This window comes from Micromonospora sp. CPCC 205539 (assembly GCF_036906815.1).
Taxonomy (GTDB): Bacteria; Actinomycetota; Actinomycetes; order Mycobacteriales; family Micromonosporaceae; genus Micromonospora.
Map to the genome: position 1 here is coordinate 1 of NZ_JBAKHW010000023.1, position 56,874 is coordinate 56,874.

The 56,874-nt window shown below is 71.6% G+C and carries 54 protein-coding genes (1 of these 54 only partly in view); 38 read left to right on the forward strand and 16 right to left on the reverse strand.

Features of this window, described 5'->3' with window-relative positions; genetic code table 11:
• Positions 1-130: 130 nt before the first annotated feature.
• The 5 genes from V6V47_RS20640 to V6V47_RS20660 form a co-directional block, all read right to left on the reverse strand.
• Positions 131-895: a VOC family protein gene (locus V6V47_RS20640; RefSeq protein WP_334629947.1), complete on the reverse strand. Its 765-nt coding sequence runs from the start codon at positions 893-895 to the stop codon at positions 131-133.
• A 94-nt stretch (positions 896-989) separates the two neighbouring features.
• On the reverse strand, positions 990-1,787 hold the full coding sequence (locus tag V6V47_RS20645) for an ABC transporter permease (RefSeq protein ID WP_334629948.1): 798 nt from the start codon (positions 1,785-1,787) through the stop codon (positions 990-992).
• Positions 1,741-2,706, reverse strand: a complete 966-nt coding sequence (locus V6V47_RS20650; protein WP_334629949.1) for an ABC transporter ATP-binding protein — start codon at positions 2,704-2,706, stop codon at positions 1,741-1,743. Before V6V47_RS20650 ends, V6V47_RS20645 begins: the two co-directional genes overlap by 47 nt.
• Positions 2,703-3,014, reverse strand: a complete 312-nt coding sequence (locus V6V47_RS20655; RefSeq protein ID WP_334629950.1) for a transcriptional regulator — start codon at positions 3,012-3,014, stop codon at positions 2,703-2,705. The genes V6V47_RS20650 and V6V47_RS20655 overlap by 4 nt, the downstream gene beginning before the upstream one ends.
• Positions 3,011-3,667, reverse strand: coding sequence for a transporter (locus V6V47_RS20660; RefSeq protein WP_334629951.1), 657 nt, complete (start codon positions 3,665-3,667; stop codon positions 3,011-3,013). The genes V6V47_RS20655 and V6V47_RS20660 overlap by 4 nt, the downstream gene beginning before the upstream one ends.
• A 130-nt stretch (positions 3,668-3,797) precedes the next feature.
• Here V6V47_RS20660 and V6V47_RS20665 point away from each other — a divergent pair, with 130 nt between their 5' ends.
• Genes V6V47_RS20665 through V6V47_RS20680 form a run of 4 tightly spaced genes read left to right on the forward strand, consistent with a single transcriptional unit; the run spans position 3,798 to position 6,094 of the window.
• Entirely contained in the window at positions 3,798-4,193 is a 396-nt protein-coding gene (locus V6V47_RS20665; RefSeq protein WP_334629952.1) for a WXG100 family type VII secretion target, read from the forward strand.
• Positions 4,190-5,116, forward strand: coding sequence for a WXG100 family type VII secretion target (locus tag V6V47_RS20670; RefSeq protein WP_334629953.1), 927 nt, complete (start codon positions 4,190-4,192; stop codon positions 5,114-5,116). Before V6V47_RS20665 ends, V6V47_RS20670 begins: the two co-directional genes overlap by 4 nt.
• Positions 5,117-5,127: 11 nt before the next feature.
• Positions 5,128-5,475, forward strand: a complete 348-nt coding sequence (locus V6V47_RS20675; RefSeq protein ID WP_334629954.1) for a YbaB/EbfC family nucleoid-associated protein — start codon at positions 5,128-5,130, stop codon at positions 5,473-5,475.
• A gap of 4 nt (positions 5,476-5,479) precedes the next feature.
• Positions 5,480-6,094, forward strand: a complete 615-nt coding sequence (locus tag V6V47_RS20680; protein ID WP_334629955.1) for a hypothetical protein — start codon at positions 5,480-5,482, stop codon at positions 6,092-6,094.
• Here the strand turns inward: V6V47_RS20680 and V6V47_RS20685 are convergent.
• Both V6V47_RS20685 and V6V47_RS20690 read right to left on the reverse strand, forming a co-directional pair.
• On the reverse strand, positions 6,074-8,368 hold the full coding sequence (locus V6V47_RS20685) for a HelD family protein (protein ID WP_334629956.1): 2,295 nt from the start codon (positions 8,366-8,368) through the stop codon (positions 6,074-6,076). The genes V6V47_RS20680 and V6V47_RS20685 overlap by 21 nt on opposite strands.
• A 594-nt stretch (positions 8,369-8,962) precedes the next feature.
• Entirely contained in the window at positions 8,963-10,213 is a 1,251-nt protein-coding gene (locus tag V6V47_RS20690) for an HNH endonuclease signature motif containing protein (protein ID WP_334629957.1), read from the reverse strand.
• A gap of 787 nt (positions 10,214-11,000) precedes the next feature.
• Between V6V47_RS20690 and V6V47_RS20695 the strand changes: the two genes are divergently transcribed.
• The 3 genes from V6V47_RS20695 to V6V47_RS20705 are packed head-to-tail and all read left to right on the forward strand — an operon-like array spanning position 11,001 to position 13,816.
• Positions 11,001-11,582, forward strand: coding sequence for an ArsR/SmtB family transcription factor (locus V6V47_RS20695; RefSeq protein ID WP_334629958.1), 582 nt, complete (start codon positions 11,001-11,003; stop codon positions 11,580-11,582).
• Positions 11,583-11,625: 43 nt separating this feature from the next.
• Positions 11,626-12,972 (forward strand): MFS transporter, encoded by a 1,347-nt coding sequence (locus V6V47_RS20700; RefSeq protein WP_334629959.1) that lies wholly within the window; start codon positions 11,626-11,628, stop codon positions 12,970-12,972.
• Entirely contained in the window at positions 12,965-13,816 is an 852-nt protein-coding gene (locus V6V47_RS20705) for a menaquinone biosynthetic enzyme MqnA/MqnD family protein (protein WP_334629960.1), read from the forward strand. The genes V6V47_RS20700 and V6V47_RS20705 overlap by 8 nt, the downstream gene beginning before the upstream one ends.
• A gap of 17 nt (positions 13,817-13,833) precedes the next feature.
• On the opposite strand, the gene V6V47_RS20710 is transcribed toward V6V47_RS20705, so the two are convergent.
• Positions 13,834-14,793, reverse strand: coding sequence for a hypothetical protein (locus V6V47_RS20710; RefSeq protein ID WP_334629961.1), 960 nt, complete (start codon positions 14,791-14,793; stop codon positions 13,834-13,836).
• Positions 14,793-15,785 (reverse strand): hypothetical protein, encoded by a 993-nt coding sequence (locus V6V47_RS20715; protein ID WP_334629963.1) that lies wholly within the window; start codon positions 15,783-15,785, stop codon positions 14,793-14,795. The genes V6V47_RS20710 and V6V47_RS20715 overlap by 1 nt, the downstream gene beginning before the upstream one ends.
• Positions 15,786-16,156: 371 nt before the next feature.
• Here V6V47_RS20715 and paaA point away from each other — a divergent pair, with 371 nt between their 5' ends.
• The 25 genes from paaA (at position 16,157) to V6V47_RS20840 (ending at position 42,954) form a co-directional block, all read left to right on the forward strand.
• Positions 16,157-17,224 (forward strand): 1,2-phenylacetyl-CoA epoxidase subunit PaaA, encoded by a 1,068-nt coding sequence (paaA, locus tag V6V47_RS20720; protein ID WP_334629964.1) that lies wholly within the window; start codon positions 16,157-16,159, stop codon positions 17,222-17,224.
• Positions 17,221-17,505: a 1,2-phenylacetyl-CoA epoxidase subunit PaaB gene (gene paaB, locus V6V47_RS20725; RefSeq protein ID WP_334629965.1), complete on the forward strand. Its 285-nt coding sequence runs from the start codon at positions 17,221-17,223 to the stop codon at positions 17,503-17,505. The genes paaA and paaB overlap by 4 nt, the downstream gene beginning before the upstream one ends.
• A gap of 76 nt (positions 17,506-17,581) precedes the next feature.
• Entirely contained in the window at positions 17,582-18,307 is a 726-nt protein-coding gene (paaC, locus tag V6V47_RS20730; protein ID WP_334629966.1) for a 1,2-phenylacetyl-CoA epoxidase subunit PaaC, read from the forward strand.
• Complete coding sequence (paaD, locus tag V6V47_RS20735) at positions 18,304-18,780, forward strand: 1,2-phenylacetyl-CoA epoxidase subunit PaaD (RefSeq protein WP_334629967.1); 477 nt, start codon at positions 18,304-18,306, stop codon at positions 18,778-18,780. The genes paaC and paaD overlap by 4 nt, the downstream gene beginning before the upstream one ends.
• Entirely contained in the window at positions 18,777-19,886 is a 1,110-nt protein-coding gene (gene paaE, locus V6V47_RS20740; protein WP_334629968.1) for a 1,2-phenylacetyl-CoA epoxidase subunit PaaE, read from the forward strand. Before paaD ends, paaE begins: the two co-directional genes overlap by 4 nt.
• A 230-nt stretch (positions 19,887-20,116) precedes the next feature.
• Complete coding sequence (mqnC, locus tag V6V47_RS20745; protein WP_334629969.1) at positions 20,117-21,307, forward strand: cyclic dehypoxanthinyl futalosine synthase; 1,191 nt, start codon at positions 20,117-20,119, stop codon at positions 21,305-21,307.
• Positions 21,308-21,672: 365 nt separating this feature from the next.
• Complete coding sequence (locus tag V6V47_RS20750; RefSeq protein ID WP_334629970.1) at positions 21,673-22,866, forward strand: LPXTG cell wall anchor domain-containing protein; 1,194 nt, start codon at positions 21,673-21,675, stop codon at positions 22,864-22,866.
• A 111-nt stretch (positions 22,867-22,977) separates the two neighbouring features.
• Positions 22,978-23,688 carry a demethylmenaquinone methyltransferase gene (locus V6V47_RS20755; RefSeq protein WP_334629971.1) on the forward strand — a complete coding sequence of 237 codons (711 nt, stop codon included), beginning with the start codon at positions 22,978-22,980 and terminating at the stop codon, positions 23,686-23,688.
• A 73-nt stretch (positions 23,689-23,761) separates the two neighbouring features.
• The gene (locus tag V6V47_RS20760; protein WP_334629972.1) at positions 23,762-23,986 is read left to right on the forward strand and encodes a hypothetical protein; all 225 of its coding nucleotides are present in this window, start codon (positions 23,762-23,764) and stop codon (positions 23,984-23,986) included.
• Between the two features lie 139 nt (positions 23,987-24,125).
• Positions 24,126-25,403: a geranylgeranyl reductase family protein gene (locus V6V47_RS20765; protein WP_334629973.1), complete on the forward strand. Its 1,278-nt coding sequence runs from the start codon at positions 24,126-24,128 to the stop codon at positions 25,401-25,403.
• 135 nt (positions 25,404-25,538) lie between these two features.
• Positions 25,539-25,904 carry an NADH-quinone oxidoreductase subunit A gene (locus tag V6V47_RS20770; RefSeq protein ID WP_334629974.1) on the forward strand — a complete coding sequence of 122 codons (366 nt, stop codon included), beginning with the start codon at positions 25,539-25,541 and terminating at the stop codon, positions 25,902-25,904.
• A 14-nt stretch (positions 25,905-25,918) separates the two neighbouring features.
• Positions 25,919-26,596, forward strand: a complete 678-nt coding sequence (locus V6V47_RS20775) for a NuoB/complex I 20 kDa subunit family protein (protein WP_334629975.1) — start codon at positions 25,919-25,921, stop codon at positions 26,594-26,596.
• Complete coding sequence (locus V6V47_RS20780; RefSeq protein WP_334629976.1) at positions 26,593-27,321, forward strand: NADH-quinone oxidoreductase subunit C; 729 nt, start codon at positions 26,593-26,595, stop codon at positions 27,319-27,321. The genes V6V47_RS20775 and V6V47_RS20780 overlap by 4 nt, the downstream gene beginning before the upstream one ends.
• Positions 27,318-28,643, forward strand: coding sequence for an NADH-quinone oxidoreductase subunit D (locus V6V47_RS20785; protein ID WP_334629977.1), 1,326 nt, complete (start codon positions 27,318-27,320; stop codon positions 28,641-28,643). The genes V6V47_RS20780 and V6V47_RS20785 overlap by 4 nt, the downstream gene beginning before the upstream one ends.
• Complete coding sequence (gene nuoE / locus V6V47_RS20790) at positions 28,640-29,815, forward strand: NADH-quinone oxidoreductase subunit NuoE (protein WP_334629978.1); 1,176 nt, start codon at positions 28,640-28,642, stop codon at positions 29,813-29,815. The genes V6V47_RS20785 and nuoE overlap by 4 nt, the downstream gene beginning before the upstream one ends.
• On the forward strand, positions 29,812-31,128 hold the full coding sequence (nuoF, locus tag V6V47_RS20795; protein WP_334629979.1) for an NADH-quinone oxidoreductase subunit NuoF: 1,317 nt from the start codon (positions 29,812-29,814) through the stop codon (positions 31,126-31,128). The genes nuoE and nuoF overlap by 4 nt, the downstream gene beginning before the upstream one ends.
• Positions 31,128-33,635, forward strand: coding sequence for an NADH-quinone oxidoreductase subunit G (locus V6V47_RS20800; RefSeq protein WP_334629980.1), 2,508 nt, complete (start codon positions 31,128-31,130; stop codon positions 33,633-33,635). Before nuoF ends, V6V47_RS20800 begins: the two co-directional genes overlap by 1 nt.
• Complete coding sequence (nuoH, locus tag V6V47_RS20805; RefSeq protein ID WP_334629981.1) at positions 33,632-34,984, forward strand: NADH-quinone oxidoreductase subunit NuoH; 1,353 nt, start codon at positions 33,632-33,634, stop codon at positions 34,982-34,984. The genes V6V47_RS20800 and nuoH overlap by 4 nt, the downstream gene beginning before the upstream one ends.
• Position 34,985: 1 nt before the next feature.
• Positions 34,986-35,627 (forward strand): NADH-quinone oxidoreductase subunit NuoI, encoded by a 642-nt coding sequence (gene nuoI / locus V6V47_RS20810; RefSeq protein ID WP_334629982.1) that lies wholly within the window; start codon positions 34,986-34,988, stop codon positions 35,625-35,627.
• Positions 35,624-36,394 (forward strand): NADH-quinone oxidoreductase subunit J, encoded by a 771-nt coding sequence (locus tag V6V47_RS20815; RefSeq protein ID WP_334629983.1) that lies wholly within the window; start codon positions 35,624-35,626, stop codon positions 36,392-36,394. Before nuoI ends, V6V47_RS20815 begins: the two co-directional genes overlap by 4 nt.
• Positions 36,391-36,690, forward strand: a complete 300-nt coding sequence (gene nuoK / locus V6V47_RS20820; RefSeq protein ID WP_222954162.1) for an NADH-quinone oxidoreductase subunit NuoK — start codon at positions 36,391-36,393, stop codon at positions 36,688-36,690. The genes V6V47_RS20815 and nuoK overlap by 4 nt, the downstream gene beginning before the upstream one ends.
• Positions 36,691-36,702: 12 nt before the next feature.
• Positions 36,703-38,628: an NADH-quinone oxidoreductase subunit L gene (nuoL, locus tag V6V47_RS20825; protein ID WP_334629984.1), complete on the forward strand. Its 1,926-nt coding sequence runs from the start codon at positions 36,703-36,705 to the stop codon at positions 38,626-38,628.
• A 64-nt stretch (positions 38,629-38,692) separates the two neighbouring features.
• The gene (locus V6V47_RS20830) at positions 38,693-40,228 is read left to right on the forward strand and encodes an NADH-quinone oxidoreductase subunit M (RefSeq protein WP_334629985.1); all 1,536 of its coding nucleotides are present in this window, start codon (positions 38,693-38,695) and stop codon (positions 40,226-40,228) included.
• Complete coding sequence (nuoN, locus tag V6V47_RS20835; RefSeq protein WP_334629986.1) at positions 40,225-41,778, forward strand: NADH-quinone oxidoreductase subunit NuoN; 1,554 nt, start codon at positions 40,225-40,227, stop codon at positions 41,776-41,778. Before V6V47_RS20830 ends, nuoN begins: the two co-directional genes overlap by 4 nt.
• A gap of 90 nt (positions 41,779-41,868) precedes the next feature.
• Positions 41,869-42,954, forward strand: a complete 1,086-nt coding sequence (locus V6V47_RS20840; RefSeq protein ID WP_334629987.1) for a polyprenyl synthetase family protein — start codon at positions 41,869-41,871, stop codon at positions 42,952-42,954.
• On the opposite strand, the gene V6V47_RS20845 is transcribed toward V6V47_RS20840, so the two are convergent.
• Positions 42,951-44,150, reverse strand: coding sequence for an MFS transporter (locus tag V6V47_RS20845; protein WP_334629988.1), 1,200 nt, complete (start codon positions 44,148-44,150; stop codon positions 42,951-42,953). The genes V6V47_RS20840 and V6V47_RS20845 overlap by 4 nt on opposite strands.
• A 154-nt stretch (positions 44,151-44,304) precedes the next feature.
• Here V6V47_RS20845 and V6V47_RS20850 point away from each other — a divergent pair, with 154 nt between their 5' ends.
• Positions 44,305-45,087 carry an IclR family transcriptional regulator gene (locus V6V47_RS20850; protein ID WP_334629989.1) on the forward strand — a complete coding sequence of 261 codons (783 nt, stop codon included), beginning with the start codon at positions 44,305-44,307 and terminating at the stop codon, positions 45,085-45,087.
• Positions 45,088-45,159: 72 nt separating this feature from the next.
• Here the strand turns inward: V6V47_RS20850 and V6V47_RS20855 are convergent, their stop codons facing one another.
• Positions 45,160-47,295, reverse strand: coding sequence for a PhoX family protein (locus V6V47_RS20855; RefSeq protein WP_334629990.1), 2,136 nt, complete (start codon positions 47,293-47,295; stop codon positions 45,160-45,162).
• A 241-nt stretch (positions 47,296-47,536) separates the two neighbouring features.
• Here V6V47_RS20855 and V6V47_RS20860 point away from each other — a divergent pair, with 241 nt between their 5' ends.
• Together V6V47_RS20860 and V6V47_RS20865 are read left to right on the forward strand one after the other, a co-directional pair.
• The gene (locus tag V6V47_RS20860; RefSeq protein WP_334630037.1) at positions 47,537-48,052 is read left to right on the forward strand and encodes a sigma-70 family RNA polymerase sigma factor; all 516 of its coding nucleotides are present in this window, start codon (positions 47,537-47,539) and stop codon (positions 48,050-48,052) included.
• On the forward strand, positions 48,049-48,756 hold the full coding sequence (locus V6V47_RS20865; protein ID WP_334629991.1) for an anti-sigma factor family protein: 708 nt from the start codon (positions 48,049-48,051) through the stop codon (positions 48,754-48,756). Before V6V47_RS20860 ends, V6V47_RS20865 begins: the two co-directional genes overlap by 4 nt.
• 131 nt (positions 48,757-48,887) lie before the next feature.
• Here the strand turns inward: V6V47_RS20865 and rarD are convergent, their stop codons facing one another.
• The 4 genes from rarD to eccE all read right to left on the reverse strand — a co-directional run bounded on the left by rarD (position 48,888) and on the right by eccE (position 52,723).
• Positions 48,888-49,805 carry an EamA family transporter RarD gene (gene rarD / locus V6V47_RS20870; protein ID WP_334629992.1) on the reverse strand — a complete coding sequence of 306 codons (918 nt, stop codon included), beginning with the start codon at positions 49,803-49,805 and terminating at the stop codon, positions 48,888-48,890.
• On the reverse strand, positions 49,802-50,299 hold the full coding sequence (locus tag V6V47_RS20875) for a GNAT family N-acetyltransferase (protein WP_334629993.1): 498 nt from the start codon (positions 50,297-50,299) through the stop codon (positions 49,802-49,804). The genes rarD and V6V47_RS20875 overlap by 4 nt, the downstream gene beginning before the upstream one ends.
• 57 nt (positions 50,300-50,356) lie before the next feature.
• Positions 50,357-50,743: a phage holin family protein gene (locus V6V47_RS20880; RefSeq protein WP_334629994.1), complete on the reverse strand. Its 387-nt coding sequence runs from the start codon at positions 50,741-50,743 to the stop codon at positions 50,357-50,359.
• A 63-nt stretch (positions 50,744-50,806) separates the two neighbouring features.
• Entirely contained in the window at positions 50,807-52,723 is a 1,917-nt protein-coding gene (gene eccE / locus V6V47_RS20885; protein ID WP_442934275.1) for a type VII secretion protein EccE, read from the reverse strand.
• A 287-nt stretch (positions 52,724-53,010) separates the two neighbouring features.
• On the opposite strand from eccE, the gene V6V47_RS20890 reads away from it, so the two are divergent.
• The gene (locus V6V47_RS20890; protein WP_334629995.1) at positions 53,011-53,331 is read left to right on the forward strand and encodes a WXG100 family type VII secretion target; all 321 of its coding nucleotides are present in this window, start codon (positions 53,011-53,013) and stop codon (positions 53,329-53,331) included.
• A gap of 22 nt (positions 53,332-53,353) precedes the next feature.
• Positions 53,354-53,647 carry a WXG100 family type VII secretion target gene (locus tag V6V47_RS20895; protein ID WP_334629996.1) on the forward strand — a complete coding sequence of 98 codons (294 nt, stop codon included), beginning with the start codon at positions 53,354-53,356 and terminating at the stop codon, positions 53,645-53,647.
• Between the two features lie 82 nt (positions 53,648-53,729).
• Here the strand turns inward: V6V47_RS20895 and mycP are convergent, their stop codons facing one another.
• The gene (gene mycP / locus V6V47_RS20900; RefSeq protein ID WP_334629997.1) at positions 53,730-54,947 is read right to left on the reverse strand and encodes a type VII secretion-associated serine protease mycosin; all 1,218 of its coding nucleotides are present in this window, start codon (positions 54,945-54,947) and stop codon (positions 53,730-53,732) included.
• A gap of 152 nt (positions 54,948-55,099) precedes the next feature.
• Here mycP and V6V47_RS20905 point away from each other — a divergent pair, with 152 nt between their 5' ends.
• Positions 55,100-56,874, forward strand: partial view of an SseB family protein gene (locus V6V47_RS20905; protein WP_334629998.1) — the 5' portion only. 1,495 nt of this gene lie beyond the right edge of the window; the window shows 1,775 of its 3,270 coding nt (coding positions 1-1,775); the start codon lies at positions 55,100-55,102; its stop codon lies off the right edge, out of view.

The following is a 56,874-nucleotide window of genomic DNA, read 5'->3' on the forward strand; positions in this document are numbered from 1 at the left end:
CGGGGTGCGGGGTGCGGGGTGCGGGGTGCGGGGCGCGCGGGCGTGAGTTGCGGCGCGGGGTGCAGGCCCGACGCGCGGGGACGCGGGCGGCGGGGCCGGCGCGCGGGGCGCGGGGACGTGGGCGCCGGGGCTACGGGCCCAGGTCGATGACGGAGAAGAGGGCGCCCTGGGGGTCGCGTAGGGCGGCGAAGCGGCCGGCTGGGATGTCTCGCGGTGGCACCAGGATGGTTCCGCCGAGCTCGGCGGCGCGGGCCGCGGCGGCGTCCGCGTCGGCCACGGCGAAGTACACCGTCCAGTACGCCGGCAGGTCGGAAGGGAATTCGCCGGCCAGCGGTGGCATCATCCCGGCGACGATCTCCGACCCGAGTCGCCACCCGGTGTACGTCATATCGCCGACCGCCTGGTCGTCCGGCTGCCAGCCGAACACCAGCTCGTAGAAGACCTTCGCGCCCTCCGGGTCCGGGGTGACCAGCTCGTTCCAACTCATCGCGCCCGGCACGTTGAACACTTCGGCGCCGGGCATGGCGAGCGGCTGCCAGACGCTGAACGTGGCACCCGCAGGGTCGGCGAAGACTGCCATCCAGCCTCGGTCGAAGACTTCGAACGGCGGCACCACGACCTGCCCGCCGGCCCGCTCGACCCGACCGGCGACCAGCTCGGCGTCGTCGGTGGCGACGTACGTCGACCAGATCGGCACCTGGTCCGGGATCGCCGGCGGTCCGGCTCCGGCCACCGACCGTCCGTCGAGCAGGAAGACGGTGTAGCCGCCCGCCTCGGGCTCCGGCGTCACCCGCCCGGTCCAGCCGAACAGCTCGGGGTAGAAGCGCCGCGCGTCGGTCAGGTCCGGGGTGGCCAGGTCGGCCCAGCAGGGCGTACCCGGCGGGACGGTGCTCACGTCAAGACCCCTCTCGGCCCGGGTGACCACCACGGCCCCCTGCCGGAATCCTGGCACCGTCCCGCCGCGGCCTGGGCCGAAACCGGACGAATCGTCAGCTGAACCGGCGACCCTCGTCCCGGCGGTACGCCCAGCCGGCCAGCGTGGCGAGCAGCACCACCCAGACACCGAGCATGATCAGCGCCAGCGGCTGGACGTGGTAGTCGCTGACCGACGCCCACATCAGCTCCGCCGCACCTCGGGTGGGCAGGAACGGCGCGATCGTCTCGATGAACCCGGGTGCGTCACCCGGTGCGGAGAGCAGGCCGCCGCCGAACGCGAGCGGCAGGAAGACCACCTGCGCCACGACGATCGCCGCCTTGCTCGGCAGCGAGTAGCCGATGGCGAGGCCCATCAGCGTGAACGGCACCGAGATGACGGCGACGGTGCCGACGGTCAACAGAAACGCCGCCGGGGTGATCTTGGCCGCGGTCAGCGTCGCGCCGATCACCACGACCGGGATCAGCGAGAGGTACGTCAGCGCCAGGCCCGCCAGCACCCGGCCGGCGAACCGGGGCGCCGGCCCCGCCGGCAGGGTTCGGGTGTACGGGCTCCAGGGCTGGTCGCGGTCCTCGGCGACGCCGACTCCGTACTGGAAGATGTTGGCGCTCATCACCGAGAAGGTGATCATCGACGCGGTGGCGTAGCTGGCACCGACCGAGTCGTCGCCAGCGAACGGCACCACGAAGAAAATCATGGCGGCAGCCGGGAAGAAGGCGCTGCCGAAGACGGCCACCGGGATCCGGATGATCTCCAGGAGCTGGTAGCGGGCGTGGACCAGGGCGAGCTGCACGGTGGTCGCCTCCTCAGGCGGTGGTGGGTCGGCCGCCGGCAGCGGCGGTGGGTCGGTCATCGGTGCCCTCGGGCAGCGCCCGGGCGGTCGGCGGCTGCTCGCCGCTGGCGGACCGCTCCTCGCCGGTGATGGCGAGGAACGCCTCCTCCAACGAGGTGGGCCGGACCTCCAGGTCGGCGAAGGCGGTCCCGGTGGTGACCAGTGCCCGGACCAGTTGGTCGGCGTCGGTGGTGAGCAGGTGCAGGCGGCCGTCGACCCGTTCGGTGCGGACCACTCCGGGCAGCTCGGGCAGCTCGTCGGCGACCAGGCTGACCCGCCGGACGCCGACGATGCCGCGTACCGCGTCGACCGTGTCGTCGGCGAGCACCCGGCCCTGCCCGATCACCACGACGCGGCGGGCCAACGCCTCCACCTCCTCGAGGTAGTGGCTGCTCAACAGGACGGTTCCGCCGTCGTCGTGGAACGCCCGGATCGCGTCCCAGAGGGTGTGCCGCGCGGCCACGTCCAGGCCGGTGGTCGGCTCGTCGAGCAGCACGAGCCGCGGCCGGCCGACGAACGCCAGCGCCACCGCCAGCCGTCGGCGCTGCCCGCCGGAGAGGCCCCCGGTCTGCCGCCGGGCGAGGTCGCCCAGGCCGAACTGGTCGAGCAGTTCGCCGCGGGGCACCGGATCGGAATAGTGCGCGGAGACGAAGTCGACGACCTCACCGACGCGCAACGTGCCGGGTAGGCCGGTCTCCTGCGGCGTGACGCCGATCTGCCGTCGGGACGCCGGGTCGCGGGGGTCGCCGCCGAACAGCTCGACCCGCCCCGAGGTGGGACGGCGCAGACCGACCAGCAGGTTCATCAGGGTGCTCTTGCCGGCGCCGTTCGGGCCCAGCAGGCCGACCAGTTCACCGGCCTGGACTTCCAGGTCGACGCGGTCGAGGGCGAGGACATCGCCGTACCGGCGGCTGACCTGGTCGGCGCGTGCGAGCGTCATGACTGCTCCTTGGACGAGGTGGGGTCGAGCAGGGTGCGAATGGTTTCGGTGTATTCGTCGAACGCCAGTCGGCCTCGCCGGCTGAGCCGGATCAGGGTGGCCGGGGTGCGCCCGCGGTGGGTCTTGCTGACCTCGACGTAACCGGCGTCCTCGAGCTTGCGCAGATGGACGGAGAGGTTGCCCGGGGTCATCGCGAGCAGTTCCTGTAGGCGCGGAAAGGCGATCCGGTCGCCGTCGCCGAGCGCGGAGAGGGTGGCGACCACCCGCAGCCGGGCCTGGGCGTGGATGATCGGGTCGAGGTCGCTCACGGCTGGTGCCGCTGTCGCAGGCTGGCGAGCGTGCCGGCGACCAGGATCCCGCCGCCGCCAGCTACCGCGATGACCAGCGCGTGCCAGCCCGGCCCGGCGAACGTTCCGGCCAGGTTGATCACGCTGATCCAGACGCCCAGCCGGAACAGGTCCCGGTCCAGCCAGATGGCGCCGCCGGCCATGTGCAGCGCGCCGGTCAACCCCACGGCGGTCGCCGACCAGAGCAGTGTCGCCAGGTCGGGCGGCAGGTATTCGGTGACCCGGCCGAGTGCTGCGTACACGCTCACCTGACCCAGCGCCCAGGAGCAGCCGTACCAGATCCCGCGCCGGGAAGAGTCCCCGGTCACCTGGCCGTACGCCCGCGCGCTGGCCACCGCCTGGACCGCCCCGGCGAGCACGAGCAGGGCGAAGAGGGCGGTCAGCGGCAGCCAGTCGGGCAGCCGGAGCAGCACCCGATCGTCGGGGGAGAAGCGCAGGAAGAGCAGCCCGAAGCCGACGAGCCAGGCGACGCCCCACGGCCAGTAGACCAGTCGGGCGTCCGGCTCGAGCCGACGCGCCGTCGCCACCTGCTGGTCCTGGATCAGCCGGAGCGCCGCAGCGGCGTCGGTGGGAGGCAGGTTGTCGCCGGGTGGCAGGTCGTCGTCCGGGTTCACGCAAACTACTTTAAATCACAAAGTCAATGCTGTCTGGCCTCGATGATGTCGGCGGGACACCGACGGCGGCGCAGTGTGCCTATGGTGGGAGTGGCGGCTGACCCGCCGCACAGGCCACAGGGGAGGGTCCGTGTCTGGCCCGAGCAATGAGCTGGATGTCCAGCCGGAGGCCCTGACGGCGTTCGCCGCAGCCTCCAATGACCGGGCAGCGCGCTTCCGTGAGCTGCACCGGTCATTCGCTGACGGGCACGTGCCGCGGCATGCCTTCGGGGTGATGCCCGCGTCGTTCAGCCTCGCCGCGTCCTATGCCGAGCAGTTCGAGGCGTGCCTGCAGGGGCTGGCCGACGGCGCCGAGGTGATGGCGGACATCGCCGAGGGCCTCACCGACACCGCCGCCGCCTACACCGGCACCGACGTGGCCAACACGGATCTGTTCGCGCCGGGCCGGCCGCCCGCTCCGGACGTCATCGCCCCGGGTCCGCTTTCGCCCGGCACCGGTGGCCCGAGTGGGCAGGGGCCGGTGTGAGCACCGAGGCGTTGCAGCGCAACAAGACCTACTTCGAGCAGATCGTCTCGGGCACCCCCGACCCGTTCAAGCCGCTGTCCAATGCCGTGCTCTGGCCGTTCGAGCAGCTCCTCGAGTTGGTCGCGGGCGAGCCGGACGATCTGATGCAGGCCGCCCAGTTGTGTCTGACCACCGGCGAGGCGGTCCGCGCGATCGCTGCTGAGCAGACCCAGGACCGGGCCCGGCTGCGGGGTGCCTGGACGGGCGACGCCGCCACCAGCTTCCACGCCTCGATGGAGTCGGTCGAGGAGGCGATCGAGGAGCTGGCCCGTGGGTTGGACGGCACCAAGGAGGTGCTGGTCGACGCGGCCAACGCGGCGGTCGACGCCTTCAACCTGCTGGTCGAGCTGATCCTCGAGTTCCTGCTCTGGTTCCTCACCGAGGTGATCATCGCGGCGGTGGCCGCAGCGCTCAGCGCCGGCATCTCGCTCGCGGCGACGGTCGTCCGGGTGCTGGCCCGGCTCGCCACCACCGTCGGTCGGATGGTCAAGATCGTGGCGCGCTTCGCCGAGATCCTGATGAAGTTGGCCGCCAAGATGCAGAAGGTCGCCGAGCTGCTCATGAAATACCGCCGGGCGGTTCTGGAGATCCGCAAGGCCAAGAAGGCGTACCGGATGTGGAACAAGTCGGGGTGGTCAGCCGAGGCCAGGGCGTTCCAGATCGAGAAGTTCAAGACACTCTTTCCGGGCAAGTTCCTGATCAACCAGGCATCCCCGGTGAACATCCCCGGCATCGGCGGCGCAATCCTGGACACCGGGGTCGGGCTGCACGACATCTCGGATGGCACCAAGGATCGCAACTACCTGGTGGACGGCACGTTCCGTGAGGATCTGGGCCCATACACCAAGGGCGTCCAGAACATCTTCGACACCATCCTGACCTGAGAGAGACCGACATGACCTTCCCCGGTCTGGACCGCATCGAGGCGCTGGCCCGCAACCTGGACGGTTGGCAGCGTGAGTTGGCCGGCAAGATGGCCGAGCTCGAGCAGAGCAGCGCCGAAGGCGTGAGCGACTCCGGCCTGGTCCGGGTCACCGCCGCCGCGGACGGCACGATCGTCTCGTCCGAGCTCGACGCCCGGGCGATGCGCCTCGACTCGTACACCCTGGCCGAGGAGTTCACCGCCGCTGCCAGCCGCGCCCAGTCGGCGGCCGCCGCCCGCGTCCGCGAGTTGGTCGGTGAGGTGATCGGCGACGCGCCCGGCGCCAGCGGGCCGGCCGGCGACCGCCCGGACCGATACTGAGCCGATGGGGGACATCGACTACCGGGCCCGGCTGGCCGACCTCGTCGAGCCGGGCGAGCAGGTGCTCGCCGTCGCGAAGGCGGAGATCGCCCAGGGTGTCCTGCCGCCCGACCCGCCGCAGACCGAGCAGGAGGGTCTTTCCGGCGCTGTCTCCGGCGGCGGCGGTGCCTGCGGGGCGCTGCTCAACCTGCTCTCGCCGTTGCTGTCCTTTCCAGCGGGCGACAAGATCGTCGACCGGGTGACCCACGGGGTGGCCGGCCGGGGCGCTGCCGGCTCGTCCGCCTCGACCCTTCAGTACGCCCGGCGGCCCGTGCCTCCAGCGACCACTCTGGATGACACCATTCTCGCCGTCACCGACCAACGACTGCTCGTCTGCGCGTCCGGCCCGGTGAAGCTCTGGTCCAGTCGGGCCGACGACGAACGGGCCGCCGCCGGCACCAGGGTCGTCTGGTCGGTGCCCCGGGCCGCGGTGGCCGACGTCCGGGTGGGCTGGCACCGACTCAATCCCAAGCGGCTGCGGCTCGAGTTCACCGATGGCTCCTGGTTGGCGTTCACGGTGCCGATCGCCGAACCCGGCCAACCGCTGCGCGAGATCGCCTCAGCCTTCGCCGCCGGCTGACCCGGCTGACCCGGCTGACCCGGCTGACCCGGCCGACAGCGGCGCGGGCAGCGGCTCGTGGTGCAGCACCGCCAGCCGGGAAACCGCCCGGGTGAGCGCCACGTAGAGCCGGTTCAGCCCGCGCGGCTCGGCGGCCACGATCGCCGCCGGCTCGACGACCACCACATGGTCGTACTCCAGGCCCTTGACCAGCGTCGCGGGCACCACGGTGACCCGCGCCGCGGCGGCCACGTCGTCGGCGGTCGCGGTCTCCACGCCCGCGTCGGCCAGCGCGGCGCGCAGCGCGTCGACGGCGTCGTCCGCCGCGATGACACCGACCGAGCCGTCGTGCGCGAGCAACGCGCGCACCTCGGCCACCGTCGCGGCGGTCAGGTCGGTCACGGTACGCACATCCAGGCCGCCGTCGTGCCGCAGCGACTCGGCCGGCGGTACGTTCACGGCGAGCGCCGGCAGCAGCCGGTTGGCGAACGCGACGACGGCGGCGGGTACCCGGAAGCCGATCGTCAGCGGCACCACCGCCGCGTCCGGCTTGCCCAGGTGGGCCAGGGACTCCCGCCAGTCCACGGCGGCCCACGGCGCGGTGCCCTGAGCCAGGTCACCGAGGAGCGTGACCGAGCCGTGCTCGCTGCGCCGGGCGATGGCCCGGCACTGCATCGGGGAGAGGTCCTGTGCCTCGTCGATCACCACATGCCCGAACCCGGAAGGCCTCTCCAACAGCCCGGCGGCCTCATCGATCAGCACCGCGTCGGCGAGCGTCCAACGGGTCGCCTTCGCGGTGCGGGCCGGCTTCGCCCAGCTCAGCAGGGACTGCTCGGCATCGGTGAGCAGCCCGTCGGCCGCGGCGGCGAGTCGGGCCGGCTCGGCCAGCAGGCTGTAGACCAGCCCCTCCGGGGTCAGCGCCGGCCAGACCGCGTCCAAGAGGTCGGCCACCGGTCGACACTTGCCCATCCGACGCAGCCAGGCGTCGCTCGGCGACTCCGCCCGGCGCGCCTCGGCCTGCCGTTGCAGCAGACTCACCACCCGTGCCCGGACCCGCTCCCGGCCGGTGCTGTACGGCAGCCCCTCCCGACGGGCCTCCTCGACGATCCGGTGCAGCGGCTCCAACCCGATCCGCCACCGGAACGAGCCGTCCGACACGGTGATCGACTCGGTCGGCGTACCGATCTGCGCCTGCACCGCGCGGTGCAGCAGGCTGGCCATCCGTACGTCATGCTTCAGCGCCGCGACCGCCGGCGATTCGACCGCCCGGACCGACACCCGAGAGATCAGCTCCTCCACGGTCGCCTGCTCGACCTCGACCTCACCGAGCGCCGGCAGCACCGCCGCGATGTACGACAGGAACGCCCGGTTCGGCCCGACGATGAGCACCCCGGCTCGCCGCAACCGCTCCCGGTGCAGATAGAGCAGGTACGCGGCCCGGTGCAGACCGACGGCGGTCTTCCCGGTGCCCGGCGCGCCCTGCACGCAGATCGAGTCGGCCAGATCGGCGCGGACCAACTCGTCCTGCTCCGGCTGGATGGTGGCCACGATGTCCCGCATCGGCCCGACGCGCGGCCGCTCGATCTCGGCGGTGAGGATCCGGCTGGTCGTGCCCAGCTCCTCGCCCTGGTCCAGCCGCTCATCCTCGAAGCTGGTCAGCACCCCGTTGCTGAACCCGAACCGGCGCCGGACCGCCACCCCCTGCGGATCCCGCGCACTGGCTCGGTAGAACGACCGAGAGACCGGTGCCCGCCAGTCCAGCACCAACGGCTCGCCCAACTCATCAGTCACATGCCGGCGCCCAACGTGATACCGCCGCCCCGCATGATCGGTGCTGGTGCTGGTGCTGGTGCTGGTGCTGGTGCTGGTGCTGGTGCTGCTGCCGCTGCTGCCGCTGCTGCCGCTGCTGCCGCTGGTCGGGTCTGATTCGGCGCTCTTGCTGCCGCTGGTGGCTGGAGCGCAGTCGGTGCTTGTGTCGCTGGCCGTTTCGGTGCCAGTGGTCCCGGTGTCCGTCGTCCAGTCGTCGCTGGTCCCGCTGTCGGTGGTTCCGCCGAAGTCGAGGCGCCCGAAGAAGAGAGGTGTCGTCGGATCATCGGCCAGTTCGGCCACCCGACGGGCCAGCGTGCGGCCCAGGGTCTCCGCCGCGTAGGCGTCGCCGGCCACCTGGTCGCCCGTGGAGAACAGTTCCTCGGCGCGTTCCCGCATCCGCCGCAGCGCTGCCCGCGATGTGTTCAGGTGCGCGCGCTCGGCGGCCAGGTCCGTGTCTAGGTGGGTGTCAAGGTCAAGTGCGGGCATGCTGACGTCCCATCGTTCACATCTGCTGCTCGCTCGCGTATCCGGGGGGCGGATGGCCGCGCCCGGCGCGGAGACGTCCGTTCCGGTGCAGCTCACCTCGGCCGTCAAGCGGCCTGTAACCCTACGCCCCCACGCCGGGTCCATCCACCGAATTACCCAAGCGACCATGCGATCGAGACGGCGTGGCGAGCGGTGGATGGTCCGCGTGAGGGCCGTAGGGCGAGGCGGCATGACGACGACGGCGTGATGGCGCGATGGCGCGGTGGCGCGATGGCGCGATGGCGTGGCCGCGCGGCGGCGCGATGACATGGCCGCGTGGCCGCGTGGCCGCGTGGTGGCGTGGTGGCGCGGCGGCGAGGCCGCGCGAATGTCGAGGCGGTGCTGGTCACCGCTTGTTGCTCCGCGGAAGTGCCCACCGCACGGCGTGGCCGCGTGGCGGCACGGCAGTGCTGCGCGGGGGCGTGGCGGCACGGTGCGCACGGCGCACGGTGGCACGGCGCACGGCGGCACGGCTGTGCCGCGCGGGGGCGTGGACACGTGGCGGCATGGCGTGCTCGGCTTCGCTCGGGCGCGATGTCGTGTTGCCTCTTGGCGTCAGCAGCGCTGGTGGTAGAGGTTGCGACGTGGGGTGCGCCGAGGGTCGAGCCAGCTGGGCGGGACGAAATCGGGTTGGCCGTCCGGCGCGATGCGGACGACCCAGTCGCCTTGGTGGAGGAGCCGGTGGTGGTGGCCGCAGAGCAGTACGGCGTTGCCCAGAGCCGTCGTGCCGCCGTCGGCCCAGTGCCGGACGTGGTGCCCATCGCACCAGCGGGACGGCCGGTCGCAGCCGGGGAAAGCGCAGCCGCCGTCCCGTAGCACCAGCGCGCGGCGCAGAGGCCCGGTGAAGAGCCGGCGCTGACGCCCGACGTCCAGGACCTGACTGTTGCCGCCCAGCACTGCCGGCAGCACGGCGGCGTCGCAGGCGAGGCGGCGGACCGCGCCCGGCGTGAGGCGCGCCCCGCTCTCCAGGGTGCCGGTGCGTACGCCGCTGACCAGCGCGTCCAGTGAGACGGTCACCACGAGTTGCGGTCGGTCTCCGCCGCTGTCTGGCAGGTGACCGGTACGCAGGGCCAGGCGACAGATCTCGCCGAGCGCGTCCGCCCGGCGCTGACCGGGACTGCGGTCGTCGTGCTCGCCCGCAGGTGCACAGAGCGGACCGATCGCCTCGCGCAGCAGGCTCGCGGTTTCGGTGTCCAGGTTTCCGCTGAGGCGGACCTGCCCGTCCTGCTGCTCCGCGAGGGTGACGTGTCGGCGGGCCTCGGCCCGCTCGGTGGCCCGCTCAAGGGCGGTCAGCTCAGCCTGATCGGCCAGGTCAGGCGCGACGTGTGTGAGGACGCGCTCCCCGAGGCGGCGCAGGATCGTCGGGTCGAAGCGGTCGGCCCAGGCGAGCAGCAGTTGGGCGGCCTTGTCCGCGACCTCCGGCCCCGCCTCGACCGGTAGGGCCGCGATCGTCTCGGCCAGCACCTGGCCCTGGTCGACGCTGATGGCGCCGGTGCGCATGGCGTCGCGCACTGCGGGCGGAGCGGCATCGACGGTGGCAGCGAGCTGGACCAGCTGGCGGGCGGATCGACCGGAGAGCCGGAGCCGCTCGCGTAGCCAGACCGCAGTGGATGAGGCGCCCCGTGCGACCGCCAGGCCGCGGGCGTCCAACTCGCGCACCAGCCCGAGCTGGACGGTGGCCAGCCGCTGCGCGACAGCGTGCGCCTCGTCGAGTGACGCCAGCAACTCGTCGTCGGAGAGCGCCCAAGGGGCAGCGTCGGCACAGTCGTCGACGGCCCCACCCGCCTGCGCCAACGCCCCCAACATGGGATCACGTTAGAACACGTGTACGACACTTTCAATCGGCCAAGATCACTGGCTTGGCGAAGGTTGTCGCGTCTTCGCTGGCTGTTGATCCGGGCACGCGGTCGCCCGCTCGCCCGGCTGCGACGCCGTGGGCGTTGCACGACCGCGACGAGGGGTGAAGCGGGTTGAGCGGCCGCTGGGTAGGTCGCGCTGCCTGCGACGGGGTGATGGTGGGTCCATCGGCCGGCTGCGGTCGCTGCGCAATCCGGGCGACCCGGGTCGAGGTGCTGGCTGTCGACCGCTTCGGAAACCGCGCGGCCTACGACGGGGGCGGCGTCGAAGGTCCGGCTTCGGATCGCGGTGGCTGTTGCGCGTCCCGCGGCACGGGAATGACGGCGGGCCGAGGGGCCCGCTGCGGGAGCTGAAACGGCGGGGGCGTGGCGGGCCGAGCGGCCGGCCTAGCGCCGGGCTGTGGGAGTTCTGCGACGGGGGTGTGGCGGCGAGCGGCCGGCTGCGCGAGCTGAGACGGGGGACGGCGGGCCGAGCGGCCGGCTGAGCGCCGGGCTGTGGGAGTTCTGCGACGAGGTGTGGCGGCGAGCGGCCGGCTGCGGACGTTGGGTGGTCCACGACGCTCTTCGAGCCGGTGGTCCGGGCCGTGCCCGCACGCCTGCGCCGCGAGCTGGAACCGCGGGAGCGCAGGGTTGAGGACGAATCGGTCGGGTGCGAGCGGCATTGCGGCACGTGCGCGTTCACCACGGCGGGCGAGGGGGTGATGGCGGGCCGAGTGGGCGGCCGGGATCATGGGGGGATGACCGAGGCCCGTCCCGAGTTGCGTCGGATGAGGATCAGCGACCCCCAGGTGATGCGGGCGCTGGCGCATCCGGCCCGGATCGCGATCATGGAATATCTGAACAGCCGTGAGGGCGGTGGGACGGCCACCGAATGCGCGGAGGTGGCTGGGCTCTCGCCGAGCGCGACCAGCTATCACCTGCGGGCGCTGGCCAAGTTCGGCCTGGTCGAGCAGGCGCCGAGTCGCGGTGACGCCCGCGAGCGGGTGTGGCGCGCGTCGAGCCCGAGTGTGCTGGTCGACGCGGGCCGCGAGGCCGACCCCGAGGCGCGCGCCGCCGAGCAGGCGCTGGTGGAGGCGCACGCGGTGCGGGCCATGGAGCGGACCCGGGACTGGATGCGGCGCGCCGGGGATGAGCCGCCCGAGTGGTACGACGTCGCGCTGTTCAACGACACGCTGCTGTTGCTCACCGCGGAGGAGTTGGCCGAGCTGAACGACGCTGTCTTGGCGCTGCTCCGGCCGTATCTCCCGCGTCGGCGTACCGATCCGCCGCCGGACGCGCGCAGTGTCGCTGTGCAGTACCGGGCGGTGCCCCTGGCGTAGTGGGGGGTTGCGTCGATCAGTTGTGAAGGATTATTTTCGAAGTATGTCCTTCACAACTGACGAGTCGCGCCGAGACGAGTCGCGCTGGCCGGACGTCTGGCTCGCCGCCACCGCTCGGGGCACCACCATCTGCGGCGACTTCCTCGCCGCCACCGCCCTCGCCCTGGCCCTGCAGGGCGCGGGCGCTGGTGGGCTCGCCGTGTCGGGGCTGCTGCTGGCGGCCACCCTGCCGCTGGTGGTGCTCGCTCCGCTCGCCGGCCGACTCGCCGACCGGGTGGACAGCCGTACGTTGCTGGTGACCGTCGGGCTGGCCCAGGCCGCGATCTGCGCGTTGCTCGCCCTGGTCGACCAACCGGTCCTGGTGGTCGGGCTCGTCACGCTGCTCGCCTGCGGGCTCGCGGTGACTCAGCCCTGCCTCGCCGCGCTGCTCCCGGCGATGGTCCGACCCGGTGACCTGCCACGGGCGAGCGCGATCAGCCAGACCGCTGTCTCGCTCGGCGCGCTCGGTGGCCCCGTGCTGGCCGGGCTGTTGGTCGGGCAGTACGGCACGCGCGTACCGCTGCTGCTGGACGCCGTGACCTACCTGGCGCTGGTGGTCGCCGGCCTGCTGCTGCGGACCCGGCGCGGCGGTCGGCGGACCGCCGCCGCGCCCGCGGTCCCGGACGCCCCACGGGGTACGGCCACCGGCTGGCGGCTGCGCCGGGACCCGCTGATGCTCGCCATGGTGGTCAGTACCGCGGTGGTGATCGCGGCGATCGGTGGCATCAACGTGGTCGAGGTCTTCTTCATCCGGGAGACGCTGCACGGCTCGGCCACCACGTACGGCCTGGTCGGCGCCGCCTGGATGGCAGGCATGCTGCCCGGCGGCTGGTTCGGCGCCCGGCTCGCCCATCGACTCGACGACGACGGTGCGTTGCTCCGTGGGGTGCTGGTCGCGTTGGCCGGCTGCAGTCTCCTGATCCTGCTCGCGGCGACGGTGCCGACCGCTGGTCTGTTGGTGCCGCTCTGGCTGGTGGCGGGCGCGGCCAACGGCGGTCAGAACGTGTTCGCCAACCTGCTCACCGCTCGCCGGGTCCCGGAGGAGATGCGCGCTCGGGCGTACGCCAGCTACGGCGCCGCGGTGCAGGGCGGCTCCATGGCCGGCTACCTGATCGGCGGGGCGCTACTCACTGCCGTCCCGCCTCGGCCACTGATCGCCGCCGCCGGCCTGGCCGGGCTGCTGGTGGTGCTGGTCGCCGTTCCGGTCGTCGCCCGGGCGGTACGCCGGCCGATGCCGGGTGGACCGGGGGTACGGCAGCAGCAATCGGCGGAGCGGGTGCGGGGTGGGCCACTCCAGGGCGACCCGCCGGGCCAGCCCCGGCGGGCGGGGATACCGTCGGAGCATGGCTGAACGCATCGCACGTCCCCGGGTCGGGCACATCCAGTTCCTGAACTGCCTGCCGATCTACTGGGGTCTGATGCGCTCCGGTGCCCTGCTCGACGTCGACCTGCAGAAGGACTCGCCGGACCGGTTGAGCGCGGCGCTGGTCGCCGGCGACCTCGACATCGGCCCGATCACGCTGGTGGAGTACCTGAAGCACGCCGACGAGTTGCTGCTCCTGCCGGACCTCGCGGTGGGCAGCGACGGGCCGGTGCTCTCGGTCAACATGGTCTCCACCCGACCGCTCGCCGAGCTGGATGGCGCCCGGGTGGCGCTCGGCTCGACCTCGCGGACCGGGGTGATGCTGGCTCAGCTACTGCTCGCCGAGCAGTACGACGTGCGGCCTGAATACTTCCGCTGCCCACCGGATCTGACCCAGATGCTGCTGGAGGCCGACGCCGCCGTGCTGATCGGGGACGTGGCGCTGCGGGCGTACTACGAAGCGCCGCGGAAGGGCCTCACGGTCACCGACCTCGGGCAGGCGTGGCGGGAGTGGACCGGACTGCCGATGGTCTTCGCGGTCTGGGCGGTCCGTCGCGACTTCGCCGCCGCCCACCCGGGCGCGGTCAAGGAGGTGCACGAGGCGTTTCTGCGCTCGCGTGACCTCTGCCTGGCCGAGCTGGACCAGGTCGCCGAGTCGGCGGCCCGGTGGGAGCCGTTCGACGCCGAGACGCTGGCCACGTACTTCCGGACCCTGGACTTCTCGCTCGGTGACCGGCAGGTCGCCGGGCTGCGGGAGTTCGCCCGGCGGGCCGCCGCGATCGGCGAGGCGCCGGCACTGCCGCCCGGCGGCCCGGAGTTCTTCGCCGGCTGAGCCGGCGGGGGCGGCTGTCAGGCGCCGGGGCGGAGCAGCGCCTCGGTGATCTTCTGGCAGTTTTTCATGCCGTAGTCGTAGCCCATGCCGATCGGGTAGCGGACCATCACGCCCATCGTCCAGGTGTCGCCGATGGCCAGGCAGTTGATGTGCATCTCCTGCTCCCTGGTCCGGTCGATCCACCCGTTCTTGATGGCGATCTGCTTCTGCTCGGTGGCCGGGAACGCCTTGCGGATGCCGAAGTCGCCGGCGCCGCGAACGAGCTTCATCTCGTTGAGCAGCCACTTGGTCCACTTCGGGCCGGCGGCGGTGCCCGTGGCGATGCAGTTGGCCAGGCGGGCGGTGTCCCGGGGGGAGAGCGCCGTCCGGCTCCAGCCCTTGTCGGGGGCGACGCTGCTGTCGGTGAGCTTGCACATGGAGATCAGTCGCCGGATCGAGGCGTCCCGGCCGACGAGGTTGTAGAACTGCTCGGCCCGGGTGTTGTCGCTGTCCCGGATGATCCGCGTCGCGTCCGCGAGCTTCGCGTCGCTCGGCTTCTCGCCGGCGTCGTCGGCACGGCGCAGGTAGTCGGCCACGATCCAGGACTTGATCATCGAGGCGGTGGTGTTGGTCTCGTCCATGTTCTTCGAGCCGATGATCTTTCCGGTGCGGCGGTCCAGCACGCTCCAGGAATACCAGCCCTTGATGTCGAGCTTGAGGTCCTTGGCCTCGAACGGCAGCGGCTCCAGCGACGGGCTGGGGGTCGGGGCCGGGGCCGACTGGCGCGCGCTGCGGTCGGTGGCCGCGCTCGTGGACCGGTCACTGGTCGAGCTGCCGGCGTCACCCCAACGGGCGGCGGTGGACGACTCGAACGGCGACCCGGGTAGCAGGCGCAGCGAGACCAGCACCAGCCCGATCAGGATGACCGCGACGGCGATCAGCCGCAGCGGGGACGCGTCAGCGCCGTTGCGCCGAGTCGCCCGGCGGCTGCCCGCCATCAGAGCTTCCCGGCCGGCTGCTGCAGCACCTTGAGGGCCGCGCCCGGCTGCGGGGTGACCAGTTGGGTGGCCACGCTGGCGCAGACCTGCGCGCCGTAGTCCAGCTTGTTCCTGATCGGGTAACGCATCATCACGGCGAGGCTCCACTTGCCATTGACGGCGAGGCAGTTGACGTGCCAGTTGCCGTCGTAGCCGAGCGGCGTCCAACCGTTCTTGATGCTGACCGGGCCCTGGGCGAGGATGGACTTGGGCAGGCCATTGATGATTCCCCAGCGGCCGCCGCCGTACGACGGCTTCTGGTCCTTGGCCGCGGTGGTGCCCCGGACCTTGCTCATCTGATCCAGCACCCACTTGGTCCACGTCGGGCCGGCGGCCTTGCCGTCGGCGATGCAGTCGCCGAGCCGGACCGCGTCGCGGGGGGACATGCGCGTGAAGCTCCAGTAGCCGGTGTAGGGAGCGACGTTGCCACGCCTGGTGTCGGTCAATCCGCAGATTTTGATCGCCCGCTGGATCACCGCGTCCGGTGTGCTGCTCGTCGACGGCTTGTACGAGCCGCCCGCGGCGGCGTGCACCTTGTTGGCCGCGGTGTCGTTGCTGTCGATGATGGCGAGCCGGGCGGCTTCCTTCAGCGCAGCCGTCGGCTGCTTGGTGGGACCGAGCTGGCGCAGATAGTCGGAGACGATCCACGCCTTGATCATCGACTCGGTGGAGTTGGTCGAGGCCATGTTGGGTGACCCGGAGATCTTGCCGGTCTGCCGGTCCATCAGGGCCCACGCGAAGAACTCACCGTTGAAGCTCACCGACACCGGGCCGGCGGCCAGGGTGGGCGGTGGGGGCGGGGTGGGCGCGGGTGCGGCGACGCTCTCGGCGCCGCCTCCGGTGCCTCCGCTGCCGTCGTCGCCGGCCAGCCGGGCGTAGGCGGTCGGCACCAGCAGGACGCCGCCCAGCAGGACCGCCACGATGGCGAGCACCATGGTCACGCGGGATCGCATGAGTGGGTGAGCTCCAGATGTCAGGGCCGGGGGACCGGCTTGTCGTCGGCACGAATCGGTGCGATCGCGGAGGCCCGGGGGAGATGGCCTCAGTGGAGATGTCGATGCTCGGCAGCCGATCGGTTGTCCGCAGGAAGTCTACGTCCGGACTGGTCGGCCGCCAGGACCCGACACCTGGCAACTGTCAATGAAGGCGGGATATCGAGACGGTATGCGGCTTCTAGGAGGTTTCGTCTTTGGGTAGTGAGCCAAGTCATAAATGCCCTGGTTGCGGTACGTGACAAGGAAGCGCCCAGTGGTGACGGAAGGTGACTCGGGTTTCCTGTTACACCCCCTGGTGCATCGAGGCGCAAGCTGTAACACTTGTCCCCATGTATGGCAACGACTTCTCCGCCCCGGACGACGCACCCGGCGGCGGCCTGCTCGGTGAGGTCGAGGCTGCCGAGGTGGCGCTTCGGGAGGCCGCCGCGCGGCAGCGACGTGACGGCCCCGCTCCCGACGAGGACCTGGCGACCTACTTCACCGAGGTGGTCGACGCGGAGCAGAAGATCGAGCCGCGGGACTGGATGCCGGAGGCGTACCGCCGGACGCTGATCCGGCAGATCGCCCAGCACGCCCACTCCGAGATCATCGGCATGCAGCCGGAGGGCAACTGGATCAGCCGGGCACCGTCGCTCAAGCGCAAGGCGATCCTGCTGGCCAAGGTGCAGGACGAGGCGGGCCACGGCCTCTACCTCTACGCCGCTGCCGAGACCCTGGGCATCAGTCGGGACGAGTTGGTCCGGCTGCTGCTCGACGGGCGGCAGAAGTACAGCTCGATCTTCAACTACCCCACCCTGACCTGGGCCGACGTGGGCGCGATCGGTTGGCTGGTGGACGGCGCCGCGATCGTCAACCAGGTCCCGCTGTGCCGCTGCTCCTACGGCCCGTACGCGCGAGCGATGATCCGGGTCTGCAAGGAGGAGTCGTTCCACCAGCGCCAGGGCTACGAGATCCTGCACACCCTTGCCCACGGCACCCCGGCGCAGCAGGCGATGGCCCAGGACGCGTTGGACCGCTGGTGGTACCCGTCGCTGGCCATGTTCGGCCCACCGGACGGCGACTCCACCCACTCCACCCAGTCGATGGCCTGGAAGATCAAGCGCTTCTCGAACGACGACCTGCGCCAGCGCTTCGTGGACATGTGCGTCCAGCAGGCCGAGATCCTCGGGCTGCGCATCCCCGATGAGGGCCTGCGCTGGAACGAGAAGCGGCAGTCGTACGACTACACCCAGCCGGACTACGACGAGCTGATGCGGGTCATCTCCGGCGACGGGCCGTGCAACCGGGAGCGGATGGCGCACCGCCGGGCCGCACACGCCGACGGCGCGTGGGTGCGGGAGGCCGCCACGGCGTACGCCGCCAAGCGGGTGGAACAGAAGGAGAAGGTGCCAGCATGAGTGAGCAGACCCCGCTGTGGGAGGTCTTCGTGCGGGCGCGGCGCGGGCTGTCGCACACCCACGTTGGCAGCCTGCACGCCCCCGACGCCGAGCTGGCCCTGCACAACGCCCGGGACCTCTACACCCGCCGGCAGGAGGGCGTGTCGATCTGGGTGGTGCCGGCCGGCGCGATCACCGCGTCCAGCCCCGACGAGAAGGACTCCTTCTTCGACCCGGCCGCCGACAAGGTCTACCGGCACCCCACCTTCTACGCGGTGCCGGACGGGGTGGCCCACCTGTGAGTGAGCGGAGCGAGCGAACCAGCCAGCTCAGCAACGGCGCGGTTCGCGCCGCTGCCGAGCGTAGCGAGGTGGCGGCGTGAACGGTCCCGTCGACTTCACTCTCGCCCTCGGTGACGATGCGTTGATCGCCGCGCAGCGGCTCGCCGAGTGGACCACCCGCGCGCCGGAGATGGAGGAGGACATCGCGCTGGCCAACATCGCCCTCGACCAGCTCGGCGCGGCGCGCCTGCTGCTGTCGTACGCGGCCGAGTTGGAGGGCGCCGGCCGCGACGAGGACGCGTTGGCGTACCTGCGGGACGACCGTCAGTTCCGCAACGTCCACCTGGTCGAGCTGCCCAACGGCGACTTCGCGGTGACCATGGCGAAGCTGTTCTTCCTGGCGGCGTACCAACTGCCGCTCTACACCGCGCTGGCGGGCTGCTCGGACGAGCGGCTGGCCGCGATCGGCGCCAAGGCGCGCAAGGAGTCGGCGTACCACCTGGAACATGCCGCGCTGTGGGTGAAGCGGCTCGGCGACGGCACCGAGGAGTCGCACAGCCGGATGCAGCTGGCCGTCGATCAGATCTGGCCGTACACGCACGAGCTGTTCGCCGCGGACCCGGCGGCGCCGGTCGACCCGGCGGCCCTGCGACCGGCGTTCGACGCCACCGTCGGTCCGGTGCTGGCCGAGGCGACCCTCACCCTGCCGGAGAGCGGCTGGGCCCCGGCCGGTGGACGGGCCGGCGTGCACACCGAGCACCTGTCGTACCTGCTCGCCGAGATGCAGGTGCTGCACCGCGCCCACCCCGGGGCCTCGTGGTGAGTGACCCGAGGACGGCCGCGGCGAGCGTGGTCGACCCGGAGATCCGGGTGATCACCATCGACGAGCTGGGCATTCTGCGCGCCGTCGAGGAGGATCCGGGCAGTGGCCGGGTCACCGTGACGATCACCCCGACCTACACGGGCTGCCCGGCCATGGACGTGATCCGCTCCGACATCCGCCGTGCGCTGACCGCCGCCGGGCACCCGGACGCTGAGGTCCGCACGGTCTACAGCCCACCGTGGAGCACGGACTGGATCTCCGAGGGTGGGCGGGCCAAGCTCGCCGCCGCCGGGATCGCCCCGCCGGCCCCGGTGTCGACCCCGGGCGTGGTGGCGCTGACCCTCTCGGTCCGCTGCCCGCGATGTGGTTCCCCGGAGACCGAGCAGCTCAGCCGGTTCGGCTCCACCGCGTGCAAGGCGCTGTGGCGCTGCCGCTCCTGCTCCGAACCCTTCGACAACCTGAAGGCGCTGTGACAGTCACCATCACGCGGCCGGTTCGCCGCCGGCCGGTCTTCCACCCGCTCTCGGTCGCCGCCGTCGACCGGCTCACCGACGACGCCGTGGCGGTCACCTTCGCCGTCCCCGAGGAACTGCGGGAGACCTTCGCGTTCCGCGCGGGCCAGCACCTGACGGTGCGTCGCGCCGACGCGGACGGCGCGGAGGTGCGGCGGTCGTACTCCATCTGCTCGACACCGGACGACCTGGCCCTGCGTGGTCGGCTGCGGATCGGCGTGCGGGAGATCCCCGGCGGCGCCTTCTCGGCGTTCGCCTGCGGCGCGTTGCGTGGCGGGGACACCGTCGAGGTGTTGCCGCCGCTGGGCACCTTCACGACGGCGTTCGCGGCGGACCGGGTGCGGCACTACGGCGCGGTCGTCGCCGGCTCCGGCATCACCCCGGTGCTCGCGCTGGTCGCGACCGCCCTGGCCGTCGAGCCGGCCAGCACGTTCACCCTGGTGTACGGCAACCGCACGGCGAACACGGTCATGTTCGCCGAGGAGCTGGCCGACCTGAAGGACCGCTACCCCACCCGGCTACACCTGGTGCACGTGCTCTCCCGGGAGCAGGGCGAGTCGCCGCTGCTCTCCGGGCGGATCGACGGCGAGCGGCTGAGCCGCCTGCTGGAGACCATCGTGCCCGGCCAGGCCATCGAGGAGTGGTTCCTCTGCGGCCCGTATACGATGGTGGTCCACGCCCGTGAGCTGCTGACCGCGCGCGGTCTGGCCGAGTCGGCGGTGCACACCGAGCTGTTCCACGTCGACGCGCCGCCGGAGCCGGTGCGCCGCCCCGCCGAGCAGGGGGGCGCCGGCGCCGAGGTCACCATTCTGCTGGACGGCCGGTCGTCGAGCTTCACGATGGGCCGCGAGGAGCGGGTGCTGGACGCCGCGCTGAAGGTGCGCGGCGAGCTGCCGTACGCCTGCAAGGGTGGGGTCTGCTCGACCTGCAAGGCGAAGGTCGTGGACGGCGCGGTCACGATGGCCCGCAACTACGCGCTGGAGCCCGACGAGCTGGCCGCCGGCTACGTGCTGACCTGCCAGTCCAGCCCGACCACCGAAAAGCTCACGGTCGACTACGACGCCTGACCACCCACCCACCCACCCACCCACCCACCCCTCCGCCCCGATCTTGCAGTTTCGGTCGCCGATATGCACGGAATGCCCCGTGTATCGCGACAGCAAATGCAAGATCGCGGCAAGGTATGGGGGTGGCCCCGTTCGGCGCTGCCTCCAGCGCGATCCAGCCGTGTGCGGAGCGAATCACCGCCTTAAGCACCCCTCAGGGCCGAGGCGCGTGACCGGCGTAGGCTCGGGGTGTGACGGTGAGCCGGGAGATCGACGACATCCTGCAGCGGGGCGCGGACGGCGGGCGCATCACGCCCGAGGAGGCTCTGCTGCTCTACACCGAGGCGCCCTTCCACGCGTTGGGTGAGGCGGCGGACGCGGTGCGCCGGCGGCGCTACCCGGACAACGTGGTCACGTACCTGATCGATCGCAACATCAACTACACCAACGTCTGCGTGACGGCGTGCAAGTTCTGCGCGTTCTACCGGGCGCCGAAGCACGCCGAGGGTTGGACCCACCCGACCGAGGAGATCCTGCGCCGTTGCGGCGAGGCGGTCGAGCTGGGCGCGACCCAGGTGATGCTCCAGGGCGGTCACCACCCGGACTACGGCGTCGAGTACTACGAGGAGCTGTTCTCCTCGGTCAAGCAGGCGTACCCGCAGTTGGCCATCCACTCGATCGGCCCGAGCGAGATCCTGCACATGGCCAAGGTGTCCGGGGTGAGCCTGGACGAGGCCATCGCCCGGATCAAGGTCGCCGGCCTGGACTCGATCGCCGGCGCCGGCGCGGAGATGCTGCCCGCGCGGCCGCGTAAGGCCATCGCTCCGCTCAAGGAGTCGGGTGAGCGCTGGCTGGAGGTCATGGAGCTGGCCCACCGGCAGGGCGTCGAGTCGACCGCCACGATGATGATGGGCACCGGCGAGACGCACGCCGAGCGGATCGAGCACCTGCGCATGATCCGCGACGTGCAGGACCGCACCCGTGGCTTCCGGTCCTTCATTCCGTGGACCTACCAGCCGGAGAACAACCACCTCAAGGGCCGTACCCAGGCGACCACGCTGGAGTACCTGCGGCTGGTCGCGGTGGCGCGGCTCTTCTTCGAGACGGTGCCGCACCTGCAGGCGTCCTGGCTGACCACCGGCAAGGACGTCGGGCAGCTCGCGCTGCACATGGGCGTGGACGACCTCGGCTCGATCATGCTGGAGGAGAACGTCATCTCCTCCGCCGGTGCCCGGCACCGCTCCAACCTGCACGAGCTGATCGGCATGATCCGCTCGGCGGACCGGATCCCCGCGCAGCGCGACACCCTCTACAACCGGCTCACGGTGCACCACACCCCTGCGGACGACCCGACCGACGAGCGGGTGGTCTCGCACTTCTCCTCGATCGCGCTGCCCGGCGGTGGCGCCGGCCGGTCCCTTCCGCTGGTCGAGGTCAACTGACGACGGTCGAAGTCCGGCCGTTTGGCTGACCGAGGCTCGTGCGCCCGACCGGCCACCCTCGGCGGTACGGGTGGTCCCGGCCGCTGTGCCGGCGAGGTGCCCGTTTCGGGCTGGTGGAGTTGATCGCCAACGGCTAGCGTCCCGCGTCATACCGCTGGCCATCAGGTCCTCCATCGGCCCATGAGGGTCGTTCACATAACGCACGACACGGCGGGCGGGATGGGTGACCATCCCGCCCGTACCGTCTGCTCACTCCAGACCGGACGGATGAAAAGCGGTCTCGCGCGCTGGCGCGGAAGATCGACCTCCGATAACGTCCGCTCGTTGCGCAACCACTCCTCTCTTCCCTACCCCCCGGGGGACCGATGACAGCGTTCCACCGCTCGGCCCTGGCCCGCGTCGGCGCCGTGGCCCTGCTCGCGGCCGGTGGCCTGGCCACCGTGGCCGCCCCGGCTCAGGCCGCCGACCAGGCTGACCTGGCCCTCGTGCCGATCAGCTCCGAGCTGGCCAAGGGTGTCAAGGCGGCCAAGGCGAAGCCGTTCAAGTTCACGGTCGACAACACCCGGAGCACGGTCGCCGCCAAGGATGTCCGGGTCACCGTGGACACCAGCAAGCTGAAGAAGAAGGTCGGGGTCGTGGTGCCCGACGGCTGCGAGGTGACCGGCAAGACGTTCACCTGCCTGCTCGGTGACCTGGCCGGCGGCACCAGCGAGGACTTCGGCATCCCGCTCTTCTCCAATGGTGCTCGCGGCGCGGCCGGCACGCTGGTGGTCACCATCAGCGCGGCCAACTCCGCCCCCGACACCGTCGAGCACGACATCACCGTCAGCAAGCCGGGCTACGACCTGACGAGCTGGGTGCAGGACGTCTACTCGAACGTCGTGGTGAACGGCGGCCAGAGCGACGGCGTCGAGCTCAAGCCGGTCCGGCCGGGCGAGACGGCACCGCTGGACTGGGCCGTCTACAACGACGGCAGCCGCAAGGCCACCGGCCTGGCCTACACGCTCACGCTCCCGGCCGGCGTCACCTTCGCCACCCTGCCGGACACCTGCGAGGAGCAGAGCCTCGGCGGGGTCGCCCAGGCGTTCTGCGAGGACGACGGCGCGGTGATCAAGCCCGGTCAGTACTACACCGCGGACGTCACGGTGAAGGTCGGAGCGGGCGTCACCGAGCCGGTGCTGCGGATCGGCGAGCTGTTCGCCCAGGGCCTGGACGCCGCGGCCGGTCGGCCCGAGGAGGAGCCCGAGCAGGCCACCACCGCCCAGCGGAAGACCTTCACCGAGACCGACGAGCTCGACAACCAGGCCATCTTCGACGTCTTCGTCGACCTAGCCGCGCAGCCCTCCCCGACGCCCACGCCGACCGCGTCGGCGAGCCCGACCCGGTCGCCGGGTACGGGGGGCGGCGGTGGCGGCGGCCTGCCGGTGACCGGTGTGCAGGCCGGCCTGATCGGCGGTATCGGCGGCCTGATCCTGCTCGCGGGTGGCGCGCTGCTGGTGCTCTCCCGTCGGCGCAAGGTCGTCCTGGTCGCACCGGGCGACGAGAAGTCGACCGACTGACCTAGTCGCGACACGAGGGCGGGGTGGTCATCCACCCCGCCCTTGCGCGTACGCAGGGGCCGTGCGCGACCCAGCGGCCACCGGCCCGAGCGCGGCTGGCAGAGTGGAGGGGTGAGCCGTACCCCGCAGGGCCAGCGCGCCAGCCTGGACAAGCAGCCGCACGAGGTCGCCGCGATGTTCGATGGCGTGGCGGAGCGCTACGACCTGACCAACACCGTCCTCTCCTTCGGCCAGGACCGTTTCTGGCGTCGGGCCACCCGGGCCGCGCTCGGGCTGCGGCCGGGCGAGCGCGTGCTGGACGTGGGCGCGGGCACCGGCGTCTCGACCCAGGAGCTGGCCCAGTCCGGGGCGTACGCGGTCGGCGCCGACCTGTCGCAGGGGATGCTGCACGCCGGTAAGCGGGCCCGTCCGGCGGTGCCCCTGCTGGCCGGGGACGCGCTGCGGCTGCCGTTCGCCGACGCCAGCTTCGACGCGGTGACCATCTCCTTCGCGCTGCGCAACGTGAACGACACCGATGCGGCGCTGCGCGAGTTGGCGCGGGTGACCCGGCCCGGCGGGCGGCTGGTGGTCTGCGAGTTCAGCACCCCGGTCAACCCGGCATTCCGGACGGTCTACCTGTCGTACCTGATGCGGTCGTTGCCGGTGGTGGCTCGCACGGTGTCCAGCAACCCCGAGGCGTACGTCTATCTCGCCGAGTCGATCCGGGCCTGGCCGGATCAGACCGCGCTGGCCGGGCGGGTCGGCGCGGCCGGCTGGGGCCGGGTGGCGTGGCGCAACCTGACCGGCGGCGTGGTCGCCCTGCACCGGGGCATCCGCCAGTAGCGCGGAGCCAGATCGCACGCGCGTTTCGTGAATGTTGGGCTTTGGTCCACTTTGCCCCCGTACGCTCGTCGGCATGACCGGAGCACACCCGGCGGACCCGGTGGCCGCCACCGACGACGACGCGGCCGAACTCATCGCGCAGTTGCGCGCGCTGGCCGGCGCCGACCCGACGGAGGTCCGGCAGGTGGTCGCCGAGGTGTTGGCAGCGCTGGATCGGGCGGCCGGTGGTGCGCTGCGTGAGCATCTGCCGGAGACGATCCGAGTCGATGCGGGCCTGGACGCGCCAAGTCCGGCCTGACACCTGCCTGCTGTGGACAGTCACCGCCTGTCACGCTTGCGAGTTAGGCACCCCTAAGCCTGTGCAGGTATGACGCCGGTCATAGACTCGTCCCGTCTGGCTTGTGAAGCATTTCACGAGCGTTCGGGAGGAGGCGCGGATGACCGCGGTGGAGCACGACGCCGACGTCATCGTCGTGGGCGCCGGTCCCGGTGGATCGGCGACGGCGTACCACTTGGCCCGGCACGGCGTACGGGTGCTGTTGTTGGAGAAGACCGAGTTTCCCCGCGAGAAGGTCTGCGGCGACGGGCTGACCCCGCGCGCCGTGCGCCAGCTCGTGCGGATGGGTGTGGACACCTCACCCGAGGCCGGCTGGCTGCACAACAAGGGCCTGCGGGTGATCGGCGGCGGCGTACGCCTGGAGTTGGACTGGCCAGAGCTCGCCAGCTTCCCCAACTACGGCCTGGTGCGAACCCGGCTGGACTTCGACGACCTGCTCGCCCAGCGGGCGGTGGCCGCCGGCGCGAAGCTGCGGACCAGCGTCAACGTGCTGGGCCCGGTGCTCGACGGTGACGGCCGGGTGACCGGCGTCGAGGCCGAGGTGGGCCCGGACAAGGAGCCGACCACTTTCCGCGCCCCGCTGGTCGTGGCCGCGGACGGGGTCTCCGGTCGGTTCCCGCTCGCCCTCGGCCTGACCAAGCGGGAGGACCGGCCGATCGGCGTGGCCGTCCGCCGCTACTACCACTCACCGGCCAAGCACGACGACGACTACCTGGAGTCCTGGCTGGAGCTGCGCAGCAAGGACAGCGGCGACAACCTGCTGCCCGGGTACGGCTGGATCTTCGGGCTCGGTGACGGGCGGGTCAACGTCGGTCTCGGCGTGCTCAACTCGTCCTCCGCGTTCGGCAAGACCAACTACCGCCGGCTGCTCACCGACTGGCTGGAGAACACCCCGGCCGACTGGGGCATGACCGACGAGACCAATGCCGACGGCCCGATCCTCGGGGCCGCGCTGCCGATGGGCTTCAACCGGGTGCCGCACTACACCCGGGGCGTCCTGCTGGTCGGTGACTCCGGCGGCATGGTCAACCCGTTCAACGGTGAGGGCATCGCGTACGCCATGGAGTCCGGCGAGTTGGCTGCCGAGGTCGCCGTGCAGGCCCTCGCCCGGCCGGCCGGCCCGGAGCGGGAGCGCGCGCTGATGGCGTACCCGAACGAGTTGAAGGCTCGGCTCGGCGGTTACTACCGGCTCGGCGGCATCTTCGTGAAGCTGATCGGCCGTCCGGAGATCATGCGGATCGCCACGAAGCACGGTATGCCACACCCGACGCTGATGCGTTTCGTCCTCAAGCTGCTGGCCAACCTGACCGACCCGCGTGGCGGGGACGCGATGGACCGGGTCATCAATGCGATGACGAAGGTCGCGCCCGCCGCTTGAGCAAGACCGCATCGGTGCTGGTCACAGCCCTGACGCGGACAAAGATCGACCCCCGCCGGCTGCCACCGCGAGGGACGTGAATAGTGTGATTTTCGTCAAGCACCGAGGGCAGGGAAGGACGAGCAGGAGAAAACGATGTCGCTCTCGCCTTACGCACCGATCATCGGGCTGTTCGCCCTCGCCGCGGCGTTCTCGCTGTTCTCCGTTGGCGCCGCCCGCTTCGCCGGTCCCCATCGATACAACAAGGCCAAACTCGAGGCTTACGAGTGCGGCATCGAGCCCAGCCCCCAGCCGGTCGGCGGTGGCCGGTTCCCGATCAAGTTCTACCTGACGGCGATGCTCTTCATCGTCTTCGACATCGAGATCATCTTCCTCTACCCCTGGGCGGTCACGTTCGACGCTCTGCCGATCTTCGGCTTCGTGGAGATGGTCCTGTTCATCGTCGCGGTCTTCGTTGCGTACGCCTACGTGTGGCGGCGCGGCGGCCTGGACTGGGACTGAGGAAGGAACGTCAGATGGGCATCGAGGAGAAGCTTCCCGCCGGCGTCCTGCTCACCTCGGTGGAGAAGCTGGTCAACTGGTCCCGGAAGTCGTCCGTGTGGGGCGCCACCTTCGGCCTGGCCTGCTGCGCCATCGAGATGATGGCCGCCGGTGGTCCGCACTACGACATGGGCCGCTGGGGCATGGAGGTCTTCCGGGCCTCGCCCCGACAGGCCGACCTGATGATCGTGGCCGGCCGGGTGAGCCAGAAGATGGCGCCGGTGCTCCGCCAGATCTACGACCAGATGGCCGAGCCCCGCTGGGTGCTCTCGATGGGCGTCTGCGCCAGCAGCGGTGGCATGTTCAACAACTACGCGATCGTGCAGGGCGTCGACCACGTGGTGCCGGTCGACATGTACCTGCCGGGCTGCCCGCCCCGGCCGGAGATGCTGATCGACGCGATCCTCAAGCTTCGCGAGAAGATCATGTATGAGCCGCTGGGCCCGACCGGCCGCAAGATGCTGGCGGCCCGCACGGAGCGCGGTGACGTCCCGGTCGTGCCGTACGGCTCCATGCCGTCGTCGTACCGCAGCGACAAGAGCCGGCGTGCCGAGTGGACCCGCGCGGTCCGCGAGGGGCGCGAGGAGCAACTGCGGATCGAGAACTGGATGAACGCGCAGAACCACCTCCACCCGCAAGGCGGCCCCAAATGAGCGACAAGCCCACTGACGGTGGAGTGCCGCTGCCGGTCGTGCCGGCCGGCGCCACCAGCGGTGCCCCGGCCGAGCACCCGCCGGCCAGCCCCGCCGGCCGCGGAATGTTCGGCAACCAGGGCACCGGCGACGTGTCCGGCTACGGCGGCCTGGTCCGCCAGCGCGAGCCGATCGAGGAGGCCTCCCGTCCGTACGGCGGCTACTTCGACGAGGTCCGCGACGCGCTGGAGGAGGCGTACCCGGCCTTCGGCGACGCGATCGAGAAGGTCGTGGTCGACCGGGGCGAGCTGACCCTGCACGTCCGCCCGGAGCGGATCGCCGAGGTCTGCCAGGTGCTGCGGGACGACCTGGCGCTGCGCTTCGAGCTGTGCTCCTCGGTGTCCGGCGTGGACTACCTCGGCGCCGACGAGCGTCGGCTGCACGTGGTCTACCAGCTCACCTCGATGACCTACCGGCGTCGGCTCCGGCTGGAGAGCGCTGTCTCCGTCGAGAGCCCGCACCTGCCCAGCGTCACCGCTGTCTATCCGACGGCGGACTGGCAGGAGCGGGAGGCGTACGACATGTTCGGCATCGTCTTCGACGGCCACCCCAACCTGACCCGGATCCTCATGCCGGACGACTGGGAGGGCCACCCGCAGCGCAAGGACTACCCGCTCGGCGGCGTGCCCGTCGAGTACAAGGGCGCGGAGATCCAGCCGCCGGACAAGCGGAGGTCGTACCAGTGACGACGTCGAACTATGCGACCGAGCGCGAGACCGACGAGGGCAGGGTCTTCACCGTCACCGGTGGGGACTGGGACACGGTCGTCTCGGGCACCGACCCGATCAACGACGAGCGGATCGTCGTCAACATGGGTCCGCAGCACCCGTCCACGCACGGCGTGCTGCGGCTGATCCTCGAGCTGGAGGGCGAGACGGTCCGCGAGGCCCGCTCGGTCATCGGCTACCTGCACACCGGCATCGAGAAGAACCTCGAATACCGCAACTGGGTCCAGGGCTCGACCTTCGTGACCCGGATGGACTACCTCGCCCCGCTGTTCAACGAGACGGCGTACGCGCTGGCGGTCGAGAAGCTGCTCGGTATCACCGACGACATCACCGAGCGGGCCACCACCATCCGGGTGCTGATGATGGAGCTCAACCGGATCTCCTCGCACCTGGTCTGGCTGGCCACCACCGGCATGGAGCTGGGTGCGATCTCGATCATGCTGTACGGCTTCCGCGAGCGGGAGTACATCCTCGACATCTTCGAGACCATCACCGGCCTGCGGATGAACCACGCGTACATCCGGCCGGGCGGGGTCGCGCAGGACGTGCCGGACGCCGCGGTCGTCAAGATCCGCGACTTCCTGAAGATGATGCCCAAGAAGCTCAAGGAGTACGAGGACCTGCTGTCCGGCCAGCCGATCTGGACCGAGCGGACGAAGAACGTCGCGGTGCTGGACGTGACCGGCTGCCTGGCGCTCGGCGTCACCGGGCCGGTGCTGCGCTCCGCCGGGCTGGCCTGGGACCTGCGCAAGACCATGCCGTACTGCGGGTACGAGACGTACGAGTTCGACGTGCCGACCCACCCCGACGGTGACGTGTGGGGCCGCTACCAGGTCCGGCTCGCCGAGATCCGGGAGTCGATGAAGCTGGTCGAGCAGGCGCTCGACCGGCTCAAGCCGGGCCCGGTGATGGTGGCCGACCGCAAGATCGCCTGGCCGGCCCAGTTGGCCATCGGTGTCGACGGCATGGGCAACTCGCTGGAGCACGTCGCGAAGATCATGGGTCAGTCGATGGAGTCGCTGATCCACCACTTCAAGCTGGTCACCGAGGGTTTCCGGGTTCCGCCCGGTCAGGTGTACGTCGGCATCGAGTCGCCCCGCGGTGAGCTGGGCGTGCACGCGGTCTCCGACGGTGGCACCCGGCCGTACCGGGTGCACTACCGGGAGCCGAGCTTCGTCAACCTCCAGGCCCTCCCGGCGATGGCCGAGGGCGGCCTGATCGCCGACGTGATCGCCGGCGGCGCTTCGCTGGACCCCGTGATGGGTGGGTGTGACAGATGACGACCACGACCTTCACTGAGACGACCCGGGAGCGGGCGCGCGAGATCATCGCCCGCTACCCGGCGGATCGGTCCCGCTCGGCGCTGCTGCCGCTGCTGCACCTGGTGCAGGCCGAGGAGGGGTACGTCTCCCCGGCCGGTGTCGCGTTCTGCGCCGAGGTGCTCGGGCTGAACAAGGCCCAGGTCGGCGCGGTGGCGACCTTCTACACCATGTACAAGCGCAAGCCGACCGGCGACTATCTGGTCAGCGTCTGTACCAACACGATGTGCGACGTGCTGGGCGGCCAGCAGGTCTACGAGACCCTCGCCGAGCACCTGGGCGTCGGGCACGACGAGACGACCGCCGACGGCAAGATCACCCTGGAGCACGCCGAGTGCCTGGCGGCCTGTGACTACGGCCCGGTGATGACCGTCAACTACGACTTCTTCGACGGCGTGGACCCGTCCACCGCGGTCGGGGTGGTCGACGAGCTGCGTGCCGGTGGCCGGCCGATGCCGACCCGGGGCGCGCGGCTCTGCACCCTCAAGGAGATGGCGGTGCAGCTCGCCGGTTTCGCCGACGAGCGGGATGGCGCGGTCGCCGACGGCGGGCCGGGCGAGGCAACCCTGCGCGGGCTGCGGCTGGCGCAGCAGCACGGCGTCTCGGTGCCGGGCTTCGACCCGAACACCCCGATCCGCAGCAAGGCCGAAGCCGACAAGGCCGCCGCCGAGGCGAAGGCGGAGGCGGAGGCCGCCAAGCCGGCGCCCGCCGAGGCCAGCGCGGCGCCGGTCAAGGGTGGCGACGGAGCGTCCGCACCGACGGGGGCGGCCGGGATCGCCGAGCCGGCGAAGCCGGCAGAGGCCACCGGCAGCACCACGCGGGACGTCAAGGCTCCGGACGACAAGTCGCCGCAGGTGCGTACCGCGGAGACCCGGCAGCCGGACGCGAGCACCGCGGTGCCGGACGCCCCCGGCACCAAGGTCCCCACGGAGACCCCCGGCACCGCGCCGGCGGCCGGTGACGCGCAGGCGGCCGAGGCGGCCGGCGTGGCGGCCAACCCGGTGGCCGGTGACGGCAAGCCGGCCGGCGACGAGGCCGGGTCCCAGCAGCGCAACCTCAAGGATGCGAAGGCCGGTACGGACGCCGACGGCGCCGAACCAGCGGACGCGAGCGAAACGGGGGCACAGAAGTGACCACTCCCCGGCCGGAGACGCTGGCCAAGCTGACGCCGGTGCTGACCAAGCGCTGGCTGTCGCCGGACGCCTGGCGGATCGGCACCTACGAGCAGCTCGACGGCTACGCCGCGCTGCGCAAGGCACTCAAGGCCCACCCGGACGACCTGATCCAACTGATCAAGGACTCCGGCCTGCGCGGCCGTGGCGGCGCCGGCTTCCCCACCGGTCTCAAGTGGGGCTTCATCCCGCAGGGTGACGGAAAGCCCCACTACCTGGTGGTCAACGCGGACGAGGGCGAGCCGGGCACCTGCAAGGACCTGCCGCTGATGACCCACGACCCGCACGCGCTGGTCGAGGGCGTCATCATCGCGTCGTACGCCATCCGGGCCAGCCGCGCCTACATCTACATCCGGGGCGAGGCGGTGCACGCCGCGCGCCGGCTGCGCAACGCGGTCCAGGAGGCGTACGACAAGGGTTACCTCGGCCGGAACATCCTGCGCAGCGGCTACGACCTGGAGCTGGTGGTGCACTCCGGCGCCGGGGCGTACATCTGCGGCGAGGAGACGGCGCTGCTGGACTCGCTGGAGGGGTTCCGGGGTCAACCTCGGCTCCGGCCGCCGTTCCCAGCCACCCACGGCCTGTACGCCAGCCCGACGGTGGTGAACAACGTCGGCACCATCGCCAGCGTGCCGCCGATCGTGCTCGGCGGGGCCAACTGGTGGAAGTCCATGGGCACCGAGAAGTCCTCCGGCCCGATGATCTACTCGCTCTCCGGCCGGGTCGTCAACCCGGGCCAGTACGAGTGCTCGATGGGCGTCACCCTGCGTGAGCTGCTGGAGCTGGCCGGCGGGATGCAGCCCGGGCACAACCTGCGGTTCTGGACGCCGGGCGGCTCGTCGACCCCGCTGCTCGCCGCCGAGCACCTGGACGTGCCCCTGGACTTCGAGGGGGTGGCGGCGGCCGGGTCGATCCTCGGCACCACGGCCACCCAGATCTTCTCCGACCAGGACTGCCCGGTCTACGCGACGTACCGGTGGCTGGAGTTCTACCACCACGAGTCGTGCGGCAAGTGCACTCCCTGCCGGGAGGGCAACTACTGGATGGTCCGGGTCTACCGGCGGATCCTCGCCGGCCAGGGCACCCATGAGGACCTGGACACCCTGCTGGACACCTGCGACAACATCCTCGGCCGTTCGTTCTGCGGTCTGGGTGACGGCGCGACCAGCTCGGTGACCTCCTCGCTGAAGTACTTCAAGCAGGACTACCTCGACTACATCGAGGGACGTACCGCACCGAAGCTGTCGGACAAGCAGCTCGTAGGAGCTCACTGATGACGGATGTAGCCAAGCAGACCGACACTGTCACGCTCACCATCGACGGCGTCGAGGTCACCGCCCCCAAGGGGACGCTGCTGATCCGGGTCGCCGAGCAGATGGGCACCGAGATCCCCCGCTTCTGCGACCACCCGCTGCTGGCTCCGGCCGGGGCGTGCCGGCAGTGTCTGGTCGAGGTGGAGGGCCAGCGCAAGCCGGTCGCCTCCTGCACGCAGACCGTCGCCGACGGCATGGTGGTCCGTACCCAGATCACCTCCCCGGTGGCCAAGAAGGCGCAGGAGGGGGTGATGGAGCTCCTCCTGCTCAATCACCCGCTGGACTGCCCGATGTGTGACAAGGGCGGCGAGTGCCCCCTGCAGAACCAGGCGATGTCCACCGGCCGTACCGACTCCCGCTTCCACGAGCACAAGCGGGAGTACGAGAAGCCGATGGCGATCAGCAGCCAGGTGCTGCTGGACCGCGAGCGTTGCGTGCTCTGCCAACGCTGCACCCGGTTCTCCGAGGAGATCGCCGGCGACAAGTTCATCGACCTGATGGGCCGGTCGTCCGCCGAGGAGATCAACATCTACCGGGACGACGCGTACGGCGCCGACGGTGACGCGGGCGACGTGCCGTTCAACTCGTACTTCTCCGGCAACACCGTGCAGATCTGCCCGGTTGGCGCGCTGACCGGTGCGCAGTACCGGTTCCGGGCCCGCCCGTTCGACCTGGTCTCCAGCCCGAGCGTCTGCGAGCACTGCTCGGCCGGCTGCGCGCAGCGCACCGACTGGCGGCGCGGCAAGGTCCAGCGCCGGCTGGCCGGCGACGAGCCGGCGGTGAACGAGGAGTGGAACTGCGACAAGGGTCGGTGGGGCTTCCAGTACAGCCGGGCCACCGACCGGCTGACCAACCCGTTGGTCCGCGACGAGCACACCGGCGAGCTGCGCGAGGCGTCCTGGAGTGAGGCGCTCACCCGGGCCGCCGAGGGGCTGCACGCGGCTCGCGAGGGCGGGCAGGGCATGGCGGTGCTCACCGGCGGTCGGCTGACCGTCGAGGACGCCTACGCGTACGCGAAGTTCGCCCGGGTCGCGCTGAACACCAACGACATCGACTTCCGGGCCCGGCCGGTCTCCCGCGAGGAGGCCGACTTTCTGGCCAGTTCGGTCGCCGGGGTCACCGACATCACCTACACCGACGTGGAGAACGCGCCGGCGGTGGTGCTGGTCGGCCTCGAGCCGGAGGAGGAGTGCCCGATCCTCTTCCTGCGGCTGCGCAAGGCGTACCTGAAGAAGACCCTGACGGTGTACGCGCTGGCGCCGTTCGCCACCCGCGGCCTGGAGAAGCTCGGTGCCAAGCTGGCCCGGGTCGTGCCGGGCGAGGAGGCCAGCGTGCTCGCCGAGCACGCCACGGTCGCCGAGGCGCTGAGCGCACCGGGCGCGATCCTGATCGTCGGCGAGCGGCTGGCCACCGTGCCGGGTGGGCTCTCCGCCGCGGCGGACGTGGCCCGGCGTACCGGCGCGAAGTTGGCCTGGGTGCCGCGGCGCGCGGGTGACCGGGGCGCGGTCGACGCGGGCTGCCTGCCCAACCTGCTCCCCGGTGGCCGGCTGGTCACCGAGCCGGCCGCGCGGGCCGAGCTCGGCGAGGCGTGGGACATCCCGGCCGGGGTGATCCCGAGCCAGGCCGGTCGGGACACCGACCAGATTCTGGCCGCGGCCGCCAACGGGCAGCTCGGCGCGCTGGTCGTGGCCGGCGTCGACCCGGCCGACCTGGCCGACCCGCGACTGGCCGAGACCGCCCTGGACGCGGTGCCGTTCCTGGTCAGCCTGGAGCTGCGCGCCAGCGCGGTGACCCGGCGGGCCGACGTGGTGCTGCCGGTCGCCCCGGTGGTCGAGAAGGCCGGCAGCTTCCTGGACTGGGAGGGCCGGCTGCGTCCGTTCGAGGCGGTGCTGGACACGGCCGCGATGACCGACGGCCGGGTGCTCGACGCGCTGGCCGCGCTGCTCGACGTGCGCCTCGGTACGGCGGACGTGCCGAGCGTGCGTCGCGAGCTGGGCACGCTGCCGGCGACCCGCACCCAGCGGCCGTCCGCGCCGTCGGTGGCGCCGGCCACGGTGGCGCACCCGGGCGCCGGGGAGGCCGTGCTGGCCACCTGGCATCAGCTCGTCGACTCGGGCTCCCTGACCGACGGCGACGAACACCTCGCCGGTACCGCCCGCCCGCCGGTGGTCCGGCTGGGCAAGGGCACCGCCGAGGCACTCGGTGTCGTCGACGGTGACCCCGTCACGGTGGGCACCGACCGGGGGGCGCTGACCCTGCCGGCGGAGCTGACCGAGATGCCGGACGGCGTGGTCTGGCTGCCGACCAACTCACCCGGCTCGACCGTCCGACGCAGCCTCGGGGCGACGTCCGGCGCGGTCGTCCGGATCTCCGTACCCGCACCGAGCGCGGCCGTTCCGGCCGGACGCGTGGCGGCCGACGAGGCGGGTCTTCCGGGTCCGCTCCTCAACGCTGGGGGTAACCAGTGAACGCGCTAAACCTGGCGCAGGACCCGACGCTGGCCGACTTCGGCCACGATCCGATCTGGCTGGTCCTCATCAAGGTCGTCTTCGCGTTCGTCTTCGGTCTGCTGGCCACCCTGCTCGGCGTCTGGTTCGAGCGGCGCGTGGTGGGCTACATGCAGGTGCGGCCCGGCCCCAACCAGGTCGGCCCGTTCGGTCTGCTGCAGACCCTCGCGGACGGTCTGAAGATGGCCTTCAAGGAGGACATCCTGCCGAAGGCGGCCGACAAGGTCGTCTACTTCTTCGCGCCGACGATCTCGGTGATCTGCGCGGTCACCGCGCTGTCGGTCGTGCCGTTCGGCCCGATGGTGAGCATCTTCGGTCACCACACGGCGCTGCAGGTCACCGACGTGCCGGTGGCGGTGCTGGTGCTGCTGGCCTGCTCCTCGATGGGCATCTACGGCATCGTGCTCGGCGGGTGGGCCTCCGGCTCGACGTACCCGCTCCTCGGCGGCCTGCGGTCGAGCGCCCAGATGATCTCCTACGAGGTCGCCATGGGGCTCTCCATCGTGGCGGTGTTCATGACCGCCGGCACGATGAGCACCAGCGGGATCGTCGCCGCTCAGGGCGACGCCACCCGGCTGACCATCAACGGCTACGAGATCCCCGCGCCGGGCTGGTACGCGATCCTGCTGCTGCCCAGCTTCATCATCTTCTTCATCTCCACGGTGGGTGAGACCAACCGGGCGCCGTTCGACCTGCCCGAGGCCGAGTCCGAGCTGGTCGCCGGCTTCATGACCGAGTACAGCTCGCTGAAGTTCGCGCTCTTCATGCTCAGCGAGTACGTCTCGATGGTGACCATGTCCGCGGTCACCACCACGCTGTTCCTCGGTGGCTGGCGGGCACCCTGGCCGATCACCATCTGGGAGGGCGCCAACTCCGGTTGGTGGCCGATGCTCTGGTTCTTCGGCAAGGTGATCGCGCTGGTGTTCGTCTTCGTGTGGCTGCGGGGCACGCTGCCCCGGCTGCGCTACGACCAGTTCATGCGCTTCGGCTGGAAGGTGCTGCTGCCGATCAACCTGGTCTGGATCCTGATCCTGTCGGGCCTGCGCTCGATCGAGGGCTGGGACTGGAAGGGCAAGGCGATCGCGGTCGGCATCCCGGCCGGCTTGCTGCTGATCGGCACGCTCCTCTGGCCCAACCGCCGGCCGAAGCCGAAGCCGACGCCACAGGAAGAGGTCGACAGCCGACCGCACGGGAGTTTCCCCGTACCACCGATGGATCTTCAGGTACCACCGAGCCCGCGCATCACGCGCGTGGTCGCCGAGCGGGAGCCGGCCAACATCGCTGCCGGCTCGGACTCCAGGGAGGTGTGACGTGGGCGCGATCACCGGAACGTTCAAGGGATTCGGGGTCACCTTCTCGCACATGTTCAGGAAGGTCGTCACCACCGACTACCCGTTCAAGCCGCCGGTTTCGGCGCCGCGCTACCACGGGCGGCACATCCTCAACCGGCACCCGGACGGGCTGGAGAAGTGCATCGGCTGTGAGCTGTGCGCCTGGGCCTGCCCGGCGGACGCGATCTACGTCGAGGGTGGCGACAACACCGACACTCAGCGTTTCTCGCCAGGTGAGCGGTACGCCAGTACCTACCAGATCAACTACGCCCGGTGCATCTTCTGCGGACTGTGCATCGAGGCCTGCCCGACCCGGTCGCTCACGATGAGCAACGAGTACGAGCTGGCCCGGGACAACCGGCAGGACCTGATCTTCACCAAGGAGCAGTTGCTCGCGCCGCTGCTCGAGGGCATGGAGCAGCCGCCGCACCCGATGCGGCTGGGCGACAGCGAGAAGGACTACTACGTCGGCGCGTTGACCAACCCGGGCACCTCCGCCGGTGCGGAGACGTCTCCGATGAGCCCGGGCCGTCACGAGGTCGAGGCGCACCCCGGCGTGACGTTCCCGGGCGCCGAGCAGGCCGCCCAGCGCGCGGCGGCCGGCAAGGGAGAGGAAGCATGACCACGTCCACGGTGCTGGCCGCGGCGGGCGGGGTGTCCGGCGGCGAGCAGGTCACCTTCTGGATCCTCGCGCCGCTCGCGCTGATCGGCGCGATCGGGATGGTGGCCGCCCGCAACGCGGTGCACTCGGCGCTCTGGCTGGTGCTCACGATGCTCTGCCTCGGCGTGTTCTACGTCCTGCAGGCCGGGCCGTTCATCGGCATGGTGCAGATCATCGTCTACACCGGCGCGATCATGATGCTCTTCCTGTTCGTGCTGATGCTCGTCGGCCGGGACGCGTCCGACTCGTTGATCGAGACGCTGCGGGGCCAGCGGGTCGCCGCGATCGTGCTCGGGCTGGGCTTCGCCGGCCTGGTCGGCGGCGCGATCTACCGGGCGACGGAGGGCACCACCGCGGTCGGCCTGGAGCAGGTCAACGCGGAGGGCAACGTGCAGGGCATCGCCCGGCTGCTGTTCACCAAGTACGTCTTCGCGTTCGAGCTGACCTCGGCCCTGCTGATCACCGCAGCGGTCGGCGCCATGGTGCTCGCGCACGTCGAGCGGCGTAAGCAGGACAAGATCGACCAGCCGTCGACGATGCGGGCCCGCTTCGCCCCGGGCAACTACCCCGGCCCCAAGCCGGGGCCCGGCGTCTTCGCGACCTCATCCTCGGTTGCCACCCCGGCGCGGCTGCCGGACGGCCGGCTGACCGATCGGAGCACGCCGGCCATCCTGCCGGTACGCGAGATGACCACGCAGGAGACCTCGCTGAAGGGGACAGACCAGTGACGCCCGACTACTACCTGGTGCTGGCCGCGGTGCTGTTCACCATCGGCGCCGCCGGGGTGCTCATCCGCCGCAACGCGATCGTGCTGTTCATGTGCGTGGAGCTGATGCTCAACGCGGCCAACCTGACCCTGGTCACCTTCAGCCGGATCAACGGCGACCTCAACGGTCAGATCATGGCGTTCTTCGTGATGGTGGTGGCGGCGGCCGAGGTCGTGGTCGGGCTCGCGATCATCATGTCCATCTTCCGGACTCGACGCTCCGCGAGTGTCGACGACGCCAACCTGCTCAAGTACTAGAGGGGCCCACCGGTGGAAGAGACTGTGGAATACGCCCAGGCCACGGGGCTGCTCGGGGGCGTCTGGCTGCTGGTGGCGATCCCGCTGCTCAGCGCGGCGATCCTGCTGCTGCTCGGTCGGCGGGCCGACCGCTGGGGGCACTGGCTGGGCGTGGCGGCCATCGGTGCCGCGTTCGTGCTCGGCCTGGCCTCCTTCTTCCAGCTCCGCGGCCTGGAGAACAAGTCGGTCGAGCTGAGCCTCTGGGACTTCATCGCGGTCGGTGACCTCCGGGTCGACTTCGGCCTGCTGTTCGACCCCCTGGCCGCGGTCTTCGTACTCCTGATCACCGGGGTGGGCTTCCTGATCCACCTGTACGCGGTCGAGTACATGGCGCACGACGCAGGCCGCCGCCGGTTCTTCGCGTACTTCAACCTGTTCGTCGCGGCCATGCTGCTGCTGGTGCTCGGCAACAACTACGTGATGCTCTACGTCGGTTGGGAGGGCGTCGGTCTGGCGTCGTACCTGCTGATCTCCTTCTGGTACGAGCGGCCGAGCGCGGCCACCGCCGGCAAGAAGGCCTTCCTGATGAACCGGGTCGGCGACACCGGCCTGGCCATCGCGATCTTCATCATGTTCGCCACCCTGGGCACCACCCAGTACGACGAGGTGTTCAACGGCGTCGGCGCGCTGACCGGCACGACGGTGCTGGTGCTCGGCCTGCTCCTGCTGCTCGGCGCGGCCGGCAAGTCCGGCCAGTTCCCGCTGCAGGCGTGGCTGCCGGACGCGATGGAGGGTCCGACCCCGGTGTCGGCGCTCATCCACGCCGCGACCATGGTCACCGCGGGCGTCTACCTCATCGCGCGATCCAACCCGATCTTCTCCGCCAACACGACGCTCCAGCTCGTGGTGGTCAGCGTCGGTGCCCTCACCCTGCTGCTCGGCTGCATCATCGGCGCGGCCAAGGACGACATCAAGCGGGTGCTCGCCTGGTCGACGGTGAGCCAGATCGGCTACATGTTCGTCGGTGTCGGTCTGGGCGGTGGGGCGTACGCGCTGGCCATCGTGCACCTGCTGGCGCACGGCTTCTTCAAGGCCAACATGTTCCTGGGCGCCGGCTCGGTCATGCACGGAATGAAGGACCAGGTGGACATCCGCCGCTTCGGTGGGCTGTCCAAGTACATGAAGATCACCTGGTTGACCTTCATGATGGGCTGGCTGGCCATCATCGGCATGTTCCCCTTCTCCGGCTTCTTCTCCAAGGAGCCGATCATCGTGGCCGCCTTCGAGCGGGAGGACTGGACCGCCTGGCTCTTCGGCGGTGCGGCACTGCTCGGCGCCGGGCTCACCGCGTTCTACATGACGCGGCTGTTCGTGCTCACGTTCCACGGGCCGCAGCGGTGGACCGAGGACATCGAGCACCCGCACGAGTCGCCGAAGCTGATGACCATCCCGCTGATCCTGCTGGCGGTCGGGTCGGTCGGCGCCGGCTTCCTGCTCGCCACGTCCGTTCCGGACTGGCTGACGGAGACCGCCGGGCTGGGCGGCGAGCACGCGGAGCACGCGGCGGTCCTCTCGCACACCGTGATCACCATCCTGTCGCTGCTGGTCACCGTGCTCGGTGCCGGGCTCGCCTGGTTCCTGTTCCGGGCCGGCACGGCCACCGCGCCGCAGCCGGCCGGGGTGCTGGTCACCGCCGCTCGGCGCAACCTCTACACCGACGCGGTGAACGAGGCCGTCTTCGAGAAGCCGGGCATCTTCCTCACCCGGGCGCTGGTGTACCTCGACAACCGGGGCATCGACGGGCTCGTCAACGGGCTCGCCGCCGCGGTCGGCGGGGGCTCGGGTCGCCTCCGCCGGATGCAGACCGGCTTTGTCCGCTCGTACGCCACCTCGATCCTGGCCGGTGCGCTGCTGGTGATGGCGGCTTTCCTGGCGGTGCAGGCGGGGTGGTTGGCGTGATCGACCTCAATACGCCCGCCCCCGCCGGCGGACCACGCATCCACGACGGAGGTAAGGCCGCATAATGTCCAACTTCCCGTTCCTCTCGGTGCTCACCGTGGCGCCGCTGGTGGGCGCCCTGGTGGTGGCCTTCCTGCCGCGTCACCGGCCGGAGCTGGCCAAGCAGGTGGCGTTCGTCTGGTCGCTGCTGGTGCTCGTGCTCTCGGTGGTGATGTGGGTCAGCTTCAAGGTCGGCGGTGACCGGTTCCAGTTCCGCGAGTCGTACTCGTGGATCCCGAACTGGGGCGTCAGCTTCACCTTCGCGGCGGACGGCATCGCGCTGGTGATGCTGATGCTGATCGCGGTGCTGGTGCCGCTGGTGATCCTGGCGTCCTGGCACGACGCGGAGTCGTCGAAGCGGTCGGTGCCGGTCTACTTCGCGCTGCTGCTGGTCCTCGAGTGCACGATGATCGGCGTCTTCGCGGCCGCCGACGTCTTCCTGTTCTACGTGTTCTTCGAAGTCATGCTCGTGCCGATGTACTTCCTGATCGGCAGCTACGGCGGCCACCAGAGGCAGTACGCGGCCGTGAAGTTCTTCCTCTACTCGCTCGTCGGCGGCCTGTTCATGCTGGCCGCCGTGATCGGGCTGTGGGTGGTCGGCGGCAAGACCTTCGACTGGCAGGCGCTGTCGCAGGTGGACATCAGCACCGGCACCGAGCGGTGGCTGTTCCTCGGCTTCTTCCTCGCGTTCGCCATCAAGGCGCCGTTCTTCCCGTTCCACACGTGGCTGCCGGACGCCGGTGGCGCCGCACCGGCGGGTGCCGCCGCGCTGCTGGTCGGTGTACTGGACAAGGTCGGCACGTTCGGCATCCTGCGTTACTGCCTGCCGCTGTTCCCCGAGGCGTCCAAGTGGTTCGCGCCGTGGGCCCTGGCGCTGGGCGTGATCGGCATCGTCTACGCCGCGCTGCTGGCGGTCGGGCAGAACGACCTCAAGCGGCTGGTGTCGTACACCTCGATCGCGCACTTCGGCTTCATCGGAGTGGGCATCTTCGCCTTCACCACCCAGGCCGGCACCGGCGCGGTGCTCTACATGCTCAACCACGGGCTGGCCACCGGCCTGCTGTTCCTGGTGGTGGGCATGCTGATCTCCCGGCGCGGCTCGGCGCTGATCAGCGACTTCGGCGGCGCCGGCAAGCTGGTTCCGGTGCTCGCCGGGGTGCTCTTCTTCGCCGGTCTCGCGTCGCTCGCGCTACCCGGAACCGCACCCTTCATCTCCGAGTTCCTGGTGCTGATCGGCACCTTCACGGTGAACAAGCCGGTCGCGGTCATCGCCACGCTCGGCATCATCCTGGCCGCCGCGTACGTGCTGTGGATGGTGCAGCGCACCACCCAGGGCACGCTCAACCCGGCGCTGACCGAGGTCGACGGGATGCGTCGGGACCTCAACCTGCGCGAGAAGGTCGTGGTCGCCCCACTGATCGCGCTGATCGTGCTGCTCGGCTTCTACCCCAAGCCGGTCACTGACGTGATCAACCCTGCCGTCCAGGCGACCATGGACGACATCGGCAGGACCGACCCCGCCCCGTCGGTGGGCGGCACCGTCCAGGAGGCGGCAAAGTGACCGAGTTCAAACTGCCGTCGCTTGACTACGCGGCGCTCGCCCCGATCCTGATCATGTTGGGTACGGCGCTGCTCGGCGTGCTGGTCGAAGCGTTCGTGCCCCGACGTCGGCGGCACGTGGTGCAGCTGACGCTGTCCCTGCTGGCCGTGGTCGCCGCGCTGACCATGGTGGTCCGCAACGCCGACGACCGGATCCTCACGGCCGGTCAGGCCATCGCGGTGGACGGGCCCACGCTCTTCCTCCAGGGCGCGATCCTGGTGCTGGCCGCGATGGCGCTGCTGCTGATCGGTGAGCGTTCGGTGGAGCGGGGTGGGGCGTTCGTCGGCCAGGCCGCCGTGACCGCCGAGTCGGCCGACGACCGGCGGCAGGCCGAGGGGCGCAACGGCCTCACCGAGGTCTACCCGCTCACCACGTTCGCGATCGGCGGCATGCTGATCTTCGTGGCGGCGAACGACCTGCTGACCATGTTCATCGCGCTCGAGGTCTTCTCCCTGCCGCTGTACCTGCTCTGCGCGCTGGCTCGTCGCCGGCGGCTGCTGAGCCAGGAGGCGGCGATGAAGTACTTCCTGCTCGGCGCGTACGCGTCGGCGTTCTTCCTGTTCGGTGTGGCCCTGATCTACGGCTTCACCTCCGGCATCCCGGGCCGCGGGGCCGGGGTCGACTTCGCCACCATCAACGCGGCGGTGACCGACTCGCCGGCCAGCCCGGTGCTGCTCTTCGCCGGCATGGCGCTGCTCGCCATCGGCCTGCTCTTCAAGGCCGCAGCGGCCCCGTTCCACGTCTGGACGCCGGACGTCTACCAGGGCGCGCCGACCCCGGTCACCGGCTTCATGGCCGCCTGCACCAAGGTCGCCGCGTTCGGTGCGCTGCTGCGGGTCTTCCACGTGGCGTTCGCCGCTGCCGCCTGGGACTTCACCCCGGTGCTCGGCGCGATCGCGGTGCTGACCATGCTGGTCGGTGCGGTGCTCGCGGTCACCCAGACCGACATCAAGCGGCTGCTCGCGTACTCGTCGATCGCCAACGCCGGCTACCTGCTGGTCGGTGTGCTGTCGCCGGGCAAGGACGGGCTCTCCGGCACGATGTTCTACCTGGTCGCGTACGGCTTCTCGGTGCTGGCCGCGTTCGCGGTGGTGACCCTGGTCCGGGACGAGGACGGGGAGGCCACCCACCTGTCCCGCTGGGCCGGGCTGGGCCGGCGCTCGCCGTTCTACGCCGGGCTGTTCACCTTCATCCTGCTGGCGTTCGCCGGTATTCCGCTGACCAGCGGTTTCACCAGCAAGTTCGCGATCTTCGGTCCGGCGCTGGAGGGCGGCCAGACCTGGCTCGTGATCGCCGGCGTGCTGACCAGCATGGTGCTGGCCTTCCCGTACCTGCGGGTCGTGGTGATGATGTGGCTCTCCGAGCCGGGTGAGTCCACTCCGACCGTGACCGTGCCCGGCGGGCTCACCTCGGCCGCGCTGGCGATCGGTGTGCTGGCCACTCTGTTGCTGGGTGTGGCCCCGGCGCCGCTGCTCGACCTGGCCGCGGGAGCAGCCGAATTCGTGCGCTGATCTGTGGCTCGACGACCGGGGGACGGCACGCGTCAGCGTGCCGGCCCCCGCTGCGTATCCCCGGCCCGTAGGAGGTCGAACGGGTGTGGCATGGTTGATAGCGTGGTGATTCCGGCTGGCGAGCGTTCAGGTGCCACCGGCTCCGGCGGTCGCCGGGGTCGGGCGAGCACGAGTCAGTTCGGCGCGCTCGGCCTCCATCTCGCCGATCCCCGCGTCGAGGCATCCGTACTGGGCCTGCTGGACGCGGTCGAGGTCGAGTTGCTGTCCAGTGCGACCAGCGCCGACCCGTTCGTCACCGAGGCCGCCCGGCACCTCGTCGAGGCCGGCGGGAAGCGGTTCCGCCCGCTGCTGGTGGCGTTGGGGGCCCAGTTCGGCGACCCCACCAACCCGCAGGTGGTTCCGGCGGCCGTGGTGATGGAGCTCACTCACCTGGCCACGCTCTACCACGACGACGTGATGGACGAGGCGGCCGTTCGCCGGGGTGCGCCGAGCGCGAACTCCCGCTGGACCAACTCGGTCGCCATCCTGGTCGGTGACTACCTCTTCGCCCGGGCTGCCGACATCGCAGCCGACCTGGGCACCGAGGCGGTCCGGTTGCAGGCGCGCACCTTCGCCCGGCTGGTGCACGGTCAGATCGCGGAGACCGTCGGCCCGCGGGTCGACGACGACCCGGTCGCGCACTACCTGCACGTGATCGCCGAGAAGACCGGCTCGCTGATCGCCACGTCCGCCCGTTTCGGCGGCATGTTCAGTGGCGCGTCCACCGAGCACGTCGAGGCGCTGGCCGGGTACGGGGAGACGATCGGCGTCGCCTTCCAACTCTCCGACGATCTGCTGGACATCGCCTCCGAGTCGCTGCAGTCGGGCAAGACGCCGGGCACGGATCTGCGCGAGGGCGTTCCGACGTTGCCGGTGCTCTACGCCCGCGCGGCGGACGACTCCGACGCGGCCTCGGTGCGACTGCGCGAGATCCTGGCCACCGGCCCGCTCACCGATGACGCGCTGCACGCCGAGGCGCTGGGGCTGCTCCGGGAGAGCCCGGCACTCAAGCGGGCCCGTGAGACGGTGCGCAGCTACGCCGAGGAGGCGCGGGCCCAGCTCGCCCCGCTCCCGGCCGGGCCGTCCCGCAGCGCTCTCGAGTCGCTCTGCGACTACATCGCCGACCGCACCAGCTAAGCCGCGCTCCCGCTGGCGGTCCGGGTCAGCAGGCGGCTGCCGACGAGCATGAGGGCGGCGGCGAGCAGCATGGACACTGCGGCCGTGGACCACATTGCGGGGTAGCCGAGGTGGGCGGCGAGCGGGCCGAGGCTCAGCGGGCCGAGGCAGCCGCCCGCGTACACCCCGGTCTGGGTGATCGAGGTGGCGGCGGCCGGTGCCTGCGGGTGCAGCCGGACCACCGCGAAGTTCACCAGCCCGGGCCAGGCCCAGCCCAGGCCGAAGCCGAGCAGTACGCCGGCGACCAGCGGCGCCGTGCCGGCGAAGGCGAGCAGGCCCAGCCCGGCCGCGCCGATCACCAGCATCGCCGCGATGAGCGCGATGTGGCCGCTCGCGCGGCGGTCGGCCAGCCAACCCGCGCCCACCCGGGCGAGCACGCAGACCGCGCTGCCCAGGGTCAGGGTGAGGCCGGCGACTCCCGGTGACAGGCCTCGACCGACCGCCGAGTCCACCAGGAAGGTGCCGAGCGCGTTGGCCGCGCCCGAGGCCAGCGTCGCCGCCGCACCGATCACCACCAGAGCTCCGGTGGCCCGGCCCGCGCGCGCGGCGCCACTCCGGCGGGCCTGCCCGGGCTCCTGACGGGGTACGGCCGGCAGCGTCGCCAGTGCCGCCACGGCGGCGGCCACGAACGCCCAGCGCCACCCTGCGGTGAGCGCGATCGTGGGCACCGCCGCCCCGGCCAGCAGGGTGGAGACCGGGATGGCGGCCTGCTTGACGCCGAACGACAGCCCTTGCCGGTGCGCCGGCACCTGTCGGGCCAGCGCGACGTTGCTGGCCAGTTGGCCGAGGGCGTTCGCGGTGGCGCTGAGCGCCAGTAGCCCGACGAGCACCGGGTACGACCGGGCGAGGCCCGCCACGGCCAGCATCGAGCCGGCGGCCAGCAGGATGCCGCAGCGGGCCGCCACAGCCGGCCCGTAGCGCTCCACCAGGCGGCCGGAGGGCATCGAGGCCAGCGCGCTGACGCCGAAGTAGACGGAGACGGCCAGGCCCAGGCCGGCCGGGGAGAAGTCGAGGTCCGCGCCCATCTGCACGGCGAGACCGCCGAGGAGGAAGACGGGCAGGACGCAGGCGATGGTCGTGGCGATGGCACCGGCGCTGACCCGGACCGGGTGGGTCCGGGCGGTGTCCGGGGCGGAGGTGAGGGCGGTGTCGGTCATCGTCCGGCAAACCTACGCGAGTCGTACTCAGAGCACTCCCGGTAACCAGCGGAGTACAACCTGTGGATACCGATCTGGCATCCTCGACCCGAACAGGCATATCGCACCGGGCCTGTTTTTCATATGGTGTAAGTCCCCGGCGGCGGAGGTGGTTGTGCGCGACCCCTTGGCAGAACCTTCCGACCTGATCCGCAGCGTGTCCCGCGCTCTGCGGGTCCTGGAGTCGGTCGGTCGTGCCCCGAAGGGCCTGACCGTCAAGCAGATCGCCCGGCGGTGCGAGCTGACCGTGGCCACCACCTACCACCTGGTGCGCACACTGGCGTACGAGGGCTACGTGATCCGTCGGGAGGACGGCACGTACATCGTGGGGTTGGAGATCGCCGACCGCTACCGCGAGCTGGTGACCGCGTTCCGCGGTCCGCCGGCGGTCGGAGAGACCCTACGCCGGGCTGCTGTGGACACCGGCTACAGCCACTACCTGGGCCGCTTCGTCGGCGGTCAGGTGGCCATCACAGCGGTCGCCGAGGGGCACCGCTCGCCGTACCTGGAGGATCTGGTCCCCGGCTTCGACGAGGGGGCCCACGCCACCGCCCTCGGCAAGGCCCTGCTCGCCACCCTCACCGCCGAACAACGCTTCCGCTACCTGCGGGAGTACGGCATGCGCGCGTTCACCACGGCCACGCTCACGACCACCGAGACGTTCGAGGCCGACCTGGCCGCCGGGGACCGGCGCGGGATGCAGCTGGAGATGGGGCAGTTCCGCCAAGGGGTGGCCTGCGCGGCGGTGCTGGTCACACCGGACAAGGACATGGAACGCCGGGTCGTGCTGGCCTGTGCGCTGCCGGCCAGCGAGATGATGACCTCGGCGCGGGTCGTCCGGGCCAAGCTGCTCACGGTGGCCCGCACCGTCGCCGACAGCATCGCCGCCGACCACTGACGCCGAGAGGCCCTCCCCCAGGCGGGGGGAGGGCCTCTCGTGGCGGTCCAGCGCCGGACCGCCGGAGCAACGTCAGCTGCCCACCGGGCCGCCGTCCAGGCGCCAGGTGACCACCACGCCCGGCTTCGCGTAGTCGCCGTCCGGCCAGTTGGAGGCCGGGTTCTCCACCGACGCGCCGGTGATCTCACCCGGGTGCTGCACGGCGACGAAGACCGAGCGGTTGTCGCCGGTGATGAACGGGCCGCAGGTCTCCGCGCCCAGCGGCACGGTCAGGAACTGCTTGAGGTGACCCCGCTCCGGGCCCTCCACGGCGACGGCGAAGAGGCCGTCGTTGCTGCCCAGCGCGTTGCCGTCGGTGGAGATCCACAGGTTGCCGGTGGCGTCGAAGGCGACGTTGTCCGGGCAGGAGATCGCGGAGACCTTGGTCTTGTCGTACCCGGAGAAGAACGTCGACGGGTCGGTCGGGTCGCCGCAGACGATCGGCAGTGACCAGGCGAACGTCTCGCCGGTGTTGTCGCCCCGGTCCTCGACGAGCTCCAGGATCTGCCCGTGCTTGTTGGCGTTCCGCGGGTTGGCCTCGTCCGCCTTCGGGTTGCTGCCGACACCCCGGTTGGTGTTGTTGGTCAACGCCACGTACACCTTGCCGGTGAGCAGGCTCGGCTCGACGTCCTCCGGGCGGTCCATCTTGGTCGCGCCGACCTTGTCACCGGCGAGCCGGGTGAAGGTGAGCACGTCGGCGGCGGTCATCCCATCCACGTACGAGCGGTTGCCACTGACCAGCTTGATCCAGCGGCCCCGGCCGTTGAACGCGCCGTCGGTGGGGACCTTGCCCGAGCCGTCGATCTCACCGGCGCTGGTCTGGTCGAGCTGCGCCACGTAGAGCGTGCCGGACTCCAGCAGGGTCAGGTTGTGCTTGCGGGCCACCCACGAGTTCCCCGGCATGAACTTCTTGTCCGAGACGAACTTGTACAGGTAGTCGAAGCGCTCGTCGTCGCCCATGTACGCGACCACGTGGCCGTCCTTGGCCACGATCACGTTCGCACCCTCGTGCTTGACCCGGCCCATCGCGGTGTGCTTGCGCGGGCGGCTCTCCGGGTCGAACGGGTCGATCTCCACGACCCAGCCGAACCGGTGCGCCTCGTTCGGGTGCTTCGCCAGGTCGAACCGCTCGTCCGCCCGCTCCCACTTGCGGCTGCCGCTGGGGTAGCGAGCGGTGGTGGTGATGCCGTAGCGATCGAACTTCGGCTTCAGCTCCGCCGGGGCGGCGTCGGCGCCGACGAAGTACTGGTTGAAGTTCTCCTCACCGGAGAGCACGGTGCCCCACGGCGTCACGCCACCGGAGCAGTTGTTCAGCGTGCCGATGACCGTCCGGCCCTTGGGGTCGGCGGCGGTCTTCAGCCAGGCCGAGCCGGCGGCCGGGCCGGTCAGGTCGAACTTGGTGCTCAGCGCGGTGACCCGCCGGTTGTACGGCCGGCGGCCGTGGTCGACCGGCTTCCACTGCCCGGTGCCGGCGACCCGCTCCAACTCCACCACCGACATGCCGTGCGCGGCCATCGCGGTGCGCAGCTGCTCCACCGAGAGGCCGTCCAGGCCCGGGAAGCCCGGGAACATCAGGTCCTCGTTGGTGTACTCGTGGTTGACCACGAGCAGCGCCCGGTTGCCCCGCTTGTCCAGCGGCAGCACGCCCACGAAGTCGTTGTTGTAGCCGAACTGCTTGGACTGCGCGGCGGCGGTCTGGCCGTGCAGGTTGAACTCCGGCGCGCCCGGTACGACCGGGTCGCCCCACTTGATCACCACGGCGTTGTCGTACCCGTTGGGCACGACCAGGGCGTCCAGCTTGTTCGGCGGGATCGGCTTGAAGCTCAGCGCGCCGCTGCCGACACCGGTGCTGGGACGGCCGAAGGCGAAGGCCTCGGGTACGTCCGGGACCTCCGGGGTGCCGGGGGCGGCCAGGGCCGGAGCCGCGCCGGCCAGCGCGCCGGCCGCCGCACCACCGAAGCCGAGGACGAGCGCGCCGACCGCGCCGGCCCGCACCACGCCCCGCCGGGAGACCTCCGCGTTCACCACGTCTCCGAAGTACGCGTTGTCGGAGGTGTTCGGGACCGGGTGGTCGCAGGCGTTTCCACAGCGGTACAGGCAGGTCATGGCGTCACGGGTGCCATGGCGGGTGGTGTTCAGCAGCGGGAGCAGCCGGGGGCGGTCGCTCATGAAAGGAGCCTCCTGTGCGGATCGGTGGCGCGCGGGATCGTCGGTTCGCCGGGCGTACCTGCCGGACGCTAGGAGGACGTGGTGAGCGGTCGTCGGCCCTGACGTGAACCAGGCGTGAACAACCTCAGCCGGTGGCGGTCGCGCGTAACCCGGCTGACCTCGGTCTGAACCGTTCGGCGTGACCGCACGTATTCCCGAGCGGACGCACCGCCGGACGCGCGCCGGAAGCGAGGAGACCGCCATCAGCGACTATGACGCTCAACTGCTGCGCGCGCTGCACGACGAGCACGCGGAGGCGCTGTACGCGCACGCCCTGCGGCTGGTCAACGGGGATCGGCAGCGGGCCGAGGACCTGGTGCAGGAGACCCTGCTGCGGGCCTGGCGACACCCGGAGTCGCTCGACCCGCGGCGCGGCTCGGTCCGGGCCTGGCTCTTCACCACCGCCCGCAACCTGGCCATCGACGCCTGGCGGCGGCGGTCCACCCGGGTCGGCGAGGTGTTCACCGACGAACTGCCCGAGCCGCCGGATGTGGTCGACGAGGCCGAGCGTGCCGTGGAGGCGTGGACGGTCGCCGAGGCCCTGAACCGGCTCAGCCCGACCCACCGTGAAGTGCTGGTCGAGTGCTTCTACCAGGGACGGTCGGTGGCCGAAGCGGCGTCCCGGCTGGGCGTACCACCGGGAACCGTCAAGTCCCGCACCCACTACGCGCTGCGCTCACTACGGTTGGTCCTGGCCGAGATGGGAGTGACGGGATGACCCAGTGCGAGTTCGCGCACGACGATGGCGCGTACGTGCTGGGTGCCCTGGCCCCCGCCGAGCGGGCGGCCTATGAGCGGCACCTCGCCGGCTGCGCCTCCTGCCGGGAGGCGGTCGCCGAGATCGCCGTCCTGCCAGGGCTGCTCGGCCGCCTCGACCCGGCAGGGCTGGAGCAGTTCCTGCCGCCGCCGGCGCCACCCCGGGTGCCCGCGCTGCTCGAGGCGGCCCGCACCCGCCGGCGCCGCGAACGCTGGGCCATCCGCCGGCGGTACGCCCTGACCGGGCTGGTCGCCGCCGCGCTGGCACTGGTGGTCGGCGCCGGCACGGCCACCGTGCTCCGCGGCACGCCGGGCACCCCGCGCGTCGCCGATTCGCCGGGGCCGCAGGTGTCGATGGTCGCCATGCGACCGGTAGCCACCGCCGGGCCGGTGCACGCCGAGATCGGCCTGACCGGCACCGACTGGGGCACCGAAGTGACCATGCACTGCGGGTACGACCCACGGACGAGCTACGGCAAGGCGTACCCGTTCCGGCTGGTGGCGAAGGGCCCGAACGGCGCCACCGAGCAGGTCGGCTCCTGGCTGGCCGCGCCCGGGGACGACCTCCGCTTCACCGGCGCCACCCGGTTCACCGACGCGGAACTGGTCAGCGTGGAACTTCAACGTGCCGACGGCACGCCGATCCTGACCTTCGCGGTCCCCTGACCCCCGCGCTCCGCGCCCCGCGCCCGCGCTCCGGCGCCCGCGCCCCGCGCCCCGCGCCCGCGATCCGCGCCCGCGCCTCGTCGATCTAGGGCGAAACGTCGTGATCAGAGATCAACTCGCGGTGATACGCCCTAGATCGACGAGGCGAGGTCGGAGATGCGGGCGGCACGGCGGGACTGGTGGGACTGGCGGAGGGCGTCGGCGGTGAAGACGACGAGGGCCAGCCAGACCAGCGCGAAGCCGGCGAGGCGAGCCGGCGGCATCGGCTCGTGGAAGATCAGCACACCGCAGCCGAGCTGGAGGATCGGTGCCAGGTACTGGATCATGCCGAGGCTGGTCAGTGGCAGCCGGTTCGCGGCCCCGGCGAAGAGCAGCAGCGGGATCGCGGTGGCCACACCGGCCAGCACCAGCAGCGCGGTGTGCCCGGCGGAGACGTGCCCGAAGGTCGACTCGGCACGCCGGGTCAGCCAGGCCAGGTAGCCCAGTGCGGGCAGCGCCAGCACCGCCGACTCGACGAAGAGCCCCTCGGCGGCGGGCAGCCCGAGCCGCTTCTTGACCAGGCCGTAGCCACCGAAGCTGAAGGCGAGGGTCAGTGCGAGCCAGGGCAGCCGGCCGTAGTCCACGGTGAGCACGGCGACCGCCGACGCGCCGATGCCCAGCGCCGCCCACTGCGCCGGACGCAGCCGCTCACCCAGCACCGTCACCCCGAGGAGCACCACCACCAGCGGATTGATGAAGTAGCCGAGCGCGGTCTCCACCACCCGGTCGGAGTTCACCCCGTAGATGTAGGTGCCCCAGTTGACCGCGATGAGGGCGGCTGCGACGGCGATCCCGGCCAGCGTGCGTGGCCGGCGCAGCAGCGCCCGGAGGAAGCCGATGTTGCGCAGGGCGGCCAGCAGCAGTGCCACGAAGACCACCGACCAGATGATCCGGTGGGCCAGGATCTCCATCGGGCCGGCCGGTCGCAGCAGCCTGAGGTAGAGCGGGAAGAAACCCCAGAGCAGGTACGCGACGAAGCCGTAGAGGTATCCCAGGCGGAGTGACGTCACGCCCCTACCGTAAGGGGTGAGTCGCCGCCCTGTTCCTTTCCGGTGAGCGGGGTCACCGGCGGTCGCCGATCGAGGTTCATCCAGCGCTCCGGGTGCTCGAGCGGCCCGAAGCCCACCCTCGCGTACACCTCGTGCGCGTCGTTGGTGGCCAGCAGGATCCGGCGTACGCCCAGCTCGGCCAGGTGGTCGCGGACCGCGCCGGCCAGCCAGCCGCCCAGCCCGTCACCTCGGGCGGAGCGGTCCACGTACACGTCGCAGAGCCAGGCGAAGGTGGCACGGTCGGTCACCGCCCGGGCGACCGCCACCTGGCGGCCGTCCCCGGGCCGGTAGACGCCGAACGGCAGCGAGCCGGCGAACGCCCGGGCGACCGTCTCCCGGTCCCGCCCGAGCGCCCAGTACGCGTCGGTGGACAACCAATGGTGCACCCGGGCCAGGTCGAGCCGGGCGGGATCGGTGCTGAGCAGGTGGCCGTCGGCGCGAGTCAGTGCGAACACCCTCGCGACGCTAGCCGTCCCGGCCGGCCCCGAGCCGAGCCAATTCCCGAAGTCTGGTCAGTCCCGGTCGAGCAGGGCACCGAGGACCCAGGTCACGATGCTCACGAAGAGGGCGCCCAGCACGGCGGCCGGCCAGAAACCGTCCACCGAGAACGGCAGGTCGGCCTGGTCGGCGATCCAGCTGGTGAGCAGGAACAACAGCCCGTTCACCACCAGCGCGATGAGGCCCAGAGTCAGCAGGTAGAAACCACAGCCGACGGTCTTGATGATCGGCTGGAGCACCGCGTTCACCACGCCGAAGATGGCCGCCACCAAAATCAACGTGGTGACCGTCTGGATGGCCGAGGTCGACTCCAGCGTGATGCCGGGGATGAGCAGTGTGGCCAGCCAAAAGGCCAGCGCCGTGGTGGCCAGCCGAATCAGCAGCCCTTTCAGGAAACCCATGGCGGGGATCGTGCCACGGACCGACCACCGGCGGAACCCGGCGATCGACGAATATCCGCCGGCTCAGCCGCGTGACGGCCGGCCGATGAGCTGCGACTCGATCGGCGTGGGGGAGAGCAGCGCCCAGCGCAGCGCCCGCCGGTTCACCACGGCCACCATGTCGTCCCGGATCCGGGTCAGCCACTCGGCCGAGCCGCCCAACCCCAGCGCGGCGCCCGCCAGGGCGGCCTCTGTGGAACCCAGTGGTTGCAGCACCGCCAGATCGGCCCGGCTCAGCGCGTCCACGTCGGCCGGCGTCAGCTCGTCCCGGACCACCAGGGTGGCCCGCCACGGCGGCCCCGGCTCGGCCTCGGCCGGCATCGGCCCGGCGTCCACCACCACCAGCAACGGACGCAGCGCGGTGCCCAACCCGTCGGCGACCCGCCGGCCCGGCGGGATCAACGGAATCGTCCCACCCGGTGCGCCCACACCCCGCACGAACGGCTCCCAGGCGCGCGGCCGCGCGGTCTGCACCACGACCAGGGCGCCGAGCGCCATCGCGCGGAGCGCCACCAGTTGGGCGGCGCGCACACCGCCCACCAGCAGCACCCGGGTGCTCTCCGGCCGGAACAGCCGAACGGTGACCGCGCCGCCGTGCCGGTTCGCGCCGACCATCATCCCCGCCTCGCCCAGGGTCAGCTCCCAATCGGCCAGCGCCGGCTGGGCCTGCGCCCCGGGAGCGGCGAGCGCCAGCGGCAGCGTGCTGGCCAGCCCGTCGAGGTGCGCACCGTCGAGCCGGCGCAGCTCCCCGCCCAGACCGCCCACCAGCCGGTCCAGCGTCTCGGCGACCGTCGTCAGCTCGGCCATCGTCGTGGCGGCCAGGCGTACGGTCAGGTCGGTCGGCACCTCCGTGCCCCCGGTGGCCGTCGACGGGCCCGCGCAGATCGACACCGTCGTCGCGGTCGCCGGCAGCGCCAGCAGGCGGGGCACCAACCGGCGAGCAGCCACACCCCGCGCGTCCGGCCAGCGGACCAGTCGGAAGGTGGCCTGGACCAGACCGCCGGAGCGGAGCACGGGCCAGGACTCCCGTACCGGATTGCCGTCGTGGTGGGCCAGCTCGCCCACGACGGCAAGCGCCGCGGGGACGCCGAGCGGCCGCGCGGTCAGCGGCCCGAGCCGGCGGACGATTCGGCGCAGCGTGCCCGCGAGCACCCGGCGCAGGTCCTCCTCGGACCAGCCGTCCACCCGCAGGACCCGGACCGCCAGCACGGCCCGCTCCCGTCCGGCCAGCCGCCCATCGGTGAGTTGCCGGTACGACGTGCCGACCGTGCCGCCCGCCGCCGGGACCGGTGCCGGAGTGCCAGCCAGCAGTAGCTGGATGCGCAGGGGCGGAACGTCCGGGCCGGCCGGGGGCAGCAGCGCGGCCGGTGCGGGGATCGCCCGGGACGCGTCGCCGAGCAGATCGCCGGGGTCGCCGAGCTCCAGCAGCGCCACCATGCCGGCGGTGTCCTCCAGGACGGCGGCCGGGCCACCGGACAACTCCGTCGACCGGACCACCGCGCCCGGGGCGACCAGGTCGAGCAGGTCGGCGGGGCCGGTTGGCCCGGCCAGCGCCCGGCGGCGGGTCAGGTGCCCCACCGCGGTGCCCAGCCACTCGAAGAGCCAACGGCCCTGGACCCGCCCCCAGGCCGCCGCCACCAGCAGCACCGCTACCAGCAGGGCCGCGGCGGTGGCCGGCGCGCCCCGGCCCAGAGCGGCCAGGGCGAGCGCCACCGCCACCTGCGCGGTGACCAGCTGACCAGCGCGTATCCCGGCACACGGACGTCGGGCCAGCGATGCCCAGCGGGTGGCGGGCGACAGGCGCCGCGGCCCGTCCGGCTGGGGAGGACCCGGGTCGGTGCCGGCCGGGCCGACATAGGTCGCCGGTGGCCCGCCCCTTGCGCCGGACGCGGGCCCGACCGGGGGCGGCGGCTGCGGTCCTCCGGTGGTGATCGCCGGCACCGCGCCTCCTCGACCCTGCTGGATGTGCCGTGGCGAGCGGTCGCCCAGCGGCCCGTCACGCGCCGCGACGTGACTGCGGCACATCGTAAGCGACCGATGGCTGTCGTGGTTGTCCACAGGGGATGTGCGGGGGGTAGCAGAACGGCTACCGGGCCGCTACCGTCAGCCACGGAGTTCTTCGCTGACCCGCGTTATCCGAGCTCGACGACCGGGCCACGCGAACTGCGCGCTCCCAGGGCGGGCGCGTCGACGGCCAGTCACGATCGAGGGGACGAGGTGACGTCCGGGTGTCCCAGACCCAGGCAGAAGCCGCGGTGATGCAGCAGACAGCCGCGAAGTTCGAGCAGGTGGATCAGTCCCTGCAGTCCATGTTGACCGGCCTGTTGGCCGAGTTGGAGGTGTTGCAGCAGGCCTGGCGGGGCGCCGGTGGGCGTTCGTTCGAGCAGGTCAAGCAGCAGTGGTCGCAGGACCAGGCCGCGTTGCACCGGGCGCTGCGGGAGACCGCTGGCGCGGTCCGCTCCGCCGGCCGACAGTACGACGTCTCGGACGACGAGGCGGCCAGCCGGGTGGCCGGCACCAACCGCGGCGGCATCCAGCTACCGCTCTGACCTTGCTCGGGAGGGAGATCCGATGGACCACGGTGTGCTCGTCGTCAACTTCGCGGCGCTGCAGCAGGCTGGTGCGGATATTCAGAAGGCGCTAAACACGCTCGACTCGCAGCTCGGGCAACTCGAACGGGACGCCGCACCGCTGGTGGCAAGCTGGACTGGCGACGCCAAGCAGGCGTATGAGCAGCGCCAGGCGCGCTGGCGGTCCGCCTCGCAGGACCTACAAGCGATGCTGCGCGACATCAAGTTGGCGGTGGACGACTCCGCCGCCGACTATCTGGACACCGAAAAGAAGAACACCGGGCTGTTCCAGTGAGCCCGGTCGGCCGGGAGCGCTGACCGTGTCCGGGTCGGTGCCCCGGCCGGGGCAGGTCGGGGCGCAACAAGGCGGGGCAGGGTCAGGCCGGGTCGGCCGGGCGCCAGCGTCGGCGCGTGCCGCGGGGCAGCACCAGCGCGAGCACCACCACGGCGACCGCCGTCGTGCCGATCACCACGCCCACCAGCAGGGCCCGGTCCCGGGCCGTCGCCCGGCGAGCCTGGCGGGCGACCAGCGCAGGGTCGGCCCGATCGTCGGCGAGCGCCGCAACGACCCGAGTGCCGGCGGGCCCGCCGGAGCCGGTCTCGGTGACCGCGCGGTACGGGTTGAGCACGCCAGCGCCATACCCGCCGCCGTGGCCGACACCCGGTGCCGGGTCGGCGGTAGCGATGATCCGTTCCGCCACCTGGGCGGCGGTCAACTCGGGCCGGTACTGGCGCAGCAGAGCCGCGGTGGCGGCCACGAACGGCGTCGCGTAGCTGGTCCCTTCGACCCGATGGTGACCCTGACCGGGCGCGGCGGTCAGCACCTCGCTGCCCGGTGCGACCAGGTCGACGTACGGGCCGATCTGGGAGAAGGACGCCCGCGTGCCGTCCGCCCCGATCGCACCCACCCCGAGCACCCCGTCGTACGCGGCGGGGAACGGGCGCGGGTCACCGCTGTCGTGCAGGTTGCCGGCGGCGGCCACCAACACCACGTTCCGGTCGACCGCGTACCGCACCGCCGAGCGCACGTCTGGATCGTCGGCGTAGAGCACCACGGAGAGGTTCACCACATCCGCGTCGTGGTCCACGGCCCAGCGGATGGCCTGGGCGAACTCGGCGGCGCTGACCGTCCGCCCCGACTCCCGCCCCTGCACCACCTGCTGCTCGCTCACCCGCACCGGCAGGATCCGGACACCGGGCGCCAGCCCGTGAAAGGCGACGCCGGGTCGGAGTTCCGCCGCGATGATGCTCGCCACACCAGTGCCATGGCCGGCGCAGTCCCGGCTGCCGTCCCCGCCGGGGTCGAGCAGGTCGGTGCCGTCCAGCACCCGTCCGGCCAGCTGGGGGTGCACCCGGTCGACACCGGAGTCGACCACCGCCACCGTCACCCCGGCACCCGAGGCCAGCGGCGCGAGCCGTGCGGGGTCGTACCGCTGTTGCGGCCAGGGCAGGGCCGCGACGGGGCGGACAGGGGCGAGTGGAGTCGCGCAGGCGGGTGCCGACCGGAGCGCGGCACCGGCGGGCGGAGCCACCGGGCCGGTCAAAAGGATGGCCGCCAGACCTGCGAGGACGGGGCGCACAATCGACCGAGACATCGACAGCCTCCGTATCGTGTCGGCTCCGAGACGGGATGTTATCGCCTCAACCGCGTCCCGGCAGACCGCCGCCGGCCAGCCATTGTGATCTTGTTACCACCTTGTAGGTTGTACGCGATACCTGTGGCCTGTTCTCGGAAGGGGAGGTGGCCGTGACCGAATGGGAGCCGGCCACGGAGGCCGAGGTGGCGATGCGGGACGCGCTGCGCGCCAACGATCAGGAGCTCTACTTCCGACTCCTGTCCCGCTCCGATCTGCTGTTGCCGGTCTCCACGCCGGCCCTACCCGGTCAGGCGTCGCCCGGCTGGGGCACCTGGACCACCGGTGGCCGCACCCACGTGCTGGCCTTCACCTCCACCGCCGCACTGCGGGCCTGCCTCGGCGACCACGCCGGCACCAGCCGACGCGTCCCGTTCACCGACCTCGCGGTCGGCTGGCCCAACCACGAGTGGTGGCTCGCGGTCAACCCGGGGCTGCCCGTCGAGGGATACCTGCCCGCCTGGTTCGTCTCGCAACTCTCCCGGGGCGACGTCCGGTTGCCGGGCCGCGCCCTGGGAGCCCGCGCCCGGCTGGAGCGGGCCGAGACCCTGGCCCGGAGCCGGTCCGGTACGGCCGGCCGGGACGCCCCGCCCTCCTCGGGGTCGCCGTCGCCCGGGCCCGACCCGACAGTCACTCTGCCGGGGCGCCCCTCGCCGCGCGGCTCGGCGCCCCGGGTGGCCGGCCCGTCGACCTCGGACGCCTCGCCCCGTCAGCCTGGCCCGTCGACCGCGGACGCGTCGCCCCGGCAACCTGGCCCGTCGACCGCGGACGCGTCGCCCCGGCAACCCGGCCTCGGCGAGTTGTTGCGCCCGTCCGGCGGAGAGGACATGCCCGCCGCCGGGCAGCGCTTCCCGACCGGCCCGCCCCGCCGAGGCGGGCCGGGCACCGGGCCCGCAGCCTCGCCGGGCCGGCCCACAGCTTCGCCGGGCTGGCCCACCGCATCCCGGTACGCGCCACTGGCATCCGCCGATCAGCCGGGTGTCGTTCCGGCCGACCGCCCGAGCCTCGGCACGGTCTGGCCACCCGCGAAGCGGCCGGCCGCCGATGTCGACGCCCCGGCTGCCGGCGACGGCAGTGCGCAGGGGGGCCGGCGCTCCTTCTTCGAACCGGCATCCGGCCCGGCCTCCGGCGCGGGGCGGCCCGGCGATCGCGCGGCACCGCCATCCCGGCTCGGGCGGGGCGGCCAGCCCTTCCCGCGTCGCCGTCCGGCCGACGCACCGGGCGAGAATGCGGCCCGGCCCTTCCCGATGCCGGATCCGGACGCCACCCGGCCGCTGCGGCCGCCGCCCGTCGACCCGGGCGCTCCTTCAGGGGCACGAGCACCGGCGATGGGCGACCTGCCCACCCAGCCCTTGCGACCACGCCCACCGAATCCGCTGGCCGAGGAGCCCACCCGCGCCTTCCGGGTGCCCGGTCCGGCCACCGGCGAGCCACTCCAGACCCGGGCCGGGTGGACCGATCTCGGTGCGGAACCGACGCAGGCGATACCGCGTGGTCGACCGGGCGAGCCACGTCGATTCGAGCCGGCGGAGGAGTTGCCAGCGTCCTTGGCGGAGCCGGTCTCCGGCCCTCCCGCGCCGCGCCGTGGCTTCACGCCCATCGTCATCGAGGGCACCATCATCGAGTCCCGCGACCTCACCGATCCGGCCGAGGGTCCCGGCCCGGGCGACGCGGCTCGGCGACCCGGCCCGGAGCCCGTCGCCCCGCCGACGTTCGGCCCATCGGCATTCGGTCCATCGGCGTTCGAGCCGGCATCTTTTGGCCCGCCGTCGTTTGGCCCGCCGTCGTTCGGCCCGCCGTCGTTCGCGCCGGCATCGTCCGATCCGAGCACGTCCGATCCGAGCACGTCCGATCCGAGCACGTCCGATCCGAGCACGTCCGATCCGGG

Excerpts from the sequence above, each read along its gene's own strand:
- V6V47_RS20700 (WP_334629959.1), top strand. The coding sequence starts at position 11,626 with ATGTCCTTCACAACTGACGAGTCGCGCCGAGACGAGTCGCGCTGGCCG.
- V6V47_RS20895 (WP_334629996.1), top strand. The coding sequence starts at position 53,354 with ATGGACCACGGTGTGCTCGTCGTCAACTTCGCGGCGCTGCAGCAGGCT.
- V6V47_RS20840 (WP_334629987.1), top strand. The coding sequence starts at position 41,869 with ATGGTTGATAGCGTGGTGATTCCGGCTGGCGAGCGTTCAGGTGCCACC.
- V6V47_RS20645 (WP_334629948.1), bottom strand. The coding sequence starts at position 1,787 with ATGACCGACCCACCGCCGCTGCCGGCGGCCGACCCACCACCGCCTGAG.
- paaA (WP_334629964.1), top strand. The coding sequence starts at position 16,157 with ATGTATGGCAACGACTTCTCCGCCCCGGACGACGCACCCGGCGGCGGC.
- V6V47_RS20685 (WP_334629956.1), bottom strand. The coding sequence starts at position 8,368 with ATGCCCGCACTTGACCTTGACACCCACCTAGACACGGACCTGGCCGCC.
- V6V47_RS20845 (WP_334629988.1), bottom strand. The coding sequence starts at position 44,150 with ATGACCGACACCGCCCTCACCTCCGCCCCGGACACCGCCCGGACCCAC.
- mycP (WP_334629997.1), bottom strand. The coding sequence starts at position 54,947 with ATGTCTCGGTCGATTGTGCGCCCCGTCCTCGCAGGTCTGGCGGCCATC.
- V6V47_RS20800 (WP_334629980.1), top strand. The coding sequence starts at position 31,128 with ATGACGGATGTAGCCAAGCAGACCGACACTGTCACGCTCACCATCGAC.
- paaB (WP_334629965.1), top strand. The coding sequence starts at position 17,221 with ATGAGTGAGCAGACCCCGCTGTGGGAGGTCTTCGTGCGGGCGCGGCGC.
- V6V47_RS20865 (WP_334629991.1), top strand. The coding sequence starts at position 48,049 with ATGACCCAGTGCGAGTTCGCGCACGACGATGGCGCGTACGTGCTGGGT.
- V6V47_RS20765 (WP_334629973.1), top strand. The coding sequence starts at position 24,126 with ATGACCGCGGTGGAGCACGACGCCGACGTCATCGTCGTGGGCGCCGGT.
- V6V47_RS20715 (WP_334629963.1), bottom strand. The coding sequence starts at position 15,785 with ATGCGATCCCGCGTGACCATGGTGCTCGCCATCGTGGCGGTCCTGCTG.
- V6V47_RS20770 (WP_334629974.1), top strand. The coding sequence starts at position 25,539 with ATGTCGCTCTCGCCTTACGCACCGATCATCGGGCTGTTCGCCCTCGCC.
- V6V47_RS20710 (WP_334629961.1), bottom strand. The coding sequence starts at position 14,793 with ATGGCGGGCAGCCGCCGGGCGACTCGGCGCAACGGCGCTGACGCGTCC.
- V6V47_RS20880 (WP_334629994.1), bottom strand. The coding sequence starts at position 50,743 with ATGGGTTTCCTGAAAGGGCTGCTGATTCGGCTGGCCACCACGGCGCTG.
- V6V47_RS20690 (WP_334629957.1), bottom strand. The coding sequence starts at position 10,213 with ATGTTGGGGGCGTTGGCGCAGGCGGGTGGGGCCGTCGACGACTGTGCC.
- V6V47_RS20855 (WP_334629990.1), bottom strand. The coding sequence starts at position 47,295 with ATGAGCGACCGCCCCCGGCTGCTCCCGCTGCTGAACACCACCCGCCAT.
- V6V47_RS20650 (WP_334629949.1), bottom strand. The coding sequence starts at position 2,706 with ATGACGCTCGCACGCGCCGACCAGGTCAGCCGCCGGTACGGCGATGTC.
- V6V47_RS20775 (WP_334629975.1), top strand. The coding sequence starts at position 25,919 with ATGGGCATCGAGGAGAAGCTTCCCGCCGGCGTCCTGCTCACCTCGGTG.
- V6V47_RS20695 (WP_334629958.1), top strand. The coding sequence starts at position 11,001 with ATGACCGAGGCCCGTCCCGAGTTGCGTCGGATGAGGATCAGCGACCCC.
- V6V47_RS20815 (WP_334629983.1), top strand. The coding sequence starts at position 35,624 with ATGACCACGTCCACGGTGCTGGCCGCGGCGGGCGGGGTGTCCGGCGGC.
- V6V47_RS20675 (WP_334629954.1), top strand. The coding sequence starts at position 5,128 with ATGACCTTCCCCGGTCTGGACCGCATCGAGGCGCTGGCCCGCAACCTG.
- V6V47_RS20830 (WP_334629985.1), top strand. The coding sequence starts at position 38,693 with ATGTCCAACTTCCCGTTCCTCTCGGTGCTCACCGTGGCGCCGCTGGTG.
- V6V47_RS20705 (WP_334629960.1), top strand. The coding sequence starts at position 12,965 with ATGGCTGAACGCATCGCACGTCCCCGGGTCGGGCACATCCAGTTCCTG.
- nuoE (WP_334629978.1), top strand. The coding sequence starts at position 28,640 with ATGACGACCACGACCTTCACTGAGACGACCCGGGAGCGGGCGCGCGAG.
- V6V47_RS20680 (WP_334629955.1), top strand. The coding sequence starts at position 5,480 with ATGGGGGACATCGACTACCGGGCCCGGCTGGCCGACCTCGTCGAGCCG.
- V6V47_RS20760 (WP_334629972.1), top strand. The coding sequence starts at position 23,762 with ATGACCGGAGCACACCCGGCGGACCCGGTGGCCGCCACCGACGACGAC.
- V6V47_RS20750 (WP_334629970.1), top strand. The coding sequence starts at position 21,673 with ATGACAGCGTTCCACCGCTCGGCCCTGGCCCGCGTCGGCGCCGTGGCC.
- V6V47_RS20780 (WP_334629976.1), top strand. The coding sequence starts at position 26,593 with ATGAGCGACAAGCCCACTGACGGTGGAGTGCCGCTGCCGGTCGTGCCG.